Source organism: Pseudomonas abieticivorans (genome assembly GCF_023509015.1).
Lineage (GTDB): Bacteria > Pseudomonadota > Gammaproteobacteria > Pseudomonadales > Pseudomonadaceae > Aquipseudomonas > Aquipseudomonas abieticivorans.
This window is the reverse complement of record NZ_CP094975.1, coordinates 6,606,303-6,663,087: the sequence shown is the minus strand read 5'-3', so window position 1 is coordinate 6,663,087 and position 56,785 is coordinate 6,606,303. Positions and strand designations below refer to the sequence as shown.

The following is a 56,785-nucleotide window of genomic DNA, read 5'->3' as shown; positions in this document are numbered from 1 at the left end:
TGGATCTTGTCCTTCTCCAGTGTGCTGGTGCTGCTCAACGCCATCAGCGTCAAGACCTTCGGCACGGCCGAGTATTGGTTTTCCACCATCAAACTCACGGCCATCGTGGGCTTCATTCTGCTGGCGGCGTACGTGGTGTTCGGCTCGGGCAACCCGGCCTATGGGGTGCACAACTACAGCGACCATGGCGGCTTTTTCCCGCACGGTTTCAGCGGGATGTGGATTGCGGTCATCATCTCGATCTTCAGCTTCCTGAGCGTGGAAATGATCGCCGTGGCCGCCGGCGAAGCCCAAGACCCCCAGCGCGCGGTGAAGCAGGCCTTCCGGGCCACCATCGCCCGCTTGGTGATTTTCTACCTGCTGACCCTGGCCCTGATGTTGGCCATCGTGCCCTGGAGCGACGCCGGCAAGACCCAGAGCCCGTTCGTGACGGTGATGCAAAGCATCGGCATACCCGGCGCTACCGGGGTAATGAACTTCGTGATCTTGATCGCCGCGCTGTCGGCCATGAACAGCCAACTCTACATCACCACCCGCATGATGTTCAGCCTGTCCAGGGCAGGGCATGCGCCCAAGGCGCTGGGACGTTTGAGCCCATCGGGGGTGCCGCTCAATGCCTTGCTGCTGTCATGCGCCGGTATCGCCATGGCCACCTTGATGAGCGTGTTCTACCCCGAGGACTCGTTCAGCCTGATGATGGCCATCTCTATGTTCGGCGCCATTTTCACCTGGTTCATGATCTTCCTCACCCACTACTGTTTCCGTCGTTACCACGACCGCAAGGGCGGGGAACCCCTGGCGTTCCGCATGCGCCTGTTCCCATACAGCACAGGGGCGGGGCTGGTGCTGATGGCGTTGGTCATGGTGACCACCTTCTTCACCGACGCGTTCAGGATGACGCTGGTGTTTGGCGTGCCTTTCCTGTTGTTATTGACCCTGGGGTATGGGCTATTCGTGAGAAAACGCAGCGTCGCCGCGGTGGGTGTTTTGGAGCAGGAGTGAGGTATATTCTGTTGCATCGCCGATCCCTGTAGGAGCGGATTCATCCGCGAAAAATGCACCATGGTGTGTCTGGTACACCGCGTGCAGTTCTTCGCGGATAAATCCGCTCCTACAGCCCCCGCGCTCCCCCTCTCACCCCCACAGGACGCGCCCACTTGAAGCACGCACGCCCGACCACGTTGCCCGAATTGGCCAGGCACCTTAAAGAACGTGCCACCCAAGGCCGCATCCTGATTGCCTTGGCCGGGCCGCCTGGGGCGGGCAAGTCGACCTGTGCCGAGCAACTGGCGGCGTTGCTGAACGGCGCTGGCGCCGCAGTGGCCGCCGTGTTGCCCATGGACGGTTATCACTTGGACGACATGATCCTGAATGCGCAAGGCTTGCGCGCGCGTAAAGGCGCGCCGTCGACCTTCGACGTGGCGGGGTTGGGCCATATGCTCCAGCGGTTGCGCCTGAATGAAGAAAACGAGATCGCGGTGCCGGTGTTTGACCGCACGCTTGAGATCGCCCGTGCGGGGGCTCGCCTGATCTCGCGTGATGTGAAGGTGCTCATCGTGGAGGGTAACTATCTGCTGCTCAACACCCCGCCCTGGTCTGCGCTGGCGCAGTATTTCGACCTGACCGTATCGGTCTGCGCCCCGGAGGCGCAGTTGCAGCAGCGGTTGATCGATCGCTGGCAGGCTGCCGGCATCGCCAGCAGCCAGGTCCAAGCCAAGGTCGAACTCAACGACCTGCCCAATGGGCGCACGGTGCTCGCCCATTCAGCCCTTGCAGATTTTGTACTTGAAACGGGGCCCGCAAGCCGCGCCTAAGCGGCCTGCTCACACCCGCCCAGGGCGGCCGCAGCCCGGCGCGAACGCCAGCTCAAACCCAACACCATCACCAGCCCCAACACGCCCATCAAGGCCCCGGCCAGGGATATGGCCGGGTAGCCCAACCCCGCGTTGATCACCGCGCCGCCCACTGCTGCGCCGATGGCATTGCCGAAGTTGAACGCGCCGATGTTCACCGCAGACGCCAGGTTGGGCGCGTCCTTGGCGGCTTCCATCACGCGCATTTGCAGCGGCGGCACCAGGGCGAAGCTGGCCGCGCCCCACACCAAAATCGCCAGGGCGGCCGGCAGCGGCCAACGCATGAGCACCGAGAAGGCCACCAGCACGGCGATCAGCAGCGCCAACGACCCGATCAAGGTGCGGTCTACCGAGCGGTCGGCCGCCTTGCCACCCCAGACGTTGCCCAGGGTCAAGCCGATGCCGAACAGCACCAGCATACCGGTGATGAAATTGGTGGAGGCGTGGGTCACGTCGCGCAGGATGGGCGCAATGTAAGTGAACACCGTGAACATGGCACTGGAGCCCACCACGGTCAGGGCCAGCGCCGCCAATACCGGCCCGCGCCCCAGCACGCGGATCTCGGCCAGCATGCCGTCGCCCTTGGGGGCCGGCACATTGGGCAGCGCCCACCACAACGACGCCATCACCACCACACCCAGCCCAGCGATGCCCCAGAACGCGGTGCGCCAGCCAAAGTGCTCGCCAAACCAGGTGGCCAGCGGCACGCCGCCGATGGTGGCCACGGTCAGCCCCAGGAACATCGTCGCCACCGCCCCCGCGCGCTTATCGGGCGGCACCAGGCTGGCCGCCACGATCGAGCCAATGCCAAAAAAAGCGCCGTGGTTGAGCGATGTCACCAAACGGGCGATCAGCAGGGTCTGGTAGTCCGTGGCCAATGCCGACAGCAGGTTGCCCAAGGTAAAAATCGCCATCAGGCCGATCAGCACGTTGCGCCGGGGGATTTTTGCCGTGGCCAGGGTCATGATCGGCGCACCGATCAACACGCCCATGGCGTAGGCGCTGACCAACAGCCCGGCCGAAGGGATGGACACGCCCAGGTCCGAGGCAATACCGGGCAACATGCCCATGGGTGCAAACTCCGTGACCCCAATACCGAAGGCCCCGATCGAAAGTGCTGCTAAGGGTGGATTGATACGCATGGTGGCTCCTCATCTGTGGGCCAGATGCTACAATCGGCCATTTTAAGGCGGTAGCCCTTGCGTGGGGCCAACACCTTTGCGTGAGGTGCACAAATGGACATCAGCGGGCGATCGGGTGAGATGGCGGTATTCGCCAAGGTGGCGCAAGAAGGCAGCCTCTCGGCGGCCGGCCGCGCGTTGGGCCTGACGCCGTCGTCGATCAGCCGCATCATCGCCCGCACCGAACGCCGCATAGGCACCCGGCTGCTGCTGCGAACCACCCGGGCGATCACCCTGACTGCCGAAGGCGAAGCTTATTTGCGTGGCGCGCGGCGCATCCTGGCCGACATGGCCGAAGTGGAAGACGCCATCACTGACCAAGGCGTGCCCCGGGGCCGGCTGCGGGTGAGCGCAGCGCTCGCCCACGGGCGGCTGACCATCGTGCCGCTGATCGCCGCTTTCAGCGCCCTCTACCCGGCCATCCTGGTCGACCTGGTGCTGGGCGACGAGGTGGTCGATATCCTGGGTGGGCAGGCCGACGTGGCGATTCGCTTCGGCCAGTTGGCCGACAGCCCGCTAACCGCTCGGCGCATAAGCGACACCGGGCAGGTCATCGTTGCCGCGCCTGGCTACCTGGCGCGCCACGGCACCCCGCAAACGCCTGAAGACTTGCTGCGCCACAATTGCCTGCGCTTCAACTTCCGCCGGGCAGCCCCCGACTGGCCCTTCAGCAGGGACGGGCAGGTGTTCTCAATCAAGGTGACCGGCACCATCGAGGGCAACAGCGGCGAGGCCTTGTCGCAGTTGGCCAAGCTGGGCACCGGCATCGCCCGTATCGGCGCCTTCAGCGTGGCCGAGGACTTGAAAAACGGCCATTTGGTACCGCTGTTGGAAAGCTACAACCCCGGGGACCGAGAGCCGATCAATGCGGTGTTCGTGGGTGGCGCGGCGATGCCGGCAAGGGTTCGGGCGTTCGTGGACTTTTTGCTGGAACATCACCCGGCGTCTGAGTAGCGGCCATACACACCGCTGCAACCCGCTTGAGGCGGCTCAACGCGTAACGCGTTTTTTGCACCACAATGACACTAGAATGCCTGTGGCAATCGACACCAATGGAAGGCTTGAAGCAATGCCCAGTGTTGGAAACACCAACAGTATTTGCGAGTCGTTGCCGCCGAGCATCATCGAAGCCCCAATCCCCATCAAAATACCCGCCAACAAATGAACGCCAGCCTTTGATGGGGTAAAGGCCTCGAAGCGGAACGTTTTCCTGTACAGGGTAAAACTCAGCATGCCTGCCAGCAACATCACGAACACCGCGATACGCCGGGCGCTGATCGCCATGTCGGCTTGCCAGAACATCTGCGAAACATTGTAAAAGAACACGCTGGGTGTCCATAACGGCTCGAACGTATAGAGCGCACTCGTCAATGCGCCCAGCAGCATACTAGAGAACACCAGGTGTTTATTGCCATGTATGCCGACCAAAAATATCAGCACCAGCGCCACTACACCGATCAACAGCCAGTAATGGCGGCTGGTAATCTCCGGCATCAGAATGGTCTTCTGCTCGGGCATCATGTGCAGGTAATACCAGAACACGATCCCCAGGACCCAGCCGATCATCGTGAACAGTTTGTTGAAATTGCCACAGGCAAATCGGGTCAGCGTGCCTACGCTGCAACCGTTGTTCAGCACCGATGCCACCCCGAACAACAAGCCTCCCGAAACCAGCAAAGGGTAGGAAATACCCGGCGAGTACAGCGGTAGGCTGGCCTCGGAAAAACGATAAAGCGGGGCCATCAGCAACCCGAACAGTCCACACGATGTGAGTGCCACGAACAACGTCGGGCGTCCCGTCAGCAATTGTTCGCACGCTTTGACAAGGCACATCCCCATGCGCTGCGAAACCCAGCCAATCAGGAACGCTAATGCCAGCGCCATCAGTAAAGAAAAAACCATGTGCGTGCGCCACTGCTGATAGGGATGGACCGGGCCTCACCGATCATTAGCGTAGCTCTTAATTGATTGCTTTTGGCTGCTCCCCGCCGGTTGTCACTGCACAGAGTGCTGGCCAAGCCAAATGCAAACGATTGGTCAAGGCCATGCAATCACGCACAAGCGTGTCTGCAAAAAATGCAGTGCGCCGCGGTGCCTGTTCGGGGCGTTGCAGCACAGTGCAGCTGCTGCCTGGGATTTGAAACCTGCGCGTGTGGGAGCAAGGCTTGCCTGCGACAGCGCCCTTGAGGCCGCCATCGCAGCCAAGCCTTAGCCGCTACCGACCGCTCTCATACCCCGCCAACAACGCATCCACCAGGCCCTTCGCCCCGTCGATGTGGTGCAGGGCAGACCACACCAACCCACGGTCCGGGTTGGGCGTGTCGCACAACTCGAAGGCGGAGGCGTGGGCGCACTTGAGCAAGTGCGACAGGTGGGCCAGGGCGTCTTCCAGGCTGATGCCGGCGTTCACGCTGAAAAACGGCTGCTGCTCGGAATCGCAGAGGCCGAAGGGCAGGGTGGTGGTTACGGTGATGTCGTTCATGGTCAAAATCCTTATTGATAAAGCAGGCCGCACCGCACTCGGTAGGAGCGGCGGCCGCGGAAAACGTGCCGCATTCTGGTGGTGGAGGGTTGCCTGCCTTGGGTGTGCTGCAGGTGCATTTTTTAGGGCTTTATGTGGGAGCAAGCTTGCTTGCGATGGGCTTGGTTGGCGACTCAATAACGGCCACCACCGGCCGCCCGCGCGGCCTATTCGCAAGCAAGGCTTGCTCCCACATTTGTTGCATCGTGCCGCATTCTGGTGGAGGGGGGTTGCTTGCCTTGGGTGTACTGCAGGTACATTTTCAGGGCTTTATGTGGGAGCAAACCAAACCGCCGCGCATTGAAAAATGCGCCGCCAAAACACCCATCAATGCCGCAGCCTGGGCTGTGACGTTCGGCATCGGGTTTGGCGTGGTACACCGCATAGCGTTGGGCCGGCTCTTTGTTGTCCGGATCGAATTCAAGCCTGGGGCTGGCGTTCAGGGGGTGATCAACGGGTAGGTTGAAGAGGAGGATTTTGGGTGGGTCGGGTGTTGGTTTGACCATCATGCAACTCCAAGGTAAGGAGCTGCCACGTTCGCGACTAAACGAAGGGTGGCAGCTGTGGCTACAGGTTAGTCGACCGGCCCTCGGAAACACCGGCGCACCCGAAGGTGCCCTGCGCCACAACTGCCATAACACGATTTTACGAACGATGAGGTACGTAAAACGCTATGCAGCTTGCGCTTCCGAAGTGTCAATCAGGCGACTAAACCCGACCGCTGATGGGCAGCGGCGAGCGCAGACTAGCCCCGGAAATACACCCTGTGCAAGCGCAAAATTGTAAGCTGTAGGGCGATTATCGCAGAGGTTGTAGTACTTTTCCTACCGTTTTCTCAACATCGTTGTTATAGCGGGGGTGTCGGAAATGATATGTATGGATTTTATGGGGCGGCCCTGTCCATCGGTAGATCTAGAGTCGTAGCGCCTGCCTTGCAGTGGCGGGGTGGCACCCCCGTCAGCACCGGCAGAGATCGGCCAGAAGCTGGTGGTTGAGTCCGCCCGAAATCGCACCGATTGCGCTGCGAAATTTCGCAGGGTGCATCCCTTCAGATGCCAGTCACGTCGCGCTAGCTCGCTGAAATGGTGGCGATGTAATATTAGGTTCAGCATTAAAGACTAAGGGAGATACAGATGCCGTTACCACCGAGCCTGCAGGGAAACACATGGACGATTGAGACTGCTCGTAGGCTGGTCCCAATTCTAGTCTGGTGTGCACAGAACCACCGTACCATCACCTACAAGGAGTTGGATCAAGAGATAGTTCGACGTGGTTGGATGGACTACAACGTTCACGCCGCTGCATATGGCAACGCAGCTGGCACCCTTGGAAACGCACTGGCTGAAACGGAAGTAGAACTCGGCCTCGAGTTTCCGCCGCTGAACATTCTGGTGGTCAACAAGGCCTACCGACGTCCAGGCAGTGGCTGCGACCCTTACTTTCGGCGCTATACAAAAGGTCGTAGGTTTGAAAGTCTGAGCTGGACGAAGCAAGGGAACGTTATCGAAGAGGCGACCCAAGACATCTTCAAATGTCGCAACTGGACCCGTCTGTTGCAGCACTATGAGCTGGAGGGTTTGCTTCAGCCGGTACTGACGCTGGAAGCGGACGAAGAAGTCATTCCGCCCCCAACCAAAGGATTCTCGGGCGAAGGCGAGTCAGAAGATCATCGTCTGCTGAAGGATTATGTCTTGAGCCATCCGGCCATCGTGATTGATGAAAGCATCCGCGGTTGGCTCGGAACAGTTGAACAACCGCTACCCTCTGGCGACTGTGTCGACGTCTGTTTCCGCAAGAAAGACTCCATCATTGCGGTCGAAGTGAAGTCCCATATTTCAAACGATGCCGATCTCTCTCGCGGTATCTATCAATGCGTCAAATACCGCGCGGTTTGCATCGCTTGGCAGAGAGCGCTCCTACAGGTTCCTGATGCGCATGCTGTACTTGTGATCCAGAGATATCTCCCTGCTCAACTCGCTGAGTTGGCAGAACGCCTCTCGGTTGACGTGAGGGTTGTGCCTGAGGCTCAAACGCGGAGCCACGCCAAGAAACTAGGCATAGCCCACGCTTGAAGGATCTAGCCTATCAAAAAGGTGGGGCACTTGAATTGGCGTCGCTCACCTTATGGCCTGCTGAACTTCTCAGTGCATTTCAATCTGTTCAATGTATGCGGTGGCGTGCCCCAGCAGGTACTGTGCGGTTTCTAAAGGGCAGGGCACATTTTCTTTCCGACGACCGCTTTGGGTCGTTTTCTGCCCCTCGCGACCGGCAGTAATCGGCCAAGAGCAGACATTCAAGAAATCTACTCAATTAGGTTGATTAGTAGGAGTAGAGGGTGTCTGCACACCACGGACTCAGGATACTTGTTTGCGTTCTGGCCAATAACACCATGCTCGCATGACGTACCTTGAACCGGTGCCTCAGGCGTGGCCGTCCCATCTGACTGAGCAGGGTTCACTGCGCAATTGGTCACCGATCCGGAACTACCGAGCTTGCGCTATGTGGCGTTGCACCGGGTCGATCGCCAGTTCGGATTGAGCCAGGGGTGACGTAGATGACCCAGTCCCATTGCGACTCTTCGAGGTTGATGCTCTAGCCCTCGGTGCTAACGTACACCGAGCGTCCGCCCTCCTGCGCTTGTCACCGGCTAGTGTTGCTCGGGAAACAGCCGTGCCCGGAGGAAGTCGATGAACACCCGCAACTTCGGCGCCGGGTGTTTGCCCGTAGGCCACATGATACGGTAGACCTCACCTCGCGAGCAGTCAGGAAGTATCTGCACCAGTGCATTGGCGTCGAGCGCATGGCGGATGGCGAAGTCAGGCAAGTAGGCAATACCGATGCCCTGGATGGCAAAGCAGATGCGCGCTTCGAGGTTGTTGCAGACCATTGATGTTGGCAGCGGCAGGTCGAAGTCGGCGTGCTCGCCACCAAAGGGCCAAACCTGCAGTTTGCCGGTGTTGGGAAAGCGGAACTGAATGCATGCGTGCTGCAACAGTTCCCGGGGGTGCTGCGGCACGCCGTATTGATGAAAGTAGTCCGGCGCGCCCACCACGATCATCTGGTAACGACCGAGCAAGCGTGATGTCAGGCTGGAGTCCGGCACGTCACCGGCGCGAATCACCGCATCGTAGCCTTCCTCAATCACGTCGACGCGACGGTCATCAAAGGTCAGGTCCAGGTCCACTGTGGGATAGGCCTTCTTGAACTGCGCCAGCACCGGCAAGAAAGGCTCACTGACCAGCGGCAAGCTGATCTTCAAGCGGCCCTGGGGCGTACTGCTGGTCAGGGAAAACTCCACTTCCGCGGCTTCGATTTCGCCGAGGATGCGCAGGCTGCGCTCCAGAAAACGTTCGCCTTCATCGGTCAGCGTGATGCTACGGGTACTGCGGTTGAACAGCCGTACGCCAAAGCGTTGCTCTAGGCGCGCAATGCTTTTGCCAATGGCTGAAGCCGACACGCCCATCAATCGCCCGGTGGCCACGAAGCTGCGGGTCTCGGCGACCGACACGAAAATCGTCAACGCATTCAAGCTGTCCAAGGTCACTCTCGCAGGCGGGCAGGGGATTACCCGCTACCTTACGCCATTACGGACAACAACGTCCGCAGACCGAGGAGTGGTCACCCACTTATTCCCGGCGTATCCGGCTCCTATCATCGGCGCTACCGTCCAACCACCGAGATCGCCGCCATGTCCGATTCAATGCACCGCTGGGAAATTTCCGCGTTTGGCCTGGAAAACCTCCAGCTCGCCACACGGCCACTGCCAACCCCTGAATACGGTGAGGTACTGGTCAAAGTTGATGCCGTGTCACTCAACTACCGCGACACCCAAGTCGTGGAGAACGGTATGACCGCCACCCTGGCATTCCCCTTCACCCCTGCCTCCGACATGGCGGGTACCGTGGTTGCGATTGGCCCGGGCGTCACGCGTTTTGCCGTCGGTGACAAGGTGATCTCCACCTACATTACCAACTGGATCGACGGCAATCCGCAAACCTGGGCGAAAATGCCAACCCAGGGCGGGCCGATCCAGGGCATGCTCGCCCAGTACGTAACCACACCTGCCGACTGGTGCGTGCGCGCGCCGAACAACCTCACGCCGGTGCAGGCCAGCACCTTGCCGATTGCGGCGTTGACGGCCTGGATGGCATTGATCGAGCTGGGGCATTTGCACGCCGGGCAAACCGTGGTGGTGCAAGGCACGGGCGGGGTGTCGTTGTTTGCCGTGCAGTTGGCCGCAGCCAGCGGGGCGAAGGTGATCGTCACCAGCAGCAGCGACGAGAAAATCGCCCAGGCAATCGCGCTCGGCGCCACCCATGGCATCAACCGCACCACGAACCCGGATTGGCACACCGACGTGTTGGCGCTGACCGACGGCCGTGGCGCCGATCACGTCTTGGAAATGGCCGGTGGCGATAACCTCGGGCGTTCCCTTCAAGCGGTAGTCCCCGGTGGGCGCGTGTCGATTATCGGCCTGCTGGAGTCCGATGAGCTGCGCACGCCGATCATGCCGCTGCTGGGCAGCCGTGCGTCCATCGTCGCGGTGGCCGTGGGCCCGCGCCGTGCGTTGGAAGACCTGGTGCGCATGATTGAACATCACGGCATAACGCCGGTGATCGATGCCACCTACGGGTTTGATCAAGTGCCCGCGGCCTTCGCCCACTTGAACCGTGGCGCCTTCGGCAAAGTGGTGGTGGACCTCGCCCTATGAGCACGCCGATCAAACCCATGAGCGTGATGCCCTTCATCATTCTGGGCCTGTTCGGGCTCTATACCCTGGAGTTGGGCGTGGTCGGTATCTTGCCGATGATCGTCGAGCGTTTCGGGGTGAGTGTGGCGCAGGCCGGCTTGCTCATGAGCCTGTTTGCCTTGATTGTCGCGCTGTGCGGGCCGTTTCTGGTGCTGGTGTTTTCGCGCTTTGATCGCAAGCACGTGCTGGTGGGCGCCTTGCTGTGTTTCTCACTGTGCAGCGTGCTGTCGGCGTATGCGCCGAATTACTCGACGTTAATGGCCTTGCGCGTGGTGCCGGCGATGCTGCATCCGGTGTTTTTCTCGGCCGCGTTCGCGGCGGCGGTGTCGTTGTACCCCAAGGAGCGCGCGACCCATGCCACCACCGTGGCGTTCATCGGCACCACCCTGGGCCTGGTCTTTGGTGTGCCCATCACGGCGTGGGTGGCGGGGCGATTTTCCTATGAGGCCTCGATTCTGTTTTGCGCGGCGGCAACCTTGTTGGCGGGTATCGGCCTGTTGTTGAAATTGCCGCGCCAGGTCACGGTGCCGCAGAGTTTTGCCAGCCAGCTGTCGATCCTGAAAAGCCCGGCCGTGTGGTTGGCGATAGTCGCCACGGTGCTGATCTTCACCAGCAAGTTTGCGGTGTACAGCTACGCGGCCGAATACCTGCGCAGCGAAACCGGCATGGACGCTGAGACCATCAGCCTGTTGCTGGTGATCTTTGGCGTCGGTGGTGTGTTGGGCAACTTGTTGGCCGGGCGAGCGTTGAGCAATCACTTGGTCAGAACCGTGGTGCTGTTTCCGATTCTGTTGAGCGCGGCCTACGGGGTGTTGCACAGCCTGGGCAGCGCCTCGGTGGGTTCGATGGCAGTCATCGTGGTGCTGTGGGGCGCGATTCATACCAGCGGCATGGTCATTTCGCAGATGTGGCTGGCCGAGACTGCACCCCAGGCGCAGTCCTTTGCCACCAGCTTGTATGTGTCGGCCGCGAATGCCGGGATCGCCCTGGGGTCATGGATCGGCGGGGTCTTCATCGACACCTACGGCTTGCCCGGCACCCTCGTCTGCGGGTTGCTGTTTGCCGGGTTATCGTTGCTGGTGATCGTGATCAAGGCGGTGCTGTACGGTCCGCGTCGATCAGCCGGCATGACCCTGGCGTAGTGCTGCGATAAACACCTGCAGCGCCGACGACATTTGCCGCTTGCTGGGGTAGTACAGGTAAAAGCTGGGGAAGGGTGTCGACCACGCTTCCAGCAGCGGCACCAGGGCGCCGCTGTCCAGCTCGGCCTTGAGCCATTCGCGAATCCACACGGTAATGCCCAGGCCGTCCACTGCCGATTGCAGCGCCACCGCGCAATCGCTCACCACCAGCGAGCCTTTGACGCTCAGCTCAAACGGCGTGCCGTCGTTGAAAAACCGCCATTTGTACAAGCCGCTCTCACCGGAGCGCCGCCAGTTCACGCAGCTGTGTTGCAGCAGGTCGGCCGGGGCTTGCGGGATACCGCGCTGATGCAGGTAGGCGGGCGAGGCGATCGCGATCTGGGTCAGCGGCTCGCTGAGCTTGAGGGCGATCATGTCCTGCTCGATAAACTCACCCAGGCGAATCGCCGCGTCGTAGCCCTGGGCGACGATGTCAGTCGTGCTGTCGTCGTTGGTCAGCTCCAGCTGGATGTCCGGGTACGCGGCCTGGAACGCCGGCAGGATCGGCTGGATAAAGTGCAGCATCGCCACCTGCGGCGCGCAGATGCGCAGAGTGCCGGTGGGCGTGTCGCGGTAGTGGTTGAGCGCTTCGAGGGCGGCATCCAGGTCATCGAAAATCACCCGCAGGCGTTCGGCCAACTGAGTGCCCGCCTCGGTGGTGGAGACGCTGCGCGTGGTGCGGTTGAGCAACCTGACGCCCAAACGCTCTTCCAGGCCCTTGATGGTCTGGCTCAACGCCGACGGCGAAACCCCCAGAGATTGCGCCGCCCGCGAGAAATTGCGCGTCTGGGCAACGGTGAAAAACGACTTGAGGTGGGGGAAATCCTGACTGCGCATTGTGTATGCGCTCCTTCACAATGTTTGAAGATGTTTCGATATTCTAAATAAACCCCACGGGTCGGACAATTCAGGCATGCGGCAATGTTGCCCAGGCCCGAGGAGTTCACCCCATGTCGTTTCCCGCCCGTTTTGACCTGTTGACCACGGCCCTGGCGCCGTTGCCCGATGACCAACGCCTGCTGCTGATCCGTGGCGGCACCGTGCTGACGATGGACGATGCCCTCGGTAACTTTGCCGAAGGCGATGTGCTGGTGCGCGGTACTCAAATCATAGCTGTCGGCCAGCACCTCGACGCCGAGGGCGCCCAGATCATCGACGCCAAAGGCATGATCGTCATGCCTGGCATGGTCGACACCCACCGGCATGCCTGGGAAGGCCAGCTGCGCCGTATCAACCCGGACTCGCCGAGCCTGGAAGACTACTGCAACGCCACGCACTTCTCGTTTGCCAAGTACTACCGGCCGCAAGACATGTACGTCGGCAACATGCTCACCGCGTTGGGCTGCATCAACGCCGGTATCACCACCATCATCGACAACTCCCACAACGCGCGCAGCGGTGCGCACTCCGATGCGGCCATTGAGGCCTTGCAGGATGCGGGTATCCGCGCCGTGCATGCGCCGGGCGCGCCGTTGTCCGGCACCTGGGCTTGCGACCAGTGGCCTCAGGACCTCGGCCGTTTGAAGGGCAAATACGCCACCGACCCCGACGCACTGGTGAGCCTGGCGATGATGGCGCAAATCGACCGCAGCCAGTGGGCCGTCGCCCGTGACCTGGGCTTGAGCATCGTCACCGAGTTTTTCGGCGCGGGCATGGCCAGTGAATTGGACGCCTTGCACCAGGAAGGCCTGTTGGGCCCGGACAATATCTTCAACCACTGCACCTGCCTGCCGGACCGTGGCTGGTCGTTGCTGCGTGACGCGGGTGTGAAGGTCAACGTGTGCCCACGCTCCGACGCCCACTACGGTCTGGAGGATGGTGTGTTCGCCTGGCAAAAAGCAGTGGACCACGGCATGAACCCTGGGCTAAGCGTCGACAACGAAAGCTCCTACGGCGGCGATATGTTTGGCGAAATGCGCGTGGCGTTCTACCTGCAACGCGCCGCTGCCCATAGCGCCCGCTTCCATGGCCAACCTGCGGCCCCGGCATTGGTCAACGCCCGCCAACTGCTCAAAGCCGCGACCCTTGACGGCGCCGCCTGTGCCGGGCTCGACGCAAAAATCGGCAGCCTCATTCCGGGCAAGCAAGCCGACATTCTGCTGATTCGCACTGACAACCTCGGTATCTATCCGTCGAACAACGCCCTGGGCACCGTGGTGCATGCGGCTGAACGCGGCGACATCGACACCGTGATCATCGCCGGCCGCCTGCGCAAACACGGTGGTGTGGTGCTAGGTGTGGACCGCGAACAGCTGGAACGCGCCACCGAAGAGTCCCGCGAGCACTTATTCAGCGCGGCTGGCTATCGCCCAGACCCGTTTGCCGAACACTTTTCCCCTCTGCCTGCCCTGTAAGAGGTATTTGTCATGGTCCTGATTTCCTTTGCGCTGGCTTTCCTGGCCGGCATCGCGATTGCGGTACAAGCGGCGGTCAACAGCCAATTGGCGGGAGCCATGACGGGAAACACGCTGGCGGCGGCGTTTTATTCATTCTTCACCGGCATGTTGGTGTTGGGGGTGATGGCATTGCTGCGTGGAGGCCTGACTGACGCCCTCAGCGTGATCCCCAGCCAACCGGGTTGGCGCCTGGTGGGCGGCGTGCTGGGTGCAGCGGCGATTTTCTGCACCGTGTGGCTGGCGCCGCGCATTGGCCTGGCCAACCTGTTGGTGCTGGTGATCGCCGGGCAATTGCTGTCGTCGCTGGCCATCGACCACTTTGGTTGGCTTGGCGCCGTGGTGCGGCCTGCCGCATCGATCAAAATGATCGGCGCGTCGGTGGTGGTGCTGGGGGTGGGCCTGACCTTGTTTGGCGAGCGCCTGCTCAGCCTGTTGCAACGCGGAGTATAAGGCGATGCGCAGGCTGCGGTTTGGCGTGTTGCTGCTCACGGGGTTGAGTGGCGTGGCTCACGCAGATTTTTTCAGCGATTCCCACGCCACGGTCGAGACGCGCAATGTGTACTTCAACCGGGATTTTCGGGATGGGCCGCAGCAATCCAAGCGCGATGAATGGGCGCAAGGGTTGATGCTCAAGTTCGAGTCGGGGTACACGCCGGGCATTGTCGGATTTGGCGTGGACCTGTTGGGCATGGTCGGCGTGCGCCTGGACTCCAGCCCCGACCGTGCCGGCAGCGGCCTGCTGCCGGTACGCTCTGACGGGCGGGCGGCCGCGAGCTATGGCAAGTTGGGCGTGACCGCCAAAGTCAACGTCGCGAGCACCGAACTGAAAGTGGGGTCGCTGATCCCGGCGTTACCGACCTTGCGGCCCAACGACGGGATGATTCTGCCGCAGTCATTCCAGGGCGCGCTGGTGACTTCACGGGCGTTCGCCGACACGCTGGTGACGGCGGTACAGTTGCAACAAGCCAAGGCGCGTAACGACACGAGTTATGAAGACATCACCCTCAACAACAAAAACAACCGGTTTGCCCGCAATGCGCCGGGCGATCACCTGAGCCTGGCCGGCTTTGATCGCACCCTGAATGAGCGGGTGAAGTTCAGCTATCACTATGCGCAGTTGAGCGACGTCTACAGCCAGCACTTTGTCGGGCTGGTGGCGGCGCAGCCTTTTGTGGCGGGCACGTTGAATACCGACGTGCGTTTTTTTTCCAGCACAGACCAGGGCGCGGCGCGCGGCGGGCCGATCGATAACCGGGCACTCAGCGCAATGCTCGGTTACGCCGTGGGCGCGCAGGCGTTCAGCGTGGGCTATCAGCGCATGGCCGGGCGCAGTGCGTTTCCCTATGTGGAAGGCAGTGATGCGTACCTGGTCAACTTCTCGCAGGTCGGCGATTTTGCCGAGGCCAACGAGCGTTCCTGGCAGGCGCGTTATGACCTGAATTTCGAGCGTCTGGGCGTGCCGGGGTTGAGCGTCATGAGCCGCTATATTTCGGGCAGTGAGGCCCCGGTCGGTGCGATGTCGGGCCAGGAATGGGAGCGCGACATCGAAGTGAAGTACGTCATCCAGAGCGGCACCTTTAAAAACCTGGCCTTGCGGGTACGTGACGCCACCTACCGTTCCTCGTTCAGTCGTGATGCGGATGAAGTACGCGTGCTGATCACGTACACGCGGGCCTTGTGGTGAAGGGCGGCTGGGCAGGATCATCAGCTCCTCAATCGTTGCGCGACCAGTGTCACTTATGAAGCGCCATTTGAAAGAATTGCTGCCGGGCGGTTGAAGCACATCTGGTTTCGTAGGCATCTGAAACGGCTACGAGGGAGTGGAATCAGCCTTCATGACTGACAGCTCCTGGCCGATAGCAGCCAACCAAATAAGCTCACGTACCCGCAGCCTCTGGCCGCAATGCGGACCAAAGCAGCGCCAACAATGTCAAAATATCGCTAGCAGCAGTGCCGTTACGTACCCCATCACAGCCTTCGGCAGCGGCTACGACGGTTCTGTGCGGCCGGCTGCTACAGAAGTGACGCTGATATGTCCGATATACACCTGTTGGTGCAAGCCTTCCCCCCGGTGGCGCTTTCAAGTCCGCCATCGCAGGCAAGCCTTGCTCCCACAGGTCCAACCTTGCTCCCACAGGCCCAGCAGCGCTCACCAAACCACCCTCAGCCCCCCAACCCACACGCCCGAGAACGGCAAATGGACTCAATCTGGATCCCGCTGGCTGTGTTCGGATGCCTGCTCTCAGCCTCTCTTCTGATGATGCACTGGAACCCCAAGCTCTCCGCCCGCCACCGCGACGAAGACACCCACACCGTGGTCCGGTTGGTGGCCAACATCTTCGTTGTCGTGACCTCGTTGGTCTTCGGCCTGATGATCAACTCCGCCAAGAACACTTTCGAGTCCATCGATGCGAATTTCCATGCCTACGCCACCAGCCTGATCATTTTCGACCGCACCTTGCGCACCTACGGTGACGCCACCCAGGAAACCCACAAACGCCTGGTGACGTATCTTGAGCAGGCGGTCGCCAACCCGTTTCGGGGTGATCAAGCCTTGCAGCATCAAAAAAGCCAGGCCGCGCAATACCTGGACGATGTCGGCAAGTCTTTGGCGGGTATCCGGCCGCCCGATCACTATCACGAGATCATGCTGCAAGACATTCGCCAGCATTACCGTGGGCTGATCGAGCAGCGCTGGCGGATTGTCGAGCAGTCGGAAGGGGCCATTCCGGGGCCGCTGATCGGGATGTTGGTGGCGTGGCTGATGTTGATTTTTGCAAGCTTTGGTTATCGCGCGCCGCGCAACCCCATGGTGATCGGGATGTTTACGGTGTCGTCGTTTCTGATCGCCGCGTCGATTTACCTGGTGCTGGACATGGACATTCCGTTCCACGGCCCCATCCAGATATCCGATGAGCCGCTGCGCCGGGCGCTGGCGGAAATGCAGCTTTAGCGAGCCTGCTGTCTTAAGGCCTCAGGCCGCAGGGGGTACCCCAAGCGCGGGGGCAGGCGTGCTTTATTGTGGCAGCACGCCCTGCAGTGGAGGCGCTGGATCATCCACGCATCACGGCACCTTCCAGTTCTGCGCCGCGCATCAAGGCATAACCAGGTCGCGCGGTTCAAGCGTCTCCGGCGCCTGGGCGAGCATCCCATTCAACTGCGCAAGAAACGCGGCCGTGTAGGGCGTGGCCAGATGCCGCTGGTGCGCCGGCGCGTCCGCCCAACGCTCGTACACCACAAACGCATTGGCGTCATCGCGTTGCTGGTACACATCAAACACCAGGCAGCCCTCGGCTTGTCGGGAAGGTTCGAGCACGCCCCGGATCGCCTCGACAAAACGCTGGCGCTGCGCCGGCTTGATGCTCAGGCGCACAAGCGTGTTGGTGGTATCGCCAGGGGTGGTGATGGTTTGGCTGGCCGGCGCGGGAAGGTCGGCGGCGGCTTGCAGGTGATACGGCGGGGTCGGTGCCTGCCCGCGGGCGACGAACACCCCCAACGCCAGGGCGCCCAGTATCAGGGCCACCCACCAGGCGGCCTTGCGTTTCTTCACGGCTTGATCCATTCGCAGCCCCCGTGGTGCCCTGTCAGCCTTGCGCGTCGGTGCGCCCGAACCATTCGGCCGCCGTGCGCCAGATACATACGCCCAAAAAGTACGCCGACATCAACAGCCACAGGGTCATCACCAAGGGGTTGATGGCGGGGTGGTCGTGCACCAGCGACAGGCTGCACAGCAACCAGATGGCGGTGACGGCGATGTTGATGGGCATGAAGCGGCGTACACGGAAGGGGTGCAAAAACTTCATGCGGGTCACGGTCAGCAGGGCCAGCACCACGATGGTCAGCAGCGTCCACCACGGGCCGGGCGCCAGGGTGTAGAGGCACAACGCGACCACGTTCCAGGCGGCGGGGAAGCCTTGGAAGTAGTTGTCGTTGCTTTTCATGTTGACGTTGCAAAAGCAGAACAGCGACGACACCAGCATGATCGAGGTGGCGACCAGGGCGGTGTACTCGGGCAGCGGGATGTAGCGGTAAATGAACAGCGCGGGGATGAACACGTAGGTCAGGTAGTCGATCACCAGGTCCAGCACCGAGCCATCGAAGTGCGGCAATACGGTTTGCACGTTCACCCGGCGCGCCAGGGAGCCATCGACCCCGTCGACGATCAGCGCCACGCCCAGCCACATCAGGCAGGCCTTGGGCTGGTTTTCGAACAGGGCCAGTGTCGCCAGGAAGGCGGTTACCACCCCAGTCGCGGTAAAACCATGGGCGCCCCAGGCTTTTAGCCGGGCCAGGTGCAAGGTCGAGATCACATTGCGTCTCCAGAAGGGGAAGGGCAGCGGTGTGCTGGCTGCATCTGTCGACCGGGCGAGGGCGGCAAGGTTCAGCGTCAGTGTTCTGAGGATAGGCAATGGGTGGCGGTTGATGGGCTGAATGTTTGAATTTGGTGGCGCGAATCAGCAGCCCGTAGACAGAGCGGCGTGCAGAACTTATAGTTTTTAGCCTATTCATTAGGGCGCTATCTAAATGTCTGCTGTCGCTCCGCTGCGCCCTCGGGCGCCCCTTTGGTTGTTGGTGCTGATTACCCTGAGCGGCACGCTGGCGATGCACCTGTTTGTGCCTGCGCTACCGGCTGCCGCCTTGGCGCTGGGGGTAGACAGCGCCGCGATGCAGCGCACCATCAGTATCTACATCCTGGGCCTTGCGTTCGGGCAATTGGCCTATGGGCCGCTGTCCGATGGCCTGGGGCGCCGGCCGTTACTGCTGGTGGGCTTGAGCCTGTACACCGTGGCAGGTTTTTGCGCAGCTTTCGCCGGTGATCTGCATACCTTGGTGCTGGCGCGTTTGGTGCAGGCCCTCGGTGGCTGTGCTGGGTTGGCGTTGGGGCGGGCGATTGCACGCGACGGCGCAAAACTTGAGGACGCGGTGCGCGACCTGGCCATGTTGAACCTTATGATGATGATCGGCCCCGGTTTTGCCCCGTTGATCGGGTCGTTGATCAGCGAACATTTGGGGTGGCGGGCGATTTTTCTGGTGTTGGCCAGCCTGGGCGCGCTCACCCTGGCGTTTACCGCCTGGCTGCTGCCGGAAACCTCTACTCCCAATGGGCAGGTCAGCGCCCGGGCCCTGTGCCGTGACTATGCGCAGTTGCTGCGTTCGCCGGTGTTTCTTGGCTACGCCACGGGAGGCGCCTGCATGACCACGGCCATCTATGCCTTTATCGCGGCCGCGCCCTTTATCATCGGCACTCAATTGCACCGGCCATTGAGTGAGGTTGGTATTTACCTGGGCTTGCTGATTGTTGGCATGTCGCTGGGTAACGCGTTGACCCGCCAATTGATCCGCACGGTATCGGTGGATCGGCTGTTGATGACAGGGGCTTGCCTGTGCCTGTGCAGCGCTGTGTTCCTGTTCGGGGTGATTGTGTCCGGCTATGCCTCTGTCGCCTGGATCATCGGCCCGGTCTGCCTGTTTGCCATGGGTGCAGGCCTGGCTAGCCCGGCGGCGCTGAGCCGCACGTTAAGCGTGGACGCCCACCTGATGGGCTCGGCGGCCGGGCTCTATGGCTTTCTGCAGATGGCGGTAGGGGCGTTGTGCACCTTCGCCGTGGGTTTTGGGCGCGACCCGGCGCTCGCGGCCGCCTCGGTACTGGCCACCTCGGCGCTGGTTGGGCTGTTGGGCTTAACCGTGGGGCGGTGGGCGATGCGCAGTCGCGAGGTGCCTGCCCAGGCCATGGCTTGATCGAGCCCCATAAGCAGAACCGCTCGCTGCATCACGATTTCGCAGTCCCAGCCTTGCGCGCATCCCGTTAGCCTTACGCTTTACTGATAAAAACAAAGGGTTATCGCCATGCGCCTGGGTTGGTATTCGGCACTCACGCCGCCAGAAAAACGCACGTATTGGGCCTGTTTCGGCGGTTTCACGCTCGACTCAATGGACTCCACTATTTACGCCCTGATGATGCCGGTACTGATGACGGTGCTTGCCTTGAGCAAGTCCGACGCCGGTTTGCTGGGGTCCGTATCCTTGATCGGCAGCGCCTTGGGCGGCTGGGGGGCGGGCCTGTTGGCCGACCGTTATGGCCGGGTCAAGGTGATGCAGGGCACGGTGTTGTGGGTGGCGGCGTTCACCTGCCTGGCGGGGCTGTGCAGCAGTTTCTGGGAATTTTTGCCGGTACGCTTTCTGCAGGGCATTGGCTACGGCGGCGAGGCGGTGGTGGGTGCGGTGCTGATCAGCGAGGCCATTGCGCCGGCCTTGCGTGGCCGTGTGGCCGCCTCGGTGCAAAGTGGCTATGCGGTGGGCTATGCGATTTCCCTGACCCTGATGCCGGTGGTGTTTGCCTGGCTGCCGGAAGACATTGCCTGGCGTGCGTTCTTTGCCATTGGCTTGCTGCCGGCGTTTCTGATCTGGTTTATCCGCCGCCTGGTGCCGGAGTCCCAAGCGTTCACCCAAGCCAAACGCCCCCCGAAAAAGATCGACCTGCGGGAAATTTTTGGCCGTGATCATCGGCGCGTGACCTTGATCAGCACGATCCTGGCCAGCGGTATTTTTGGTGGCGCCTACATCATGATCACCTGGTTGCCGACCTACATGCGCATGGTGCTGAACCTGCCGGTGGCGTCGACTTCGGGTTACCTGGCGGTGAACATCGTCGGTTCGCTGCTGGGGCCGTTCATCTATGGGCGCATCAGTGACCGCATCAGCCGCGGCAAGGCGTTCATGCTGTTTTTGCTGTGCCAGGCCTGCGTGGTGGCGGTGTACACCTTTGCCCCCATCAACATGGCCGTGACCCTGGGCCTGGGCCTACTGCTGGGGGCCTTCCAGGGCGGCCTGGCCTCTGGGTTGCCGGTGGCCTTCGCCGAACTCTACCCCACGCGCATGCGGGCCAATGGCGCGGGGTTTTGCACCAGCTTTGGCCGCGGCTTTGGTTCGATCATGCCCGCCGCCGTGGGCTTTGCGTCCACCAGCATGGGACTGCCGACGGCCATGGGCGTGTTCGCCATCAGCTCGTATGCCATCGCCTTTGCCGCAGCGCTGTGCCTGCCGGATGCCACGGGCGCCGACATGATGGTCGAACCGTCGCAGGTGGGCGAGCAGGGCAGTGGGGCAGCGGTAGGCCAGCGGGCCGTGCACCTGTGAGGCTCTAATCCCCCATCAAGCCTGCAACCGTCTGCCGGCAGACCTGGCGTGACTGCTCCAGTACCTGGCGCTGCCACTGTGGCGTCTGCACGTAGAACGCCTCCAGCATCTGTTGCTTGATCTGGCGCCGTTGCTCGGGGCTGGCTTGTGGGGTGCGTTGCAGCCATTGCTCGGCGCGCAGCGCCTTAAGCACCAGTGGGCCGGGCAGCGTGCCGTACTCCAGGGTCAGGCCGTTGTACTGCGCGTTCGGGCACTCCTGGATCACGGCCATGTCCAGTGTGCCGCTCAGGTGCGCCGAGGTCGAGCTGCCGTCAAAGCTGTTGGTTACCCCCGGCCCCCACCATTGTTCGGCGCGGGCCAGGCCTTCGGCGGTTTCGGCGCCCTTGTAGATGCGCTCGCCAACCCCCTGCGGGCCAAGCCCGGTGTGCACATCGATCCAGCCGATGCGTTGGCACTGTTGCCCATGCTCGCGAAGGATGGCGCGTACTTGATGGTTGCTCCAGGTGGGCTCGGTGCCGCTGAAAAACAGCCCGTCGGGGTGGCTGTGCTGGCCTTTGGAGATGGCCGACTGCAAGCTCCTGTGCCCTTGGCGGACGACAAACAGCAGCAACTGCAGGGTGTTGGCCATGCTCGCCGGCCAACGCGGCGGCACCAACACGTCGGCCAGCGCCTGGTAGCCCGGGTTGTCGGGCAGTGGTTGGGTGAAGTCGAGGAAGTTGCGGTTCAGGTCGACGTTCTCGTGGGTTACCCGGCGCAGCCAACTGAAGCCATAGGGGTTCAGGGCATGGATATACAACACCGCCAGGTCCGGTTGGTCGGTCAGTGCCATCCAGCTGTCGTCGTTGAGCAGGTCCAGTTGCACCGCCGATCCGCAGTAGCCTTCCACGCCATGGCAACCGCTGCTCACCACCATCAACTGGCGAGCATCGGCTGGCCCCGTGCGGCACACATCGATGGCCAGGGCTTCCTGGTCGCGGCCCTTGAGCGGGTGGGGGGAGGACTGCACGGCCAGGCCGCGGCGGGCACAGGCTTCGAGGAATTGTTGGCGCGCCTGTACGTAGCGCTCGGAAAACACTGAGAGGTCCATGGGGTATTCCTGAGGGTGAAAGGGGGCCGTCACCCTGCGTTACACCGCAGGGCTTGGAGGTGGGTTAGAGAGGGGGGCTGGTTGTCAGTGCGCGCCGAGGGGCGTGCGGGCAAGCAAGCGCTGGCGGGTGGCCGCCGGGTTGATGAGGTACAGCCCCAGGGCGGCGCACACCACGGTAGCCAGGCCGATGCCGTGCACGGTGGTTTCGAAGCCGCGGGCGATATCACCGTTCAGCAGCGTGACCAACTTGCCCACCAGCCAAGGGGCGAGCATGCCGGAAAGGGTCATGCTGCCCACGTGAATCGCCAGCATCGCGCCGCGCTGGCGGCTCGGTGAAATGTGCGAGGTGATGGTCATGCCGAAGGCGAACACGCCATTGAGCAGCACGCAACCGAGCACATACAGGCCCAGTTTGCCCGCCAGGCCCGTGAGCAGCGTGCCCATGGCGCAGAACGCCAAGCCACCGACGATGCAGCAGGCCATGGGCGGCAGCACCAGGCTGCGCTGCAGGCTCACGCCGCGCTTGAGCAGGCGTTGCGACAGCGCCGACACCAGCAGGTTGAGCACGATGATGCCAAAGGTCGCGACAAACATCAGGTAGCCGGTTTGCATCGGGCTCAGGCCCAGGCCTTTTTGCAGGTACACCGCCGACCAACTGAACGACAGCGCGTTGGGCAGGTAGGCCAGAAAGCACATCAACGAAATCCAGACGAAGGTGCGATTGAGCAGCAGGTGGCGGTACTTCAACGGCGCCTCTTGGGGGCTCGCCGTAGCCGTGCTGGCGTGGTTGCCCTCGGCACCAAACAGCAACCACGCCAACACCCAGGCCAGGCTCAACCCGGCCAGGGCCAGGTAGGCCAGGCGCCAGCCGAAGTGGCTGATGAGGTAGGGCAGGGCAATGGCGCCGAGCAGGCCGCCCAGCATGATCGAGACCTGGATCAACGACGCCGGCAGCACCTGCTCGCGCGGCCCGTACCACTTGAAGCTGGCGTGCTGGGTAACGGCCGTGCCGGGCCCGCAGCCGGCGCCCAGCAGCAAGCGGCTGAAGGTAAGCGCGCCCAGGCTGTTGGCGGTGGTCACCAGCAATTGCGCACTGGTCCATACCAGCGCCATCACGGTCAGTATCCAGCGGGCCGGGAAGCGGTTGGCGACAAAGCCCACGGCAATGCCCGACAGCGAGTACAGGAAGAAAAACGCGCTGCCGACAAAACCGAACTGCTCGGGGCTCAGCTTCAGTTCATCGATGATCTGCACGCCAGCAAAAGCGAAGATGGTCTTGTCCAGCACGCTGATGACCATGACCGCCATCAGCAGGGCAATCACCAGGCGGCGGTTTTGGGGGGCGGGTGAAGGCATGTGGGTTCCTTGTCCGATGCGCTAACGTAGGCCCGTAGCATGCCCCAGCCCCGCAGCGCTGAATAATCACCTCTGCGCATGCTTATCAAGGCTGGTTATCAAGCCTTACGTCGCTACGGTCGATGCCGGGGCCTTGAGGGTGTGCGGGCCGGTGTACACGTAGATCAACTCGTCGGCCAGGGCCTTGGCTTCGCGGGTCATCAACTCCTGGTCGCGGCACACCAGGGAGATGTTCATGGGCGGCACGGGTTCGGCGATGTCGAGGATGTCCAGGGTCTGCATCATCATTTGCGTGCGCTCCAGGATACGCAGCGACCAGTAGCTGATGGCGTCGCTGGTAGCGGCCAGCTCCGCGAACAGCACCACCGAGGCACACTCGATGACGTTCTCTGGCCACGCCACGCCATTGTCCTTGAACATCGTGCCTACTTTGGATTGCTCCAAGGAGTCTTGCAGCAGCCAGTCCTGTTCGCGCAATTGTGCCAACGAGGTGGCATTGCGCAGCGGGTGGCCCTTGCGCACGGCCAGTACGGTAGGCTGCGCATACAGTTCTTGCCAGTGGAAACCGTCGGTGCGGGTGGCAGGCAGGGAGGTCAGGGCCATGTCGAGCAAGCCCTCGCGCAGGCCTTCCATCAGTTTGGAAGGCCGCAGTTCGTGGATCTGGATGTGCACCTTGGGGTAACGCTTGCGGTAACGGTTGAGGCTGTCGACAAACTGCACGCCTGGGGTGACCGGTGACACCCCGATCGACAACTTGCCGTCCATCACGCCCTTGAGCGTGTCGATTTCTTCCCGCGCGCGGCGCACTTCTTCAAGGATCATACGGGCGCGGCGTACCAGCCGTTCACCGTACTCGGTGGCAGTGATGCCACGGTTGGAACGCACCAGCAACGGCACGCCCAGCTCGGCTTCCAGCTCCTTGATGCCTTTGGACAGGGCCGGCTGGGAGATGTGCAACAGGCGCGAAGCTTCCTGAATGCTGCCGCTTTCGCAGATGGAAACCAGGGCGCGCAGCTGATGAAGCTTCATGGGGTAATGACCAACGTAAGAATGTGAGTGCTTGAATTCAAAGCAAAATTTGGGCCCTCTAGGGCATTCAGGAACAACTCTGCCTGTAGGAGCGGATTTATCCGCGAAAAGTACGCCACGTAAAACCTGATACACCGCAGCGTTCTTTTCGCGGATAAATCCGCTCCTACACCGTGGGGCTTGAGATCAGCGAATCCCGGTCACGCGCAGCGCCGAGGGTGTGAACTCTTTGCGGCTGACCGGCACGTTGAACGTGTAGCTGTTCTTCTCTTCGTTGCGCAGCGAGTTCACCGCGTAGCGCCCCGACAGGATGTCGTAATGGGTTTCGGCGGCGAAGGAGGGCACCTTCACGTCGTAGAAGAAACTGGCGTGGCCTTCGGATACCCGCCACAGCGCGCCGCGGCCATCGTAGGCGTCGGCTTCGGCGCCCTGCCAGCTGTCCTCGTCGATGTAGATGTCACGCCGCGAATAAATGTGCCGCTCGCCTGGCTTGAGCGTGGCCTGCAGGTGCCACACCCGGTGCAGTTCGTAGCGGGTGTCGTCCTGGTTGATGTGGCCGGCCTGGATGATGTCGGTGTACTTGAGCTTCGGCGATTCCAGGCGGTAGCTGTTGTAGGGGATGTACAACTCCTGCTTGCCCACCAGTTTCCAATCGAAACGGTCGGGTGCGCCATTGAACAGGTCAAAATCGTCCAGGGTACGCATGCCCTCGGCCGCCGGGCTGTCGTAGGCGATTTGCGGGGCGCGGCGCACGCGGCGCTGGCCGGCGTTGTACTGCCAGGCCATGCGCGGTTCCTTGACCTGGTTGACGGTGTCGTGCACCAGCAACACGCCGCCGGCCATGCGTGCCGGTGATAGGAACTCCTCGCGGTAGAAGCTCAGGATGTTGGCCATTTCTTCCGGCTGGTAGTCGCTCAGACCGGTGGGGTACGCCAGTTCCTGCTTGACCACGTTAGGCGTGAAGCTGCCATTGGTTTGCGGCGAGGCCTGCATCACGATGCGCTTGAGGGTGTCACCGCGGTAGCGGCCGATCAGGTTCCAGATCACTTCCAGGCCATCCTTGGGGATCGGAAAAGGCACCGCACCCGGGTGGTAGTGTTCCAGGCCGTTGCCGCCTTCGACCAGGGTGGTGTCGGTGGCATTGAGTTTGGTCGCGGCCAGGCTTTTGTCCGGCAAGCTGACACTGCGGTGCGTGGTGTACACCGGTATGCGGTAAGTGTCCGGGTAGCGGGTAAACATCGCCAGTTGGCCCGGGGTGAGTTTGCTTTTGTACTGCTCGGCGTTTTTCGCGGTAATCACCAGCAGCGGCTTTTCTCCGGCAAAAGGGTCGGGCAAAAAGCCGTCGGCATCCATCTTGCCCGCCGTGGTCGGCAGCCCGCCGGTCCAGGCCGGAATGCTGCCATCGGCATTGCCGGCTTTTTGCGCGCCCACCGGCGTCAGGTCGGCGCCAAGGCGCGCCGCCTGGTCGGCGGGCACGGCGGCCAGCACGTGGCCGGCGAGCAGGCTCAGGGTCAGGCAGCCTATTTTCATCAGATGCGGGTGTGTCATGTAAACCTCGTGGGGCAGGGCTTAGAAACTCACGCCAAAACTCATGGCGACAAAGTCACGGTCGGTGGTGGTGTTGTAGTCGCCGCCAAAGTAGTTGGTGTAACTCAGGCTGGCGGTGTATTTGGACAGGTAGTCGGCGTCCACGCCCAGGCTCACCGCCTTGCTGCCTTCGGTGAAGGTCGGGCCGTTGCCGCGCACGTCATGGGAGAACGACAGGTTGGGCTTGAGGTTCACCCCCAGGAAGGCGTCGTTGTATTCCAGCGTGGCGCGCAACCGGTAGCCCCAGGAGATCGGCGTGTAAAAGCCTTTGTCGTTGCATTCGCTGGGGTTGGCCGAGTTCAGCACCGCGCAGATCTGGTTGCCCGACACCCCGCCCAGCAGGGCAGCGGTACCGGCGCTGGCCAGTTCGCCGCTGCCATACACGCTGCTGCGGCCAAAGCGCAGGTCCGAGCCATCGGTGCTGCCCAGGCCGCCGATGTGGGCGACCCCGGCTTCACCGATCAAGCTCAGGCGGTCGGCGCGCAGCACTTGGTCAAAGGTGCGTATCGCCGTCATTTGCGCCTGGGTGTAAGGCATGCGTTTGTAGCCCTGGATGGTCGAGCCATAGGCCGAACTGGCCCAGCCGGTACTGAACACCGGCAGCCCGGCATTGACCAACGCGCTGGTGGCGGCCGAGCCCAGGGTGGCGGCGGTGGACACGTCGCTGCTGTTGAGCGACATCGGCATGTTGGGCCGGTAGCTGATCTCGCCCGACACCGCCGTGGCGCCGATGTTGGTGGCAAAGCTGATGCCGTACAGGTGGATGTCTTCCGGGTACACGATGTAGTAGCGCGCAGTGCTCACGCCGCCCTGGCCGGACAAGCCGCCGACCGGATCTTTCAGCGCGCCGCTGCCCACCACCCAGCTGCTTTCCGGGGTGCGGCTGTGGTAATTGAGTGCATAGAATCCGAACTCGGTTTCGTTGAGTTCCGGCACGGTCCAGCGCAGCGCCACGCCGTACTGGCCGCTATCGCGGGCGTCCTGGTCGGCCAAGCGTGGCACGTAGCCGTAGGTGCTGGCGTTGCGATCCAGATCGCTGCCGTTGACCGCCATGCCGGTGTCGCAGCCTTGCGCCGCAACGTCGCTGCCGAAAAACGTGCCGCAATTGTCCAGCACGGTTTTTTGCCAGGTGAGTTGGTAAAAGGCCTCGGCCGAAAGGTTGTCACTCAGGCCTTGGCTGACGTAGAGCATGTTGACCGGGATTAGCCCTTCCTTGATCTCGGAGCCGGGGCGGCGCAAGGCGGCGACGTCGGCGGGGTTGATGCTGTTGATCGAGTTGCCGATGAAGGTGCTCTCGCCCCAACTGACCACCTGCTTGCCGGCGCGCACACTGCCAGGCAGGTCGCCGATGCTGTAGTTGTGGTACACGAAGGCGTCGAGAAACTGCGCGCCGCTGGCCTTGGCGGACTGGTCGCGGCCGCTGTCATCGATGTCGTAAAGGTGCTGGCTGCCGTCCTTGAGCTCGAAGTCGTACCAGTACTTGGCCCTTACGAACACGCCGCTGTCGCCGTATTTGAGCTCCAGGTCGTGCACGCCCTTGAAGATTTTCGAAAATGCCTCGCCCTTGTGGAAGTTCAGGCGCCCGTCGTCTGAGGTGCGGCTGGACGCGGTACCGCCGTTGGCCACGCCGATAAAAGCCTTGTCCGGGTTGCTGGTGCCCCAGCTGGCGCCAATGGACAATGATGAATCGAATCGCCCCTCGATCTCCCCAATATTGAAGTCTGCGGCATAGGCCGGCAGCGCGGTTGCCAGTGCGACTGCCATTGCCAGGCGTTGGGGATACATAGTCCCCGTACCTTTTGTACTTTCCATGGTGCTCTCCGCCAATAACCTGCATGTCATAGACGCGCGGGCCGTTAGCCCGCCGGCCGGTTTCAGTTGCCACCTGTGGTCCAGGTTCTGGCGCATGGTAGGGAGCTGTGGGGGTTCTGCCTTCTAGGAAATTCTTATGCCTATAGCCAAACGTGAAGTGAGGATTTTTGCCTGCCTCATCCTGGGTCAAGCATGGCCGGTGCGCCCTATGCCGGAGCGCGCCCGGGGGCTGCCATTACCAGGGCGCATAGCCATGAATTATTGCTAGAGGCGCAAATAAGGCGGCTCCCTAGAATGGCCTTTCGCGTCGCACTCAGGCAGGGCGGCAGGGTTAGATATGCCAGGACATTCATTGATGTTATCCAACGCTTTACCTCTGCTCGGCGTGTTGGCCGTGCTGGGCATGCCACCGGCCGTGCAGGCCGACCAGGCGGTGCCGACGGTGGCCCGGGCCACCGCCAGCCTGATGATCGATGCGGTGAACACCGGTGCGCGCCTGGTGGTGGTCGGCGATCACGGGCGCATCCTGTATTCCGACGACCAGGGCCATGCGTGGCGCCAGGCGCAGGTGCCCAGCCAGCAATTGCTGACGGCGGTGTACTTTGCCGATGCGTTGCATGGCTGGGCCGTAGGCCACGACGCGCAGGTGCTGGCCACGGTGGATGGGGGCCTGACCTGGACCTTGCAGTACCAAGACCCCCAACGCCAATCGCCCTTGTTGGGCGTGTGGTTCAAGGATGCACGGCAGGGCCTGGCGGTGGGGGCCTATGGCCTGCTGCTGGCCACGGCTGACGGCGGCCAGCACTGGCAGGATGTGAGTGCACGGGTCGACAACCCGGACCAGTTGCATTTCAACGCCATCACCGCCCTCGGCGATGCCCAAGTGTTTATCGTCGGCGAGCAGGGCAGCCTGTTTCGCTCCGTTGACCAGGGCGAGCACTGGCAACGCCTGTCTGTGCCTTACAACGGCAGCCTGTTTGGCGTGGTCGCCACCGGCCAGCCGCACACCCTGTTGGCCTATGGTTTGCGTGGGCACCTGCTGCGCTCCAGCGACAGTGGCGACAGCTGGCAAACCCTGACGCTTGCCGGTGAGCGCGGGCCGCTGGAGTTTGGCCTGGCCAAGGCCACCTTGCTCGACAACGGCGCGCTGGTAATCGTGGGCAACGGCGGCACGGTGCTGCGCAGCGATGACCATGGGCTGACCTTCAACCGCGTCAGCCGCGCAGACCGCCAAGCCTTGGCAGGCGTGGCGTCGGTGGGTAGCGATCGGTTGATCCTGGCGGGGCAGGGCGGTGTGCGCCTGGCTTGCGGCAATGGCAGCGAGGTGACCCAGCCATGAGCCGCCACGAAAAAATATCGCTCAGCCAACCGGCCAAGGCCACCTTCCTTGAACGCCTGATCTTCAGCAATCGCCCCTGGGTGATCCTGATCTGCCTGTTGGTCAGCTGTTTCCTGTTCTACCAGGCCACGCTGATCCGCCCCTCCACCAGCTTCGAGAAAATGATCCCGCTCAAGCACCCCTTCATCGAGAAGATGATGGAGCACCGCAACGACCTGGCCAACCTGGGCAACACCGTGCGTATTTCGGTGGAAGCGGTGAACGGCGACATCTTCAACAAGGACTACATGGAGACCTTGCGCCAGATCCACGACGAGGCGTTCTACATCCCCGGCGTTGACCGCTCGGGCATGAAGTCGCTGTGGAGCCCCAGCGTGCGCTGGACCGAGGTGACCGAGGACGGTTTCGCCGGTGGCGAGGTCATCCCGCAAAGCTACGACGGTTCGCCCGACAGCCTGGAGCTGTTGCGCAACAACATCCTCAAGTCCGGCCAGGTGGGGCGGCTGGTGTCCAACGACTTCAAGTCGAGCATCATCGAGTTCCCGCTGCTGGAGACCTACCCCAACCCCGATGACCAGGGCAAACTGGAACACCTGGACTACCAGAAGTTTTCCCACAGCCTGGAAGAAAAGATCCGCAGCAAGTTCGAGGCGCAAAACCCCAACATCAAGGTGCACATCGTCGGTTTCGCCAAGAAGGTCGGTGACCTGATCGACGGTTTGATCATGGTGGTGATGTTCTTCGGCGTCGCCTTCGTGATCACCCTGGTGCTGCTGTACTGGTTCACTCACTGCATCCGCAGCACCGTCGCGGTGTTGAGCACCACCCTGGTGGCGGTGGTCTGGCAGCTGGGGCTGATGCACTTTTTCGGCTTTGGGCTGGACCCGTATTCGATGCTGGTGCCGTTTTTGATCTTCGCCATCGGCATCTCCCACGGCGTGCAGAAAATCAACGGCATCGCCTTGCAGTCCAGCGATGCCGACAACGCCCTGACCGCCGCGCGGCGTACTTTCCGGCAGCTGTTTTTGCCGGGCATGATCGCCATCCTGGCCGATGCCGTGGGCTTTATCACCCTGCTGATCATCGACATCGGCGTGATCCGCGAGCTGGCGATCGGCGCCTCCATCGGCGTGGCGGTGATCGTGTTCACCAACCTGATCTTGCTGCCGGTGGCGATCTCCTACGTGGGCATCAGCAAGCGCGCCATCGAGCGCAGCAAAAAGGACGCGGTGCGCGAGCATCCGTTCTGGCGTGCGCTGTCCAACTTCGCCAGCCCCAAGGTGGCGCCGGTGTCGGTGGTGTTGGCGCTGCTGGCCCTGGGCGGTGGCCTGTGGTACGGCCACAACCTGAAGATCGGCGACCTGGACCAAGGCGCGCCGGAGCTGCGCCCCGACTCGCGCTACAACCTGGACAACCAGTTCATCATCAATAACTACGCCACCAGCTCCGACGTGTTGGTGGTCATGGTGAAAACCAAGGCCGAGGGCTGCTCGGCCTACGACACCATGGCGCCGATCGACGAACTGATGTGGAAGATGAACAACACCCAGGGCGTGCAGTCGGCGATCTCCCTGGTGACCTTCTCCAAACAGATGATCAAGGGCATGAACGAGGGCAACCTGAAATGGGAAACCCTGTCGCGCAACCCCGACGTGCTCAACAGCTCCATCGCCCGCGCCGACGGCCTGTACAACGGTGACTGCTCGCTGGCACCGGTGCTGATCTTCCTCAACGACCACAAGGCCGAAACCCTGGACCGCGCCGTGACGGCGGTCAAGGACTTCGCCAAGACCCACGACCACGAAGGCCTGGAGTTCCAACTGGCGGCGGGCAACGCCGGCATCGAGGCGGCTACCAACGAGGTGATCAAGACCAGCGAACTGACCATCCTGGTCCTGGTGTACATCTGCGTGGCGGTGATGTGCATGATCACCTTCCGCTCGTTCGCCGCCACCTTGTGCATCGTGCTGCCGCTGGTGCTGACCTCGGTGCTGGGCAACGCGCTGATGGCCTTCATGGGCATCGGCGTCAAGGTCGCGACCTTGCCGGTGGTGGCCCTGGGCGTGGGTATCGGCGTGGACTACGGCATCTACATCTACAGCCGCCTGGAAAGCTTTTTGCGGGCCGGGCTACCGCTGCAAGAGGCTTACTACCAGACCCTGAAATCCACCGGCAAGGCGGTGCTGTTCACCGGCCTGTGCCTGGCGATCGGGGTGTGCACCTGGATCTTCTCGGCCATCAAGTTCCAGGCCGACATGGGCCTGATGCTGACCTTCATGCTGCTGTGGAACATGTTCGGTGCGCTGTGGCTGCTACCGGCGCTGGCGCGGTTCCTGATCAAGCCGGAGAAAATGGCCGGCAAACAGAGCAAGTCGCTGTTCGCCCATTGATCGGTTTCGCGGATTCATCCGCGAAGCCCGCGCCACGGAATGCCTGATTCACCGTGTTGGCCTATCGCAAGCAAGCTTGCTCCCACATTGCCTGCAACTGTGGGAGCAAGCTTGCTTGCGAATGGACGCCAGAAAACCCCAGCCACACTATTTGTCTGTAGGAGCGGATTCATCCGCGAAGCCCGCGCCGCAGAATGCCTGATTCACCGTGGTGGCCTTTCGCAAGCAAGCTTGCTCCCACATTGGCTGCAACTGTGGGAGCAACTGTGGGAGCAAGCTTGCTTGCGAATTGGCCAGGAACTAAAAATCGTGCGCGACAACATGCCCTTCGGCAGGCCAGCGGGCAATCATGACCGTTTGCTCGACTACAGCACGGCTGTCACCGGCGGGCTGTTTTTCGTGCCGTCGGCCGATCTGTTGGAGGCCCTGGCCGATCATCAGCCCTAGTCATCAGGAGCAGCGGGCAGGGCGCACGGGCGCTTTGCAACGATATACTGCGCGCCTTCAGTTGTGTCCGGGAAACGCCATGCGCCAGGTTTTATTGATCGTCGATGTCCAAGCCACCTTCAACCCGCCCGAGTGGCTGGTGGATGGGGTGCGGGCGTTTTCGGCGAGGATTCCGACCATCGCTTCGGTCGAACTCCACGATGAACGGGTTACCCCGTTTGAGCGGCAACTCGGTTGGCACCCCGCGGCCGAGGACGAAAGCCTGGTGGAGGCCGACCAGGTATTCATCAAGCACGGCTACGGGCAAACCGCCGAAGCCCTCGCGTACATCAAGCAGTTGGGTGTCGAGCGTGTGCTGGTGTGCGGCATGCAGACCGAAACCTGCGTGCTGGCCGCAGGTTTCGCGCTGTTCGATGCCGGGCTTGCGCCGACGCTGGTCACCGACCTTACGGTGGGCTCGTCCCTGGACCGCTCGGGGCAGTTGGGGATCGACCTGTGGAAGCACCATTTTCGTCAGGTCACGACCCGTGCCCAAGTGCTGGCCGAATTGGCGGCCTGAAGGCCAGGCACGCCGGGTGACTGTCGAGGGTGCAAGGCCCCGTGTGACACCGCAGGCGTCAACGGCTCATGGCCGCGCGGGCCGCTTCGATCTTGGCCTTGACCGCATCCAGGTTGAAGCTCGCGCCTTTTTGCATCGGCGGGTACTCGACGGCGGTTTCCGCTAGCTTGACCACTTGCTGTTGAACAAACACAAAGCGCCAGAACTGAAACTTGAACCACTCAAAGTAAGACAGCGAACCACTGGCCGCCATGTTCTCCGGCCAGCCGGCACGTTCGTAAGGATCGAGCCGCAGGTTGGTCAGCACCGGCATGTCCAACGTGACTTTGGCACCCAGCCAGCCATCGGGCTGGTCGATGAACCGATACTTGAAGTCGTCGATACGAATGGCCCCCAAGGCGCTTTCACCGAAGTAGAAGATCTCGTGGCGGTTGGAGGGGCCCTTGCCGGTGATCATCGGCGTTTGGTCGTAGCCGTCCAGGTGCACCTTGTAGGTGGTGTCACCCAGTTGCTTGCCCTTGAGCAGTTGAGCCGTAATGTCTGGGTTGCCGGCGGCGGTCAGGAAGGTGGGGAACCAATCCATGCCCGACATGATGCCGTTGGCAATGGTATTGGCGGGTACAGTGCCCGGCCAGCGGATAATAGCCGGTACACGGAAGCCGCCTTCCATCACGGTGCCTTTGCCCATGGCAAACGGGGTGGCGCCACCGTCGGGCCAGGTGAAGTTTTCCGCGCCGTTGTCGGTAGTGAATACCACGATGGTATTGTCATCCATGCCCTCTTTTTTCAACTTGGCCATGACCTCGCCGACAATATCGTCAAGTTGCGCCATGCCGGCTTCCTGTTCCGACCAGCCATTTTCCGAATTGCGCAGTGCTTCATATTTATCGGACAGGTGGGTCACGATATGCATGCGGGTCGGGTTTAACCAGACAAAGAACGGTTTGTTGTCGTGTTTCGCTTTGTCGATAAAACCAAAGGCCTTATCGCGAATTTCATCGTCCACGGTTTTCATGCGCTCGGGGTACAGCGTGCCGGCGTCTTCTATTTTCTGTTTGCCTACTTTGCCCCAACGCGGCATATCGGTGGCGTCATCGGTGGTGGTCGCCCAACTGTGTACCATGTTGCGTGGGCCGACCGTATTCAATAATTCCTGCGGATAATTAGGGTGCGACGGGTCTTCCATGGCGTCCAGGTGGTAGAGATAACCAAAGAACTCATCGAAGCCGTGCACCGTGGGCAAGAACTGGTTGAGGTCGCCCAAGTGGTTCTTGCCGAACTGGCCGGTGGCGTAGCCCATGGACTTGAGCGCGGTGGCAATGGTGACCGCTTCATTGGGGATGCCGATGGGCGAGCCGGCCTGGCCGACCGTGGTCATGCCGGTGCGGATTGGCAGTTCGCCGGTGATGAAGTTGGCGCGCCCGGCGGTGCAACTGGCTTCGGCGTAGTAGTCGGTAAAGCGCATGCCCTCGGCGGCCAGGGTATCCAGGTTGGGCGTGCGCCCGGCCATCATGCCCTGATTATAAACGCCGATATTGGACCAGCCGACGTCATCGCCCATGATCACGACAATATTAGGTGCGGGTTTATCAGCGCCCTGTGCAAGGCCGCACAGGGCCACGACGGATAACAAGGACAACGCCAGCGATTGCAATAAATAGGTAGGGTTCATGTGGAGCTCCAGTGGACTAGTATTAGTGCCCTGAGATGGCCCCCCGACCATGAGTTGTTGTGCGTCCCCGGCAAGAGCGTAGGTCGGTTTTATAAAATAGCCAATCATAATATATGCTTTTGAAAGTGCTGTTTCAGTTGCTTTACAACTGCTTGTTAAATACGTCGACTGTGCCAGGGCGTAATGAATTAATGTAAGGCTGAATAAGCAGGCATTTTTAACCGCCGCGCGGAGACCGAACATGACTAATGTATTGATTGCACTGCTTTCGTTTACCTGCCTGGTGGGCAGTGCCGCGGCCGGGTGGTGGTTGCGCCAGCGCTTGCCCGAGCATCATTTGAGCGATGACTCCATTGGCGTGATCAAGCTGGCCACCGGGCTGATTGCAACGATGGCGGCACTGGTGCTGGGGCTATTGATTTCGTCGGCCAAAGGCACCTTCGACAGGGCCAACGCGCAGTTGGTCAGCACCGCCGCGCAGGTGGAGCAATTCGACCGGGTGCTGGCGCGCTATGGCCCGCCGACCCAAGACCTGCGTGGCACCGTGCAACGTCATTACCGGGGCGTGATTGACCTGTTGGCGACCGGTAATACCCACGATATCGCCCGGCTCAATGACAGCCAGGCCATCCAGCGTTCAGAAGCCCTGCGCGAGGCCGTGGTGCAATTGCCCGTGGCCAACGAAGAACAGGCGGTGCTTAAAAAACGCGCGCTGACGATCATGGACGATGTGTTCAGCTTGCGCGGGTTATTGATGCTGCAAGCCATCGGCCCCGTGCCGCCGGCACTGCTGGTGGCACTGATCGCCTGGCTGTCGATCATCTTTGCATCCTTTGGCCTGCTGTCAGCGCGTAATGCGACGGTGTTCGCCGTGGTGCTGATGTGCGCGTTGTCTACCAGCACGTCCATCTTGCTGATCGAGGAACTGAACCGGCCATTGGATGGCTTGATCGGTATTTCCCTTGAGCCGATGCGCGACATCCTCGACCGCCTTGGCCAGTGACGGTCTATTGAACGTGCCTGCTCACTTGGCCTTTTTCAGCGCTTTCAAGCGCAAGGTGGCGCGCTGCACCGCGGCCATTTTTTCCGGGCGCTTCATCCGCTTCCATTTGCGAATGTCGTCCTTGCTCCGCCCACAACTCACGCACAGGTCACCGCTCAACTGGCAGGTTGAAACGCACGGGTTCTCGATATCCTTGGCCACTGGGCTACCCCTTTGCCGCATGCAGCCTGGCCAGGCGTGCGGGCCAATCCCCTGCCTGTTGCGCCTGGCATTGCTGTTGTGAATCAACGCGCACGCAGCGCGCCAGTTGCCGGGCGTCCAGCGTAACCTCGGCAGCGCCCAAGGCCTGGGCGGTCAGTTCACGCATGCGCGCATCCAGGCCCGTTGCCAAGGCCTGCGCCTGGTTGGCCTGGGTGTCGAACACCCAGACCACGCGAAGGCTGTGGGGGAACGCCTGGTAGTCGACCAGGTGGGTCAACCAGTCGAAACCGGGCAGTTCAGCCTTGGCGGTTTCGCAGGCCTGGGTCAGGGCCACCACCAGGCGGCGCTCCAAGCGCGCCTGGTCGCGTTTGCTGGCAAGCTCAGGCACGGCGCAACTCCACGGTGAGGTGGCTGATGGCATGGACGGGTTTGAGCCGTTCGCGAACGCTGTCCGCATCCAGTGGCGGGTGGGCCAGCACGCTGACGATGGCGGCATGCGCTTGCGGCCCCACGCGCCAGACGTGCAGGTCGGTGACGGTCGCATCGCCCGGTTGTTCAACCCGGGTGCGAATATCCGCGGCCATTTGCGCGTCGGTCTGGTCCAGCAACACGCTGGCACTGGACTTCATCAGGGTCCACGACCACCGGGCAATCACCACGGCGCCGGCGATGCCCACGGCCGGGTCCAGCCACACCCAACCCAGGTAACGCCCGGCGAGCAGGGCGGCGATGGCCAGCACCGAGGTCAAGGCATCGGCGATGACGTGAACGTACGCCGACCTCAGGTTGTTGTCGTGGCCAGCGTGATGGTGTTCGTGATCGTGATCGTGTGCATGATCGTGGTCGTGCGAATGGCCATGGCCGAGCAGCAACGCGCTGACGATGTTCACCAGCAGGCCGACGACGGCAATCAGCGTGGCCGTGCCGAATTGCACCTCGGCTGGCTGCAGCAGGCGCATCACCGACTCCACGGCAATGCCCAGCGACACCAGGCCCAGGATGAGCGCCGAGGCAAAGCCGCCCAGGTCACCCACCTTGCCGGTGCCAAAACTGTAGCGCGCGTTGTTAGCGTTGCGTCGGGCATAGGCATAGGCCGCCGCAGCGATGCCCAATGCACCGGCGTGGGTGGCCATGTGAAAACCGTCGGCGAGCAGCGCCATGGAGCCGGTCAAGTAGCCAGCGGCGATTTCCCCGACCATCATCACCACGGTCAACATCACCACCCACAGGGTGCGCTTGGCGTTCTCATCGTGCTGTGAGCCGAGGAATACGTGGTCGTGGGTGTGGCCGGTGGTCATGGGTATAGCCTGCCTGGTCATTTGGAGTAACGCCGGATCGCTTCCAGAAGCTCTTCAACGCCTTGGCTGCGCGCTTGATCGCTGAGCGCGGGGTTGGCCACGTGTTCCCTGGCGTGGTCGGCGATGATCTCTTCCATCAAGCCGTTGATGGCGCCGCGCGTGGCAGCGACCAGGTGCAAGGTCTTGGCGCAGTCGTCGTCTGCTTCCAAGGCCCTTTCCACGGCCTGGATCTGCCCGGCGATGCGCTTGACGCGCTTGATCAGGCTGTCTTTGTTGGTTGCGATGTGGCCCATAGGATACCCCCCTTACCTATGTGCAAGCATGGCATACCCCGCCCCCCTATGCAACGCCGCCTACGGGGCGGTTCAGACCACCGAAGCGGGCGCCCCGACGACCCCCACCCCACGCAACAGCAGGTCGGTCAAAAACCGCGAATATTGCTCGGCCAGCGCCTCGTCGTTGCTGTCGGCAAACAGCACGCCAAACAGCGGTTGGGCGGTGGCAAAAAACGTGCAGGCGCCCACCAAAACCACGTGCAGCATGCGCGGGTCGATTTGCGGCAGGCCCGGCCTTGGCGGCCTGGCGTGCAGGATCGCCTCGCTGAGGTCCACGCCGCGTTGGGCAATGGTGTCCAAAACCTCGCCGGTTTGCGGGTCTTTGCCTTGGTAGATTTCGCGCAAGACCAGTTGCACGAAGTGCGGGTTTTGCCGGCCGATATCGATGATCAAACGGATGCGCCGGTACAGCATGCGCTCGATGTCCTGCCCATCGCTGGGCGATTGGCTGCCCAACTGGGTCACGTCCAGCAAATGCAGGGTGGCCGCGCGCAACAAGCCGTCCTTGCCGCCGAAGTAATAGCGGATCAATGCCGGGTCGACGTTCACTTGCCGGGCGATGTCCAGCAGCGTCAGGTCGGTGGGCGTGCAGGTGCGCAGCAGCGCCAAGGTGGCCTCGATCAGGCCTTCCCTGCCGATGGCGGCCTTGTGGGCGGGGCGGCCGCGCTTTTTCTTTTCCGATGAAATGTCCATGGGCTGGGATCATAACCTGCGGGAACACCGTTTTGGGTAGCTCGGTGACATTTTGCTGCGCCGTGGTGCACGTGGTCACGCGGCCCGCCTTGTTTCGTTAGTGGTACAGGTTAACCATATGAATAATAACGACTTTAATTTAATTCCTTTTAAAAGGAATAAATGGCATTCAATCTGCATTCTTGCCTGGCGCCCCCTGCCGGGGGCATCACGTGCCTATCGAAGGAGTGCTGCATGCTCAGTGAAGAAAAGAACCGTACCTTGACCCAAGTGGGGCCCGGTACGCCCATGGGCGATTACCTGCGCCGTTATTGGCAGCCGATTGCCGGTGAAAGCGAGTTCGACGACAAGCCGATCAAGACCCTGACCCTGATGGGCGAGGACCTGGTGCTGTACAAGGATTTGAACGGCGACTTCGGCCTGGTTGACCGCCGCTGCCCGCATCGCAATGCCGACATGTCATACGGTTACGTGGAACAGACCGGGCTGCGCTGCAGCTACCACGGCTGGCAATTCGACCAGGGCGGCGGCTGCCTGCATCAGCCTTATGAAGACACCTGCGACCCCACCGGGCGCATGCGCAACAAGACCAAAATCAAGGCCTACCCGGTGGTCGCCAAGGCCGGCTTGCTCTGGGCTTACCTGGGCCCGGCCCCGGCACCGCAACTGCCAGACTGGGAGCTGTTCAACTATAAGAATGGCTTTGCCCAGGTGGTGTGCGCAGAGATCCCGTGCAATTGGTTCCAGTGCCAGGAGAATTCCATCGACCCGGTGCATTTCGAATGGACCCATAACAACTGGACCTTGCGCCAGCAAAGCGATGAGGTGGACTACGTGCCCACGCACCTGCAACTGGCCTTCGAGGAGTTCGAGCATGGTTTCGTCTACCGGCGTTTGCGCGAGGGTGAAGCCTGCGACGACGTGATGTGGAATGTCGGGCGCGTGACGTTGTGGCCCAACGGCTTTTACCTCGGCCACCATTTCGAATGGCGGGTGCCCATCGATGACCATCGCACCTTGAGCATTTTGTGGGTGTTCAGCCGCGTGCCCAGCGAGCAGGAGCCCTACGTGCAAGCGAAAATCCCCACCTGGTACGGCCCCATCAAAGACCCTGTGACCGGCCGCTGGATCACCAGCCACGTGGCCAACCAGGACTTCGTGGTGTGGGTGGGGCAAGGCACCGTCACCGACCGCACCCGCGAGCACCTGGGCCAAAGCGACCGCGGCATCGTGATGATGCGGCGGCGGTTTTTCGAAGAGCTCGACGCCCTGCGCGAGGACCCCGGGCACATCCCCAAGGGCCTGATCCTGGACCCTGCGCACAACCAGAACGTGTTCTTGCCGTCGGCCTGTCGCGACGAACTGATCCAGGGCCTGCCCCGTGAGCAGCTGGCCGCGCACCCGCTGCTGGGCCCTTACCTCAAGGACTTTTTCGGCCAGGCCGGCCAGCCTCCCGAGGTGCGCGTTGCGTACGAGCAAGCGGTGGGGCAGAAGATGAATGGCGCGCAGTTTTTCACGGTGCACGGCAGTGGTCGAGAAGGCCGTTGAGCACACCTACCTTTTCCGAACACAAGGTATCTGTCATGAAGCGTTTGATCCGATGGTGTTTCTCAGTGTTGCTTATTTCCCCCGTGCTACTCCCGGTGGCCCGCGCCGACCTTCAGGAGGTGACCTTCCTGATGCCGGCGCCACCGAACCTGCCGGGCTTTGCACCGTGGATCATCGCCCAGCAAAAAGGCTATTACGCCCAATTGGGCCTGCGGGTCAATTGGGTGACGGCCAAGGGCGGCGTCGATGTGGCCAAGCAGGTGGGCGCCGGCAATGCGTTGTTCGGCGCGGCCAGCGGCGACGTGCCGATCATCGTGCGGGCCAACGGCGTGCCGGTGCGCAATGTCGCGGTGTTGGGCACCCACGGCTACACCTTGTTGGCCACTGATGCGGCGCAGCACATTGGCAGCATCGAGCAGCTGCGCGGCAAGACCATTACCGTGATGTCCTATTCGGACTCGCTGTACTACGCCTTGCTGGCGTCGCTGCGCAAGGCTTCGGTGGACAAAAGCGAGGTCAATATCCAAGCCGCTGGGCCGGCCGGGGTGTGGCAGTTGCTGGCCGACGGCAAAGCCGATGCCATGGCCGGTTCGCCCGATTGGGTGGTCAATGCGCAGGAGGCCGGGCGAGCGCTGCAACTGATCCCCCAGGCGCAGATGTTCGATGGCATGGCGCAGTCGATCCTGGCCTCCGACGAGGCCATCGCCCAGCACCCCGAGCTGGTGCAGAAAATGGTCGAAGGTACCTTGATGGGGTTGCGCGACATTCTACAAGACCCCGCTCAAGCCGCGAAAACCTTCGTGGCGGCAGTGCCGGCGTACCAGGGCAAGGAGGGCAAGGTGGAACAGATCCTGGCGCTGTACACCCAGTACGTCTACGGCCAGCAAGAGCGCCTGGGTGAAATCCAGCCCGAGCGGGTTGCCCAGTCCGTGCGTTTCTTCAGCGAGGAGGGCATCGTCAAGTCGACCTTGCCTGTCGATGAGTATTTCACCAACCGCTTTATCGGGACGCTCCCCGCCCGATAACCGGGGCGTTAGCGAGCCAGCAATACCAACCTAACAAAATCAATCATTGGGCCTGTGGTGTCCGCCTTTTCGGCGAATCGCAGGCTTGGCAGGAGTGTGGGCGATGACAATATTGAAATGGAGCGCGATGCTGGTCGGCTTGGGCCTGGTCAACACACCGGCGGTGATGGCAGCCGCTTTTGTCAGTGATCAGGCCACGGCCAAGGGGTTTGTCGAAGACGCTTCGCTGAACCTGTTGCTGCGCAATTATTACTGGAACCGCGACAACCAGAACGGCGCACCGGATGCCCGCGACTGGACCCAAGGTTTGCAGGGGGTGTTTAACTCGGGCTTTACCCAGGGCACGGTCGGCGTGGGCGTGGATGCCTTTGGTTACCTGGGCTTCAAACTGTGGGCGCCGGATGAATATGCGGTGCCTGGCTACACCTCGGGCAACCTCACCGAGGGCGCCGACGGCCACCCCGACAGCCACTACGGCAAGGCCGGTGCTGCGCTGAAACTGCGCGTCTCGCGCACGCTGCTGAAAATCGGCGACCAGCAGCCCTCGACCAGCCCGGTGTTTGCCGTGGGCGGTAGCCGCCTGACGCCGGTGACCGTCAGTGGCCTGCAGTTGATGAGCAGTGAAGTCGATAACCTGGACCTTGAGGCCGGGCATTTCTATTCCGGCACCAGTCAGGACCAGACCAACCGCGACGGCAGCCTCTGGGCGGCCTACGCCAATCGCCCCGCCAGTGCCATGGACTTCGCCGGTGGGCGCTATGCCTTCGTCGACACGCCATGGAGCCTTGGCCTTTACGGCGGCCGCCTGCAAGGCATCTGGGACCAGTACTACGGCAACCTGAACTACACCACGGCGCTGTCCGATAGCCAGTCGCTGGCGGTGGATTTCAACTACTACCGCACCACTGACCAAGGCGCGGCCAAGGCGGGTGCGATTGACAACAACACCTTCTCCATTGCCGCAGGCTACAGCTTTTTGTCGGCGCACACGCTGACCCTGGGGTTTCAGAAGGTCAACGGCAACACCCCGTTCGACTACGTGGGCACCGGCGACGACAACAAACCTGGAGACTCGTGCTTTATTGCCAACTCCGTGCAGTACTCGGACTTCAACGGGCCGGGGGAAAAGTCCTGGAAGGCGCAGTACGACCTGAACATGGCGCCTTATGGCGTGCCGGGGCTGACCTTCATGACCCGCTACGTGTACGGCGATGGCATTGACGGCACGCACCTGTCGCCCAGCAGCGCCTACTACGGCATGTACGGTGCCGATGAGCGCCATCACGAAACCAACCTTGAAGCCAAATACGTGGTTCAGTCAGGCCCGGCGCGGGACATGTCGATCAAGGTGCGGCAGGCCTGGCACAGCGCCACGGCTGGGGATCCGGATGGCGATGCCAACGAATTCCGGTTGATTGTCGATTACCCGATCGCGGTGTTCTGAGGCCTCGGGGCCTGCGGCCCCTGTGTAGCTTTGCCGGCCCAAGCGGCGTCGGGCCTAGCGCTGCACAGGGGGCAACGGCCCCACAAACATCACTTTCAGCCGATTACCACCCATCACCCGGGCCAACTCGGCGATCACGCAATACATGAATATCAATGTCACGAGCAAAATCTGCACCGCCCAAAAGCGCGGCCAGTTCATCGAGGTCCAAAGCAGTGAGTTCGCATCCATGAAGCTGGGTGCCTCTTTCCAGTAGTCGTACAAACGCTCCAGATAATGGACAACCAGCGCGACCAGCGCATACATGAGCGTCTTCCAGGTGACATTCCAGATCAGCGGCTTTTCCGGAAAGCGGTTGATGAAGGGCAGCATGTCCGCGATCAATACCGACTTGCCGAGGATCAGTGATGCGATCAGCACCGACGTCGACGTCGTCAGGTCAACCCCCGTCCCCTTGATCATGAGCCCGCGAATAAGGGCCACGATGTGCAGGATGATGAAAAAAAACACGGTCGGCGGCAGTACCTTCATGAGTTCGTGTTTGATCTTGGCTATTGCCGTGCTCATGGTGGCGTCCTTGAATGGGTAGTTCGCGTAGATCCACCCAGCCGCATCGAGCCTGGCTGGCCCCGGGTTAGCGCGATGGGTGAGGATAAAAGCAGGCAAGCCAGCGGCAACTGCCACGGCTTGACCTCATGCAGTAAAGCATCAGTAGGCGCTTTAAGGCGTCATCGCGATGCTTGCGATAACACGCCAACGGCATCCACAACCCGTGACAGTGACCGTGAAGCCGCCATCGCAGGCAAGCCTTGCTTCCACAGATGCGGGTGCTTGTGACGGGTGATGGCATATTGAGGGCTCGGTGCCGCAATGGTCTGTTTCTACACTACCGGGAGCCAACAATGGGCTGGGACGGTTGCCATCCGCCACCCAGGGCTTTGAATGCTGCGACAGCCGAGCGAGCCGACTCCGTCTGCGCTTGGGCGCGCGCATCGGCTATCAGCAGCAACTTTTCATCGGTCCGCAGCACTTCAATCAAGCTGATCGCGCCTTTTTGGTATCCCATGAATGAAGATTGTCTAGCGGCGGCGAGAGCGGTTTCGCCTCTGCTCAGCGTTGCAGCTTGAGCTTCTCGGTTGGCCAAAGAGGAGAAAGCGTTTTCAACATCGGCAGTGGCTTGTAAGACTGACTGGCGGTAAGCCGCCAAGGCTTCAGCTTCTGCACCCTTGGCCTGCTCGATCTGAGCGTTTACGCGACCAAAATCGAACAGTCTCCAGCGCAGCCCCAGAACGCCTGCCGATTGGTTCGCTGCGCTGCTGAACAGATTGCCGCTTGATAGTGCTGTCGCACTACCCATCAATGCACTGAGGGAGAACTTTGGGTAGTACTCGCTCACAGCCACTGCGATGCGGGCGCTGGAGGCGGCGAGGCGACGCTCTGCCACGATGAGGTCGGGCCTGCGGCGCAGAAGGTCTGCTGGTGTGCCGGTCGACGTAAGCTGCGGAGGGTGCGGGATACCTGTGGCTGTCGCAAGCGTCTGACGATGGGTGCCTGGGGGTACGCCTGTCATTATATCCAATGCATTCATGGCCGCATCAAGTCCGGTGCACAGAACCGGCACGCTCGCCTTCGCCTGTGCAAGCTCGCCTTCGGTCTGATGCAATTCGTACTCCGAGGCCAGCCCCTTGGTGTAGAGAAGACGAACCTTTTCTAGCAGTTCTTCCTGCGTTTTGACCTGCTGATGGGCAATAGCCAGTCGCGATTGCAGGCCACGCAGGGTGATGTAGGTATCAGCCGTTTGAGCCGCTACTGCAAGCCTGGCTGCGATGACGCCTGCCTCAGAGGCCTCATACTCAGCCAATGCTGCCTGCCTGCTGCGGCGCAGACCGCCGAACACATCCAGCTCCCAACTGGCACCGAGGTCAGCTTCGTAGGCGTTGCCATAGCGATCATAGCCGGGGGTCGAGTCGAGGACCTGGCCGAGTGGCGTTTCTACCGATTGATAGGAGCGTGCCGCCTGGGCGCTAAGGTTGCCAGAGGGCAGAAGCGCCGCCGTTGCAAAACCCAGTTGTGCCCGCGCTTGGGTGAGCTGGGCGTCTGATTGGGCCAAGTCGAGATTCTTCGAAAGAGCCCGTAAGACTAAGTCGCTAAGCAAGGGGTCATCGAAACCTTGCCACCAAACGACATTGCTTGTTGAACCCACGGTAATATTGGTTTCGATATTAGGTTGCGCCAGGTAACGGTCTTTGATCGGCGCTTCGGGGCGTTGATAATCCGGCCCCACGGCGCAGCTCGCCAGTAGGCTGGTACTGATGACCAGTGCGTACGTAGAAAGCGAGCGCATTGAAATTTTCCTTGATCTGACCTCGGCTGTGACGATATTACAATATGGTCACTCGTTGTCAATCATGGCTTGTGGAGCTAAGCTGGAAACATGACTAACCAAACGAAGACGACTCCGCCGCGTGGGCCATCGGACCACAGCGTTCGTGACCAAGTCGTGGAAGCGGCCACGCAGCACTTCGGTCACTACGGGTACGAGAAGACCACGGTCTCCGATCTGGCCAAGGCCATTGGCTTCTCCAAAGCCTACATCTACAAATTCTTTGACTCCAAACAGGCTATCGGTGAAGTGATTTGCGCCAACCGGCTGGCGATGATCATGGCCATCGTGGAGTCGGCTATTGCGGATGCACCCACCGCCTCCGAGAAGCTGCGGCGCCTGTTTCGCGCGCTGGTAGAGGCCGGCAGCGACCTGTTTTTTCACGACCGCAAGCTCTATGACATCGCCGCTGTAGCAGGACGAGACCAGTGGCCCTCTGCGATGGCACACGACGAGCGCCTGCAAGTACTGGTCAGGGAAATTGTTCTCGAAGGGCGGCAGTCGGGCGAATTCGAGCGAAAGACCCCACTGGATGATGCCGTTCAGGCGATTCATCTGGTCCTGCGGCCGTATATCAGCCCGGTGCAGTTGCAGTACAACCTGGACATTGTCACCACGGCCCCCGTGCACCTCTCAGCGCTGATACTGCGAAGCCTGGCGCCTTGAGTTTGTGACTATTGACTAAAATGGTCACTATCTGGAGAATCGGTTCCCTGTCCACTTGATACGAGTCAGGGATCCCATGCTCCGGTCCAGATCTGCAACCCTTGCCGTTTGTTTGCTTCCTTTCGTTTTGACTGCGTGTGGAGAGTCGTCGACCGAGCGCGATCCGCGAACTCAACCACTGTTGGTAAGAACCGCTACTGTCGCGAGTGCTAATGGCGTATCGCGTTCGTTTACCGGTGTTGTGGTGGCTCGCGTTCAGAGCGATTTGGGCTTTCGCGTCTCGGGGAAGGTGCTGGAACGCTTGGTGGATACTGGGCAGATCGTCAAACGGGGGCAGCCCCTGATGCGTCTGGATCCCATCGACCTTGGTCTCCAGGCGCAAGCCCAAGTGCAGGCCGTTGCGGCCGCCGGTGCACGCGCTAAACAAACGGCGGATGACGAAGCACGTAATCGCGATCTGGTAGGCGCAGGCGCAATCTCCGCCTCGGCGTACGACCGGATCAAATCCATGGCCGACACGGCCAAGGCAGAACTGAACGCTGCGCAAGCCCAAGCCAATGTTGCTCGCAATGCCACTGGCTACGCCATTTTGCTCGCCGATGCCGACGGGGTAGTGATTGAAACTCTGGCAGAGCCCGGGCAAGTCGTAAGCGCCGGTCAACCCGTAGTAAGACTTGCAAAGGCGGGGCCACGCGAGGCCATCATCCATTTACCCGAAACCGTGCGCCCCGCCATTGGCGACCAGGCCCAGGCTAAATTGTACGGCAGTGATACGAAGGTAATCCTTGCGAAGCTGAGGCTGCTGTCTGACGCGGCTGATCCGCTCACGCGTACGTACGAGGCACGGTATGTGCTCGATGGCGCCAACGCTAACCCGCCGCTGGGTTCTACCGTCACGCTGCTTATCAAAGACGGCCAGGCCGCCCAGCCTGAGCTCACGGTTCCAATGGCTGCCCTCTACGACCCGGGCAAGGGGCCCGGCGTTTGGGTAGTTGCGGGTACGCCGGCAATAGTTTCATGGCGTGCGGTTCAGCTACTGGGTTTGAGCGATGACTCGGCGACGGTGAGTGGCGGCGTCAAGCCCGGTGAACAGGTCGTTGCCTTGGGAGCGCATTTACTTCACGAGGGTGAGCAAGTGTTGGTCCAGCAGTTGGGTAGCGGGATCAGCGGGGGCCGACCATGAGCGGGTCCCGTTTCAATCTTTCTGCACTGGCCGTTCGCGAACGGTCCATCACACTGTTCCTCATTTTGTTGATCGTCGTCGCGGGTACTCTTTCATTTTTCAAACTGGGCCGTGCAGAAGACCCGCCATTCACCGTCAAACAGATGACCGTTATCTCTGTGTGGCCGGGTGCGACCGCGCAAGAAATGCAGGACCAAGTGGCCGAGCCGCTTGAAAAACGCATGCAGGAATTGAAGTGGTATGACCGCAGCGAGACTTACACCCGCCCAGGCATGGCCTACACCATGGTTTCGCTGTTGGATAAAACTCCGCCATCCGAGGTGCAGGAAGAGTTCTATCAAGCGCGTAAAAAGCTGAGCGATGCGGCCAAAACTTTGCCGGCTGGCGTTATCGGCCCGATGGTCAACGATGAGTTCTCGGACGTGACATTCGCACTGTTTGCGCTCAAGGCCAAAGGTGAGCCCCAGCGTTTATTGGTGCGCGATGCTGAATCGCTGCGCCAGCGCCTGCTGCATGTGCCGGGCGTGAAAAAGATCAATATTATTGGCGAGCAGACCGAGCGCATCTTCGTGTCGTTTTCCCATGAGCGGCTGGCGACACTGGGTATTGCTCCCCAGGATATTTTTGCTGCCCTGAACAGCCAGAACGCCTTGACGCCTGCCGGTTCGATTGAAACCAGCGGGCCGCAAGTACTGCTGCGCCTGGATGGCGCGTTCGACAAGCTCGACAGTATCCGCAATACCCCGATTTTCGTGCAGGGTAGAACCCTGAAGCTGTCAGACGTGGCGACGGTTGAACGTGGGTATGAAGACCCCGCGACCTTTCTGGTCCGTAACCAGGGTGAGCCTGCCTTGTTGTTGGGCATCGTCATGCGCGATGGCTGGAATGGGCTGGACCTTGGTAAAGCGCTGGATGCCGAGACGGTAAAAATCAACCAAGGCATGCCGCTGGGTATGACGCTTTCAAAGGTCACCGATCAATCAGTGAACATCAGTTCGGCCGTTGACGAGTTCATGATCAAATTCTTCGTTGCGCTGCTGGTGGTGATGTTGGTCTGCTTCCTCAGCATGGGCTGGCGCGTAGGTGTGGTGGTCGCGGCGGCTGTGCCGCTCACATTGGCTATCGTGTTCGTGGTCATGGAGGCGTCGGGTAAGAACTTTGACCGTATTACCCTGGGTTCACTGATCCTCGCACTGGGTCTTTTGGTGGATGACGCCATTATCGCTATCGAGATGATGGTGGTGAAAATGGAGGAGGGCTATGACCGCGTCAAGGCATCCGCTTATGCCTGGAGCCATACCGCAGCGCCCATGCTTGCCGGCACCTTAGTCACGGCGGTTGGCTTTATGCCCAACGGGTTCGCGCAGTCTACGGCTGGTGAGTACACCAGCAACATGTTCTGGATCGTAGGCATCGCGCTGATCGCCTCCTGGCTGGTCGCAGTGATCTTCACGCCCTATCTGGGTGTGAAGATGTTGCCCGACATCAAGCCGGTCGAAGGTGGGCATGCCGCGATCTATGACACGCCGCATTACAACCGTTTTCGTCGGGTTCTGACCCGAGTGATCGGCCTGAAATGGCTAGTGGCAGGCGCGGTCATCCTGATATTTGGCGTGGCCATCGTGGGAATGGGGCTGGTTAAAAAGCAGTTTTTCCCGACCTCGGACCGTCCAGAAGTATTGATCGAGGTGCAGATGCCATATGGCACCTCGATTGAACAAACCAGTGCGACGACGGCGAAGATCGAAGCCTGGCTCCAACAGCAGAATGCCGCGAAAATCGTGACCTCCTATATTGGCCAGGGGTCCCCACGCTTTTACCTGGCCATGGCGCCAGAGTTACCCGATCCATCGTTTGCGAAAATCGTGGTGCTGACGGACAGCCAGGAGGCGCGCGAAGCGCTCAAGTTGCGTATTCGGGAAGCGGTCGCTGAAGGACTCGCACCTGAGGCGCGCGTGCGAGCGACTCAGCTTGTCTTCGGCCCTTATTCACCCTTTCCTGTTGCATACCGGGTGACGGGACCGGATCCCGTTAAATTGCGTGAGATCGCGGGGCGGGTGGAAAGCGTCATGCAGGCAAGCCCGATGATGCGCACGGTCAATACCGACTGGGGGCCGCGGGTGCCGACACTGCATTTCTCCCTGGACCAGGACCGGTTGCAGGCAGTTGGGCTCACGTCCAGCGCAGTCGCCCAGCAACTGCAATTCTTGCTCTCAGGTATTCCGATAACGGCTGTTCGCGAAGATATTCGTTCGGTGGAAGTGATGGGGCGGGCAGCAGGGGGTATACGGCTGGACCCTGCAAAGATTGAGGGCTTTACCCTGGTAGGTTCGGCCGGCCAGCGTATTCCGCTTGCTCAGATAGGCGAGGTCGGTGTGCGCATGGAAGATCCCATTCTGCGGCGCCGTGACCGCATGCCGACGATCACCGTGCGTGGCGATATTGCCGAAGACCTGCAACCACCGGATGTGTCCTCGAACATCATGAACGCGTTGCAGCCTATCATCGCCAGCCTTCCAGACGGCTATCGCATCGATCAAGCGGGGTCGATCGAAGAGTCCGCAAAGGCCACTGTCGCGTTGCTGCCGCTGTTTCCGATAATGATTGCCGTGACGTTGATGATCATCATCATCCAGGTACGGTCGATGTCTGCGATGGTGATGGTTTTCCTTACCGCACCGCTTGGGCTGGTCGGAGTAGTGCCAACCTTGCTCTTGTTCAACCAACCGTTCGGTATTAACGCTCTGGTAGGGCTGATCGCTTTATCCGGCATCCTGATGCGCAATACCTTGATCCTGATCGGCCAGATCGACCACAACGAAAAGCAAGGGCTCGATCCTTTTCACGCTGTGGTTGAAGCGACTGTGCAACGAGCGCGGCCGGTGTTGCTCACGGCCATGGCGGCAATCCTCGCATTTATCCCGCTGACCCATTCGGTGTTCTGGGGCACCTTGGCTTATACCTTGATTGGAGGCACCTTGGGAGGCACTGTCATGACCTTGGTGTTCTTGCCAGCCATGTACTCCATCTGGTTCAAAATTCGCCCTGGGCTTGCGCACATAGGCGATGATGTGCGCGTTGTGACAGGCCAGAGTTAGAGTTTGGAGGCATCACCAACGGGTTCCAATCCGCCCACCGGCTAGCGTCCAATACCTCTCGTATCCCCGAGGATCCTTCCCGCGTCCTGTGCAGGAGGGAGCCCGAACACCCGCGCATAATCTCGGCTGAATTGCGTGGCGCTTTCGTAGCCAACCTCGAAGGCCGCAGCCATCACGCTCTTGGCACTTGCCACCATCAATGTTCGTGCCTGGAGCAGGCGCACGCGTTTCTGATACTGCAAAGGGCTTAAATTCGTGACTGCCTTGAAGTGGCGATGAAATGCCGACACGCTCATCGACGCTCGTTCCGCCAAACGTTCGACGCCGATGGGCTCGGCAAAGTCGCGGCGAATCCATTGGATTGCCATGTTCACCCGGGCCATGGCGGTATCAGGCGCTGCAATCTCTCTGAGCATCCAGCCATGCGGTCCCTGGAGGACACGAAAGATGATCTCGCGCTCATACACCGGCGCTAGCGCTGCGATGGCGTCGGGATCGCCTATTAGACGCAGCATCCGCACCCAGGCATCCATCAGGTCGGTGGTGACCGAGGCAACCGAAAAGCCCGGACTATTTTCCACGCGGCCGGCATGTTTGGGCAGGTCGGCGAATAATGTCGACAAGACTTGCGAATCAAGCGTCAAGCTGACTGCCAGATATGGCTCACCCGACGCAGCGGGATGTACCAAACCCACCGCAGGTAAATCGATGGACATCACAAAATAGGTCGCCGGGTCATACCGCAGGGTCTTATCCCCGACCGTCATGCTTTTGCTACCTTGCAGGATTACGTTGATCATTGGGTCATAGACCGCTGCGAGCAGGTGCTCGGGGATCTTGCCCTGCACCATGGCCACGCGCGGAATGCCTGTTTCGGTTCGGCGGTTTTCAGCGCCGGCCGCCATTGATCTGAGTGCTTTGAGTTGATTGTCCATGCCTCGCATGCTGAAGGTAGAACAGCCCCGCGCGCAAGCGAAAAGCAGAAACAGGCAGGTTTCGAGTAGGAACGGATAAGACCCGCCCGGCGTTGGTTATTACTGTGGACGCTCATTCCAACCACAGAGGAAACGAACATGGGCGTCATCGTGATCACAGGCGGCAGTCGCGGTATTGGTGCCAGTACTGCCGTGCATATTGCCAAAAAAGGGTTGGGCGTCATCTTGACCTATAACACCAACCCCCAGGCCGCAGCTTCGGTCGTGGACCGTATCGAGCAAGCGGGCGGCAAGGCCGTAGCCCTCAAGCTCGATGTATCGGACGTTGGCGGTTTCGAGGCATTTAGGGCGTCAGTGGCGGGGGCACTACTGGAAAACTGGGATGCCACCCAGCTGAATGGCTTGGTCAACAACGCCGGCCATGGCCTGTTCAACCCCTTGACCGCCGTCAGCGAGGCGCAGTTCGATGGCTTGTTCAACGTGCATCTCAAAGGCCCGTTTTTTCTCACCCAAACGTTGCTGCCGCTGCTGGCCGAAGGCGCCAGTATCGTCAACCTGACCAGTGCCACTACCCGCGTGGCCACCGCAGGCGTTGCGCCGTACGCAGCCTTCAAGGGCGGGCTCGAAGTGCTCACTCGCTACATGGCCAAGGAGCTTGGCGAGCGGCGCATACGGGCCAATGCCGTGTCACCGGGTGCCATCCGTACCGAGCTGGGTGGCGGCCTGAACGATGAGTTCGAAGCGATGCTGGCGGCGCAAACTGCGCTCGGCAGGGTGGGCGAGCCCGAAGACGTCGCGCGGGTTATCGCTATGCTGCTGTCCGAGGAGGGGGCCTGGATCAATGCCCAGACTATCGAAGTTGCCGGTGGCTACAACATCTGAACACGCGAGGGCTACACCGTGCTCGATCATCTATTTTTATCGGTAAGCGACATCGCACGCTCTATCCGTTTCTATGAAGCTGCACTCGCGCCGCTGGGTATTACCGCGCGCCTAGACTACGACGGCAAGGACGGCCCACCCGGGCATCCAGACCTCTTTGATCGAAACCGTCAATGGCTATTCCTATACGCCGTTGGCAGCGGTGGAAGCTGCGCGTCAAGTATTGAACGGTGCTCGGCAGCCGGGTTTTGCGACACCGGCCAAGGTCTTCGGGGTTGGATTTGCCCAAAGCATTGCTGGGACTGTAATCACCGACTTCCAGCCTTGGCTCAGGCCGCTCAATAGCCAGCCCCGTGGCTTCCAATGTTACGGGGCCAGCCCATGGTTACTCAGAGGGATGAGCGTACCCGCTGCCACTCCTTCCAGCACTCTTCCGGGACGATGTCTCTATAACCCCGATCTTTCTCCAACGCAAAGGCGGCACTCAAAGGCACTGCTGTCGCGGTTGCGTTGTCTCGGATCTCAAGCACCTCATCCTCGCTGAGCAGTGTGCCTTTGCGATCCTCCTACGGACCGCCGCGCCGAGCTTCTCGACGAATTTCTCATATATGCCTTTCTGCGCATAAATGCGGCAGGCTGCGGTGCAGTCCTGGCCGGCGTTGTAGAAACCAAAGGTGCGAATACCTTCCACGGCGTCATTGAAGATGATCACCGGGGCCTTGCCGCCCAGTTCCATGTGCATGCGTTTTACGCTATCAGCGGTGCTGGAAGTGATGTTCGCGCCGGTGGCAATGGAACCGGTCAATGACACCATGCGCACTTTCGGATGCGTGACCAGCGGGCTACCCACGGTAGGACCACGGCCGAAGACGAGGTTGAGTACGCCGGCCGGGAAGATTTCCGACGCCAGTTCCGCCAAACGCAACGCGGTCAGCGGGGTTTGTTCCGACGGCTTTAGCACCACGGTGTTACCGGCGGCGAGAGCAGGCGCGATTTTCCAGGCGACCATCATCAGTGGGTAGTTCCACGGCGCAATGGAGGCGATCACGCCCACCGGGTCGCGGCGGATCATCGAGGTGCGGCCCGGCAGATATTCGCCGCCGGCCGAACCGCTTATGCAACGGCTGGCGCCGGCGAAGAAACGGAATACGTCGGCAATCGCCGGGATCTCGTCGTTCAGTGCGGCGCTATAGGGTTTGCCGCAATTGTCCGACTCAAGTTTGGCCAGCTCTTCGCCATGGGCTTCGATGGCGTCAGCGAGTTTGAGCAGCAGCAGCGAGCGTTCTTCGGCGGGGTTTGCGACCAGCTGTCGAAGGCGGCATCGGCGGCGCGCACGGCAGTATCGACCTGAGCTTCGCTGGCTTCGTTGATCTCCACCAGCACACGGCCCAGCGCCGGGTTGAACACCTGTTGGGCGGGGCCTTCGCCGTCGACCAGTTGGCCGTTAATCAGTAATTTGGTTTGCATTTTCATGTCCTCGTTGGAACTCCTGCGGCAGCTTCTACAGGGATAGTTGTTGTCAGTCATGGATCTATTTCCCGCCGCTGCTCGCGACGCTTCCATCGCCCCAGGTCAGGTTTTAAGTGCTTAGTCCAGGCCGGGTTGGGGACGATGTCTTCGAGGCTGAGCAGATAAGCGCGAATCGTAAAGGCGATGGCGTTACTGCTTGGCAGGCGATATAGCGGCTGCAACTCGATACGCAGGTAGACCAACTTGCCGGTGTTTACCGCGTAGTCTTAGGTAGACCACGCGGTAAGCAGAGGCTTTAAAAGGTGAGCGTGGTGATCAGTCCGGCGAACGTTTGCACATCATCCGTTCCATACATGGCCTCTGCGCCTTGGTGAGGCTTCCAGAACCCCAATACCGGCATTACCACCAGGTTGGCGGTGGGGAAAGTTTGCAGATACAGATCCAGTTCATCGGCGATGTGTTCTGAATCACGCTCTGAGTCGAAACGGTAGGCCATGGCACTGAATGCCACTTTTTCACTCAATACAACCCGGCCGGTCAAACGCTGGGCGCGAACGTTGCTGTTGAACGGGCCGGCGAAGGTCCCGGCGATTTCGCCTTGAACCCAGGCCATGTCGGTTGTCGAAGGGCCATAGAACAGCGGATCGAATGTCTCGGATTTGCGGCTGTCGGGGTCGTCTCCGGAAAAGCGCGAGTAGCGGTAACTCACACTGGGCGTTAGTGGCACAGCATTCCATTGATAACCAGCGCCGAAATACCAGGCGTTGGCGTCGACGTCGTTGGACTGTTCACTGGCATAACCCCCTTCGACTGACAACGCTTCAATACCCAGGTTGGTTTTGCCTCGCAAGTTGTAGACGTTCAGGTCCTTGCGTAGGGCAAAGAAGCCTCCGGCTCGCTTTAAATCGACGTTATCCACCTTGATGTAAGCCGCACCGACGGAGTTACCCGGGCTAACGGTGTATTCAGCGTTGACCCCATTGAGGATGGGCGCACCTTGACCGTCATTGTTTGATTCCAGGTGAAAGGCTTCAATCAACACATGATCGTCGGGGCGGACGCGAGCAATGGCGGTCTGGCTGAATGAAGTCGGTTGCGCCAGGTAATACATCCCGCCCCGGCTCATCCCGCCACCAATCTTGTCGCCATAGGCAAGTCGATCACCGGCAATCAGGAATGAATCGCCCATGGTGTAGCTTTGGCGCCCTGCAGAGAGGTCCAGCCAGTCGTTTTTCCAGCCTGCAAACGCGTTGTCGGTAACGGTGTTCGACTCATGTCCGTTGCTAGTGCCTGCGGCATCGCCGTCGCCGAATACCTTCGACGTAATGACACTCACCGTAGCGTAAGCGGTGCCACCCAATACTGGCGTTGTACCGCTCAAACCACCGCGAATATAACCTTCCATCCATTTAACGTTTTGGTCGGTATGCGCACCATAATCGAAGGAGCTATACAGCGGTGCAACAGTGAGTTCCAGATTAAGATTCAGGCTGCCATTTTCGCCGTTGTAAAGCTCGTGCGCGTTGGCTGAACAGTTAACCAGCGTGCAACATGCCAGCCATTTTAAGTAGTTGTTCATGGTTTAGCTTTTCTCGGAATGCACGAAGCCGCTCCCCTGAAACTGGAGAGGCGTGGGTAACAAAAGGGAATCGGTTATTGTCTACAGCAATAAACGCTTAATTGAGCGGGAGCTATAAATGAATCGTTGATGTGCTAGTAGGCCGGTCCTGCCCTGATGATTTCCATGGAGGTAAATGAATCCAGAAACAAATAAGACGTCATGGCTCGCACCTTTGTTGTTTTTATAATTAGTTTGCTTTTTAACTATGTTGCGGCTATCCATAAGGCACACCTGCGCCAGGCGCAGGCGTACATATGCCCTAAACAAGGATCTGTTTGGTGGCGTTGTTATGACACTAAACAATGTGTCGGGCTGTTGATATTTAATCTGGTTATGCGTGGGCTGTGTCGCTAATCACCGCAACAACCCACCAACTGCTGTCCAGTCGAACTAACGAAAAGATGTCAATGGCAGAGGCTGCCTCGGCATTAGCGAAGTTCATAGTGAAATATTGTTCGACCGTCGCGACCTCACCGAATATTCGAATGGTACGTTCGCCGACTGTCTCGGAGTAACCGTTTTCCTTGATGCCATTTGCAACCTGGGCCTGCATGTATTGAAGCAGATCCAGTATCGAAATTTCCGGGTCGCCGGGAAACACCCTGAGGCCCAGAATGGCAGACTCATGGAAAACCTCGCGAAACAAATCCCACCGGGGTGCACTGCCTGCCTCGAATGCCAGCGCCTCGTAGGCGGTGTCGATGACAATGCCAATTTCGGTCTGCGCGTCAGTCATGATTGCCTACCGTGCTCACGATGACATCGTGGCGGGCCATGAGATCTTCAATGTTCCCGCTCAGTAAACCGAGCGCCTGCTGATCTCCACGAAGGTGCGCATCCAAGTGTGCCAGTGTCAGACCGCGCCAGGACACGTGCGCATCGGCTCCACGACATACATCTTTTGCAGGTACCACGGTTTTCGCAACGACATCCCATTGCGCCGGGCCGTTAGGAAACAGACGGGATAAGCGCTGCGCATATTCACGAAGCCATTCCTGCCCAACGTCGATGTTGTCTACGAAGTGGTTGTGATCGGCGTTAGCGAGAATGACCATGCGCTTCCAGGCACCGACTGGAATCGAACGGAATGCGTTGAGTTGGCCGTATAGCGGTAGCAGGGCGTCTCTATCTGCAACGAGTTGCAGCGTCGGCGTTGGCCGATTCCAGGCCCAGTCGATGTCCAGTGCCGAGGAACTTGGATCGACGGTCGGCGCCATGCTGTTGGCGGGACACATCGGGACGATGGCCGCGATACGTGTATCCCACGCGGGCGCACAAAGTGCAGTCCAGCCTCCGAAACTGGCACCCACGATGCCAACGTCTTCAGTCAAGGCGTTGAGCTTTTCTGCCGCCGTCGAAATCAGAAACGGAACAATGTTCTTCCGGCTTAATGCAACTTCTTCCAGGTGGGCGTTAAGGTTGGCGGCGTTACCGAGTGGTTCCTGAGAGTTCAGGAATGCATCAACGTCCTGGAATGTACTGCTTGGAACATCTGGCGAAACCACGACATAACCATGGCTGGCAAGATGGGTGCCGATGAAGGTCGCTTCGCGTCTGAAACCCGCCCACCCATGAACCAGTAGAACCAAGGGATATCGCTCAGTTCGTGCGGTAGCGTTGCGCACTGCCGCCTGACGGCTCAATTCGACTTCATCGGTACTGTCACCGGCCGCCCAGCCAGGAACAAATTCATCCTGTGTGTTCGGGTCCAGATCCGCACCGGCGAATGCTTCGGTTGCTGGGTACCAGATCTCAACCGAAACGGTGCGATCAAGTGAAGTGTCCAGCCACTCGTCCGACTTAACCCCGACGGGGAAAACGCCTCGGGAAAACGGGTCATAGGTCATGTTACTGCTCCACATTTGTGTCTTTGATTTAGACGGGTTGGTTCTGAGTGTTCGTTTGTTTGAGCCCCTTGAATCGCACCATGCCCAGCAGCATTGCGATGACAATCGAGCCCGGAATGATCCAGTTCACCCAGCCGGTTCGGCCGGTGAAGATGTCCATTTGCAGTAGGATGGTGATTAACACGAAGCCAATGAGCAGGCTTGCGACAATGGGGGCGATGAGTCGCTGGAATACATGAGCCTCCATTCCTGAACGTCGGAAAAACGCCAGTATTGCCAGGCTTGCCAGCACCTCCAACGCAGGGATGCCGATAACGGCAGGCGCAGAGCCGAGTACATACAAATCGAGATAAGGGTCACCATTAGCGGCGATGAAGATGCATGTCACCGCCAGGGCGAGGCACGTCATGGTGATGCTGGCGACCCAGGGTGAGCCGAATCGCGGGTGCAAAAACGCCAGTTTGCGCGGGACGAGGCCATCGCTGGCCATGGCCGCGAGATAGCGGGCGGTTGCATTGTGAAAGGCAAGGACCGAGGCAAACCAACTGGCGACGACCAGAACTTCCAGTACCTTGACTGCCCAACTGCCGAGGTAAGTGTTGGCGGCGGTAAAGAAGAGGGTGGTTGATTCTGTATTGGCGACATTCATCGCGTTACTGACACCGTAGGCGCTGATAATTGCCCAGGTGACCAGCGCATATAGCCCGCCCATGAGGGCAAGGGAGCCAAAGGTCGCATTGCGGATGGTCCGCTTGCGGTCCTTCGCTTCCCGGGAATAGAGGACTGTGGCTTCGAAACCGGCGAAGGCAGAAATGGCGATGGCGAATTGCACGCCGGCATGAGAGTCGATGCCACC

50 protein-coding genes and 3 pseudogenes (2 of these 53 only partly in view) are annotated in these 56,785 nt (G+C 60.7%); 25 read left to right on the top strand and 28 right to left on the bottom strand.

What is annotated here, in order from left to right; genetic code table 11:
• Positions 1–1,002, top strand: partial view of an amino acid permease gene (locus L9B60_RS30215; protein WP_249674848.1) — the 3' portion only. It extends 405 nt beyond the left edge of the window; the window shows 1,002 of its 1,407 coding nt (coding positions 406–1,407); the start codon falls outside the window, past its left edge; the stop codon is at positions 1,000–1,002.
• A gap of 155 nt (positions 1,003–1,157) precedes the next feature.
• Positions 1,158–1,814, top strand: coding sequence for a nucleoside/nucleotide kinase family protein (locus tag L9B60_RS30210; protein ID WP_249674846.1), 657 nt, complete (start codon positions 1,158–1,160; stop codon positions 1,812–1,814).
• Here the strand turns inward: L9B60_RS30210 and L9B60_RS30205 are convergent.
• On the bottom strand, positions 1,811–2,995 hold the full coding sequence (locus L9B60_RS30205; protein ID WP_249674844.1) for an MFS transporter: 1,185 nt from the start codon (positions 2,993–2,995) through the stop codon (positions 1,811–1,813). The genes L9B60_RS30210 and L9B60_RS30205 overlap by 4 nt on opposite strands.
• A gap of 93 nt (positions 2,996–3,088) precedes the next feature.
• Here L9B60_RS30205 and L9B60_RS30200 point away from each other — a divergent pair, with 93 nt between their 5' ends.
• Positions 3,089–3,988 (top strand): LysR family transcriptional regulator, encoded by a 900-nt coding sequence (locus L9B60_RS30200; protein WP_249674843.1) that lies wholly within the window; start codon positions 3,089–3,091, stop codon positions 3,986–3,988.
• Positions 3,989–4,024: 36 nt separating this feature from the next.
• On the opposite strand, the gene L9B60_RS30195 is transcribed toward L9B60_RS30200, so the two are convergent.
• The 3 genes from L9B60_RS30195 to L9B60_RS30185 form a co-directional block, all read right to left on the bottom strand.
• Complete coding sequence (locus L9B60_RS30195; RefSeq protein ID WP_249674842.1) at positions 4,025–4,936, bottom strand: YeeE/YedE thiosulfate transporter family protein; 912 nt, start codon at positions 4,934–4,936, stop codon at positions 4,025–4,027.
• A gap of 313 nt (positions 4,937–5,249) precedes the next feature.
• Positions 5,250–5,516, bottom strand: a complete 267-nt coding sequence (locus L9B60_RS30190; protein ID WP_249674841.1) for a DUF6124 family protein — start codon at positions 5,514–5,516, stop codon at positions 5,250–5,252.
• A 206-nt stretch (positions 5,517–5,722) separates the two neighbouring features.
• On the bottom strand, positions 5,723–6,064 hold the full coding sequence (locus tag L9B60_RS30185) for a hypothetical protein (protein ID WP_249674840.1): 342 nt from the start codon (positions 6,062–6,064) through the stop codon (positions 5,723–5,725).
• 768 nt (positions 6,065–6,832) lie between these two features.
• On the opposite strand from L9B60_RS30185, the gene L9B60_RS30180 reads away from it, so the two are divergent.
• Entirely contained in the window at positions 6,833–7,627 is a 795-nt protein-coding gene (locus L9B60_RS30180; protein WP_249674839.1) for a hypothetical protein, read from the top strand.
• Positions 7,628–8,202: 575 nt separating this feature from the next.
• On the opposite strand, the gene L9B60_RS30175 is transcribed toward L9B60_RS30180, so the two are convergent.
• A complete protein-coding gene (locus L9B60_RS30175) occupies positions 8,203–9,093 on the bottom strand; it encodes a LysR family transcriptional regulator (RefSeq protein ID WP_249674838.1) in 891 nt (296 codons plus the stop codon).
• Positions 9,094–9,243: 150 nt separating this feature from the next.
• Here L9B60_RS30175 and L9B60_RS30170 point away from each other — a divergent pair, with 150 nt between their 5' ends.
• Both L9B60_RS30170 and L9B60_RS30165 read left to right on the top strand, forming a co-directional pair.
• Positions 9,244–10,266 carry a zinc-dependent alcohol dehydrogenase family protein gene (locus L9B60_RS30170; protein ID WP_249674837.1) on the top strand — a complete coding sequence of 341 codons (1,023 nt, stop codon included), beginning with the start codon at positions 9,244–9,246 and terminating at the stop codon, positions 10,264–10,266.
• On the top strand, positions 10,263–11,447 hold the full coding sequence (locus L9B60_RS30165; RefSeq protein ID WP_249674836.1) for an MFS transporter: 1,185 nt from the start codon (positions 10,263–10,265) through the stop codon (positions 11,445–11,447). The genes L9B60_RS30170 and L9B60_RS30165 overlap by 4 nt, the downstream gene beginning before the upstream one ends.
• Here the strand turns inward: L9B60_RS30165 and L9B60_RS30160 are convergent.
• Positions 11,424–12,323, bottom strand: coding sequence for a LysR family transcriptional regulator (locus L9B60_RS30160; RefSeq protein ID WP_249674834.1), 900 nt, complete (start codon positions 12,321–12,323; stop codon positions 11,424–11,426). The genes L9B60_RS30165 and L9B60_RS30160 overlap by 24 nt on opposite strands.
• A gap of 113 nt (positions 12,324–12,436) precedes the next feature.
• Here L9B60_RS30160 and L9B60_RS30155 point away from each other — a divergent pair, with 113 nt between their 5' ends.
• The 4 genes from L9B60_RS30155 (at position 12,437) to L9B60_RS30140 (ending at position 16,835) form a co-directional block, all read left to right on the top strand.
• Positions 12,437–13,840 carry an amidohydrolase family protein gene (locus tag L9B60_RS30155; protein WP_249674832.1) on the top strand — a complete coding sequence of 468 codons (1,404 nt, stop codon included), beginning with the start codon at positions 12,437–12,439 and terminating at the stop codon, positions 13,838–13,840.
• Positions 13,841–13,852: 12 nt separating this feature from the next.
• Positions 13,853–14,332: a DMT family transporter gene (locus L9B60_RS30150; protein ID WP_249674831.1), complete on the top strand. Its 480-nt coding sequence runs from the start codon at positions 13,853–13,855 to the stop codon at positions 14,330–14,332.
• A 4-nt stretch (positions 14,333–14,336) separates the two neighbouring features.
• Entirely contained in the window at positions 14,337–15,566 is a 1,230-nt protein-coding gene (locus L9B60_RS30145) for an OprD family porin (RefSeq protein WP_249674828.1), read from the top strand.
• 513 nt (positions 15,567–16,079) lie between these two features.
• Positions 16,080–16,835: a bestrophin-like domain gene (locus L9B60_RS30140; RefSeq protein ID WP_498371217.1), complete on the top strand. Its 756-nt coding sequence runs from the start codon at positions 16,080–16,082 to the stop codon at positions 16,833–16,835.
• A gap of 141 nt (positions 16,836–16,976) precedes the next feature.
• On the opposite strand, the gene L9B60_RS30135 is transcribed toward L9B60_RS30140, so the two are convergent.
• Both L9B60_RS30135 and pcsA read right to left on the bottom strand, forming a co-directional pair.
• Entirely contained in the window at positions 16,977–17,432 is a 456-nt protein-coding gene (locus L9B60_RS30135) for a putative quinol monooxygenase (protein ID WP_249674825.1), read from the bottom strand.
• A gap of 34 nt (positions 17,433–17,466) precedes the next feature.
• Entirely contained in the window at positions 17,467–18,192 is a 726-nt protein-coding gene (pcsA, locus tag L9B60_RS30130) for a phosphatidylcholine synthase (RefSeq protein WP_249674824.1), read from the bottom strand.
• Between the two features lie 214 nt (positions 18,193–18,406).
• Between pcsA and L9B60_RS30125 the strand changes: the two genes are divergently transcribed.
• Entirely contained in the window at positions 18,407–19,621 is a 1,215-nt protein-coding gene (locus L9B60_RS30125) for a multidrug effflux MFS transporter (protein ID WP_249674823.1), read from the top strand.
• 108 nt (positions 19,622–19,729) lie between these two features.
• Positions 19,730–21,019: an MFS transporter gene (locus L9B60_RS30120; RefSeq protein ID WP_249674822.1), complete on the top strand. Its 1,290-nt coding sequence runs from the start codon at positions 19,730–19,732 to the stop codon at positions 21,017–21,019.
• Between the two features lie 4 nt (positions 21,020–21,023).
• Here the strand turns inward: L9B60_RS30120 and L9B60_RS30115 are convergent, their stop codons facing one another.
• The 5 genes from L9B60_RS30115 to L9B60_RS30095 form a co-directional block, all read right to left on the bottom strand.
• On the bottom strand, positions 21,024–22,106 hold the full coding sequence (locus L9B60_RS30115) for a M14 family metallopeptidase (RefSeq protein WP_249674821.1): 1,083 nt from the start codon (positions 22,104–22,106) through the stop codon (positions 21,024–21,026).
• Between the two features lie 84 nt (positions 22,107–22,190).
• Positions 22,191–23,462, bottom strand: a complete 1,272-nt coding sequence (locus tag L9B60_RS30110) for an MFS transporter (protein ID WP_249674820.1) — start codon at positions 23,460–23,462, stop codon at positions 22,191–22,193.
• 105 nt (positions 23,463–23,567) lie between these two features.
• Positions 23,568–24,491 (bottom strand): LysR family transcriptional regulator, encoded by a 924-nt coding sequence (locus L9B60_RS30105; protein WP_249674819.1) that lies wholly within the window; start codon positions 24,489–24,491, stop codon positions 23,568–23,570.
• 186 nt (positions 24,492–24,677) lie between these two features.
• Positions 24,678–26,039, bottom strand: coding sequence for a DUF1329 domain-containing protein (locus L9B60_RS30100; RefSeq protein ID WP_249674818.1), 1,362 nt, complete (start codon positions 26,037–26,039; stop codon positions 24,678–24,680).
• A 21-nt stretch (positions 26,040–26,060) separates the two neighbouring features.
• Positions 26,061–27,890, bottom strand: coding sequence for a DUF1302 domain-containing protein (locus tag L9B60_RS30095; RefSeq protein ID WP_438866041.1), 1,830 nt, complete (start codon positions 27,888–27,890; stop codon positions 26,061–26,063).
• Between the two features lie 355 nt (positions 27,891–28,245).
• Between L9B60_RS30095 and L9B60_RS30090 the strand changes: the two genes are divergently transcribed.
• The 4 genes and pseudogenes from L9B60_RS30090 to L9B60_RS30075 all read left to right on the top strand — a co-directional run bounded on the left by L9B60_RS30090 (position 28,246) and on the right by L9B60_RS30075 (position 32,625).
• A complete protein-coding gene (locus L9B60_RS30090; protein WP_438866040.1) occupies positions 28,246–29,229 on the top strand; it encodes a WD40/YVTN/BNR-like repeat-containing protein in 984 nt (327 codons plus the stop codon).
• Positions 29,226–31,619: an efflux RND transporter permease subunit gene (locus tag L9B60_RS30085; RefSeq protein ID WP_249674817.1), complete on the top strand. Its 2,394-nt coding sequence runs from the start codon at positions 29,226–29,228 to the stop codon at positions 31,617–31,619. The genes L9B60_RS30090 and L9B60_RS30085 overlap by 4 nt, the downstream gene beginning before the upstream one ends.
• Before the next feature lie 291 nt (positions 31,620–31,910).
• Positions 31,911–32,066: pseudogene (locus tag L9B60_RS30080) on the top strand (Dyp-type peroxidase); the annotation flags it as partial.
• Between the two features lie 79 nt (positions 32,067–32,145).
• On the top strand, positions 32,146–32,625 hold the full coding sequence (locus tag L9B60_RS30075) for an isochorismatase family protein (RefSeq protein WP_249674816.1): 480 nt from the start codon (positions 32,146–32,148) through the stop codon (positions 32,623–32,625).
• Between the two features lie 58 nt (positions 32,626–32,683).
• On the opposite strand, the gene L9B60_RS30070 is transcribed toward L9B60_RS30075, so the two are convergent.
• A complete protein-coding gene (locus L9B60_RS30070; RefSeq protein ID WP_249674814.1) occupies positions 32,684–34,297 on the bottom strand; it encodes an arylsulfatase in 1,614 nt (537 codons plus the stop codon).
• A gap of 241 nt (positions 34,298–34,538) precedes the next feature.
• Here L9B60_RS30070 and L9B60_RS30065 point away from each other — a divergent pair, with 241 nt between their 5' ends.
• The gene (locus L9B60_RS30065; protein ID WP_249674813.1) at positions 34,539–35,300 is read left to right on the top strand and encodes a bestrophin-like domain; all 762 of its coding nucleotides are present in this window, start codon (positions 34,539–34,541) and stop codon (positions 35,298–35,300) included.
• Positions 35,301–35,321: 21 nt separating this feature from the next.
• On the opposite strand, the gene L9B60_RS30060 is transcribed toward L9B60_RS30065, so the two are convergent.
• The 5 genes from L9B60_RS30060 to L9B60_RS30040 all read right to left on the bottom strand — a co-directional run bounded on the left by L9B60_RS30060 (position 35,322) and on the right by L9B60_RS30040 (position 37,827).
• Positions 35,322–35,501: a DUF1289 domain-containing protein gene (locus L9B60_RS30060; RefSeq protein ID WP_249674812.1), complete on the bottom strand. Its 180-nt coding sequence runs from the start codon at positions 35,499–35,501 to the stop codon at positions 35,322–35,324.
• A 4-nt stretch (positions 35,502–35,505) separates the two neighbouring features.
• Complete coding sequence (locus L9B60_RS30055; RefSeq protein ID WP_438866038.1) at positions 35,506–35,889, bottom strand: hypothetical protein; 384 nt, start codon at positions 35,887–35,889, stop codon at positions 35,506–35,508.
• Positions 35,882–36,799 carry a CDF family Co(II)/Ni(II) efflux transporter DmeF gene (gene dmeF, locus L9B60_RS30050; RefSeq protein ID WP_249674810.1) on the bottom strand — a complete coding sequence of 306 codons (918 nt, stop codon included), beginning with the start codon at positions 36,797–36,799 and terminating at the stop codon, positions 35,882–35,884. Before dmeF ends, L9B60_RS30055 begins: the two co-directional genes overlap by 8 nt.
• Before the next feature lie 17 nt (positions 36,800–36,816).
• Positions 36,817–37,092 carry a metal/formaldehyde-sensitive transcriptional repressor gene (locus L9B60_RS30045; protein ID WP_249674809.1) on the bottom strand — a complete coding sequence of 92 codons (276 nt, stop codon included), beginning with the start codon at positions 37,090–37,092 and terminating at the stop codon, positions 36,817–36,819.
• Positions 37,093–37,164: 72 nt separating this feature from the next.
• Positions 37,165–37,827: a TetR/AcrR family transcriptional regulator gene (locus L9B60_RS30040; protein WP_249674807.1), complete on the bottom strand. Its 663-nt coding sequence runs from the start codon at positions 37,825–37,827 to the stop codon at positions 37,165–37,167.
• Positions 37,828–38,061: 234 nt separating this feature from the next.
• Here L9B60_RS30040 and L9B60_RS30035 point away from each other — a divergent pair, with 234 nt between their 5' ends.
• The 3 genes from L9B60_RS30035 to L9B60_RS30025 all read left to right on the top strand — a co-directional run bounded on the left by L9B60_RS30035 (position 38,062) and on the right by L9B60_RS30025 (position 41,844).
• Positions 38,062–39,375 carry an aromatic ring-hydroxylating oxygenase subunit alpha gene (locus tag L9B60_RS30035; protein ID WP_249674805.1) on the top strand — a complete coding sequence of 438 codons (1,314 nt, stop codon included), beginning with the start codon at positions 38,062–38,064 and terminating at the stop codon, positions 39,373–39,375.
• Positions 39,376–39,410: 35 nt separating this feature from the next.
• The gene (locus L9B60_RS30030; protein ID WP_249674804.1) at positions 39,411–40,400 is read left to right on the top strand and encodes an ABC transporter substrate-binding protein; all 990 of its coding nucleotides are present in this window, start codon (positions 39,411–39,413) and stop codon (positions 40,398–40,400) included.
• 103 nt (positions 40,401–40,503) lie between these two features.
• Complete coding sequence (locus L9B60_RS30025; protein WP_249674803.1) at positions 40,504–41,844, top strand: OprD family porin; 1,341 nt, start codon at positions 40,504–40,506, stop codon at positions 41,842–41,844.
• 54 nt (positions 41,845–41,898) lie between these two features.
• Here L9B60_RS30025 and L9B60_RS30020 read toward each other — a convergent pair whose 3' ends face one another.
• Positions 41,899–42,528 carry a hypothetical protein gene (locus L9B60_RS30020; protein ID WP_249674802.1) on the bottom strand — a complete coding sequence of 210 codons (630 nt, stop codon included), beginning with the start codon at positions 42,526–42,528 and terminating at the stop codon, positions 41,899–41,901.
• A 202-nt stretch (positions 42,529–42,730) separates the two neighbouring features.
• Entirely contained in the window at positions 42,731–44,188 is a 1,458-nt protein-coding gene (locus L9B60_RS30015) for an efflux transporter outer membrane subunit (protein ID WP_249674801.1), read from the bottom strand.
• A 90-nt stretch (positions 44,189–44,278) separates the two neighbouring features.
• Between L9B60_RS30015 and L9B60_RS30010 the strand changes: the two genes are divergently transcribed.
• The 3 genes from L9B60_RS30010 (at position 44,279) to L9B60_RS30000 (ending at position 49,174) form a co-directional block, all read left to right on the top strand.
• Positions 44,279–44,893 (top strand): TetR/AcrR family transcriptional regulator, encoded by a 615-nt coding sequence (locus L9B60_RS30010; protein ID WP_249674800.1) that lies wholly within the window; start codon positions 44,279–44,281, stop codon positions 44,891–44,893.
• 76 nt (positions 44,894–44,969) lie between these two features.
• Positions 44,970–46,076 (top strand): efflux RND transporter periplasmic adaptor subunit, encoded by a 1,107-nt coding sequence (locus L9B60_RS30005; protein ID WP_249674799.1) that lies wholly within the window; start codon positions 44,970–44,972, stop codon positions 46,074–46,076.
• Positions 46,073–49,174: an efflux RND transporter permease subunit gene (locus L9B60_RS30000; protein ID WP_249674798.1), complete on the top strand. Its 3,102-nt coding sequence runs from the start codon at positions 46,073–46,075 to the stop codon at positions 49,172–49,174. Before L9B60_RS30005 ends, L9B60_RS30000 begins: the two co-directional genes overlap by 4 nt.
• A 41-nt stretch (positions 49,175–49,215) precedes the next feature.
• Here the strand turns inward: L9B60_RS30000 and L9B60_RS29995 are convergent, their stop codons facing one another.
• A complete protein-coding gene (locus L9B60_RS29995) occupies positions 49,216–50,109 on the bottom strand; it encodes an AraC family transcriptional regulator (RefSeq protein WP_249674797.1) in 894 nt (297 codons plus the stop codon).
• A gap of 138 nt (positions 50,110–50,247) precedes the next feature.
• On the opposite strand from L9B60_RS29995, the gene L9B60_RS29990 reads away from it, so the two are divergent.
• Together L9B60_RS29990 and L9B60_RS29985 are read left to right on the top strand one after the other, a co-directional pair.
• A complete protein-coding gene (locus L9B60_RS29990) occupies positions 50,248–50,991 on the top strand; it encodes an SDR family NAD(P)-dependent oxidoreductase (RefSeq protein ID WP_249674796.1) in 744 nt (247 codons plus the stop codon).
• 18 nt (positions 50,992–51,009) lie between these two features.
• Positions 51,010–51,151: pseudogene (locus L9B60_RS29985) on the top strand (VOC family protein); the annotation flags it as partial.
• A gap of 324 nt (positions 51,152–51,475) precedes the next feature.
• Here the strand turns inward: L9B60_RS29985 and L9B60_RS29980 are convergent.
• From L9B60_RS29980 to L9B60_RS29955, 6 genes and pseudogenes are all read right to left on the bottom strand, one after another.
• Positions 51,476–52,458 (bottom strand): annotated as a pseudogene (locus tag L9B60_RS29980) (aldehyde dehydrogenase family protein).
• A 56-nt stretch (positions 52,459–52,514) separates the two neighbouring features.
• Positions 52,515–52,703 (bottom strand): heme-dependent oxidative N-demethylase subunit alpha family protein, encoded by a 189-nt coding sequence (locus L9B60_RS29975; protein ID WP_438866037.1) that lies wholly within the window; start codon positions 52,701–52,703, stop codon positions 52,515–52,517.
• A gap of 53 nt (positions 52,704–52,756) precedes the next feature.
• Positions 52,757–54,040: a porin gene (locus L9B60_RS29970; protein ID WP_249674795.1), complete on the bottom strand. Its 1,284-nt coding sequence runs from the start codon at positions 54,038–54,040 to the stop codon at positions 52,757–52,759.
• Between the two features lie 373 nt (positions 54,041–54,413).
• Positions 54,414–54,818, bottom strand: a complete 405-nt coding sequence (locus L9B60_RS29965; protein WP_249674793.1) for a hypothetical protein — start codon at positions 54,816–54,818, stop codon at positions 54,414–54,416.
• Positions 54,811–55,929, bottom strand: a complete 1,119-nt coding sequence (locus L9B60_RS29960) for an alpha/beta hydrolase family protein (protein ID WP_249674792.1) — start codon at positions 55,927–55,929, stop codon at positions 54,811–54,813. Before L9B60_RS29960 ends, L9B60_RS29965 begins: the two co-directional genes overlap by 8 nt.
• Before the next feature lie 28 nt (positions 55,930–55,957).
• Positions 55,958–56,785 carry the 3' portion of an APC family permease gene (locus L9B60_RS29955; protein ID WP_249674791.1) on the bottom strand. It continues 603 nt past the right edge of the window, so only the last 828 of its 1,431 coding nucleotides appear in the window; the start codon falls outside the window, past its right edge — the gene reads right to left on this strand; it ends in the stop codon at positions 55,958–55,960.

Excerpts from the sequence above, each read along its gene's own strand:
- L9B60_RS30205 (WP_249674844.1), bottom strand. The coding sequence starts at position 2,995 with ATGCGTATCAATCCACCCTTAGCAGCACTTTCGATCGGGGCCTTCGGT.
- L9B60_RS30200 (WP_249674843.1), top strand. The coding sequence starts at position 3,089 with ATGGACATCAGCGGGCGATCGGGTGAGATGGCGGTATTCGCCAAGGTG.
- L9B60_RS30195 (WP_249674842.1), bottom strand. The coding sequence starts at position 4,936 with ATGGTTTTTTCTTTACTGATGGCGCTGGCATTAGCGTTCCTGATTGGC.
- L9B60_RS30190 (WP_249674841.1), bottom strand. The coding sequence starts at position 5,516 with ATGAACGACATCACCGTAACCACCACCCTGCCCTTCGGCCTCTGCGAT.
- L9B60_RS30185 (WP_249674840.1), bottom strand. The coding sequence starts at position 6,064 with ATGATGGTCAAACCAACACCCGACCCACCCAAAATCCTCCTCTTCAAC.
- L9B60_RS30180 (WP_249674839.1), top strand. The coding sequence starts at position 6,833 with ATGGACTACAACGTTCACGCCGCTGCATATGGCAACGCAGCTGGCACC.
- L9B60_RS30170 (WP_249674837.1), top strand. The coding sequence starts at position 9,244 with ATGTCCGATTCAATGCACCGCTGGGAAATTTCCGCGTTTGGCCTGGAA.
- L9B60_RS30165 (WP_249674836.1), top strand. The coding sequence starts at position 10,263 with ATGAGCACGCCGATCAAACCCATGAGCGTGATGCCCTTCATCATTCTG.
- L9B60_RS30160 (WP_249674834.1), bottom strand. The coding sequence starts at position 12,323 with ATGCGCAGTCAGGATTTCCCCCACCTCAAGTCGTTTTTCACCGTTGCC.
- L9B60_RS30155 (WP_249674832.1), top strand. The coding sequence starts at position 12,437 with ATGTCGTTTCCCGCCCGTTTTGACCTGTTGACCACGGCCCTGGCGCCG.
- L9B60_RS30150 (WP_249674831.1), top strand. The coding sequence starts at position 13,853 with ATGGTCCTGATTTCCTTTGCGCTGGCTTTCCTGGCCGGCATCGCGATT.
- L9B60_RS30145 (WP_249674828.1), top strand. The coding sequence starts at position 14,337 with ATGCGCAGGCTGCGGTTTGGCGTGTTGCTGCTCACGGGGTTGAGTGGC.
- L9B60_RS30140 (WP_498371217.1), top strand. The coding sequence starts at position 16,080 with ATGGACTCAATCTGGATCCCGCTGGCTGTGTTCGGATGCCTGCTCTCA.
- L9B60_RS30125 (WP_249674823.1), top strand. The coding sequence starts at position 18,407 with ATGTCTGCTGTCGCTCCGCTGCGCCCTCGGGCGCCCCTTTGGTTGTTG.
- L9B60_RS30120 (WP_249674822.1), top strand. The coding sequence starts at position 19,730 with ATGCGCCTGGGTTGGTATTCGGCACTCACGCCGCCAGAAAAACGCACG.
- L9B60_RS30115 (WP_249674821.1), bottom strand. The coding sequence starts at position 22,106 with ATGGACCTCTCAGTGTTTTCCGAGCGCTACGTACAGGCGCGCCAACAA.
- L9B60_RS30110 (WP_249674820.1), bottom strand. The coding sequence starts at position 23,462 with ATGCCTTCACCCGCCCCCCAAAACCGCCGCCTGGTGATTGCCCTGCTG.
- L9B60_RS30105 (WP_249674819.1), bottom strand. The coding sequence starts at position 24,491 with ATGAAGCTTCATCAGCTGCGCGCCCTGGTTTCCATCTGCGAAAGCGGC.
- L9B60_RS30100 (WP_249674818.1), bottom strand. The coding sequence starts at position 26,039 with ATGACACACCCGCATCTGATGAAAATAGGCTGCCTGACCCTGAGCCTG.
- L9B60_RS30095 (WP_438866041.1), bottom strand. The coding sequence starts at position 27,890 with ATGGAAAGTACAAAAGGTACGGGGACTATGTATCCCCAACGCCTGGCA.
- L9B60_RS30090 (WP_438866040.1), top strand. The coding sequence starts at position 28,246 with ATGTTATCCAACGCTTTACCTCTGCTCGGCGTGTTGGCCGTGCTGGGC.
- L9B60_RS30085 (WP_249674817.1), top strand. The coding sequence starts at position 29,226 with ATGAGCCGCCACGAAAAAATATCGCTCAGCCAACCGGCCAAGGCCACC.
- L9B60_RS30075 (WP_249674816.1), top strand. The coding sequence starts at position 32,146 with ATGCGCCAGGTTTTATTGATCGTCGATGTCCAAGCCACCTTCAACCCG.
- L9B60_RS30070 (WP_249674814.1), bottom strand. The coding sequence starts at position 34,297 with ATGAACCCTACCTATTTATTGCAATCGCTGGCGTTGTCCTTGTTATCC.
- L9B60_RS30065 (WP_249674813.1), top strand. The coding sequence starts at position 34,539 with ATGACTAATGTATTGATTGCACTGCTTTCGTTTACCTGCCTGGTGGGC.
- dmeF (WP_249674810.1), bottom strand. The coding sequence starts at position 36,799 with ATGACCACCGGCCACACCCACGACCACGTATTCCTCGGCTCACAGCAC.
- L9B60_RS30045 (WP_249674809.1), bottom strand. The coding sequence starts at position 37,092 with ATGGGCCACATCGCAACCAACAAAGACAGCCTGATCAAGCGCGTCAAG.
- L9B60_RS30040 (WP_249674807.1), bottom strand. The coding sequence starts at position 37,827 with ATGGACATTTCATCGGAAAAGAAAAAGCGCGGCCGCCCCGCCCACAAG.
- L9B60_RS30035 (WP_249674805.1), top strand. The coding sequence starts at position 38,062 with ATGCTCAGTGAAGAAAAGAACCGTACCTTGACCCAAGTGGGGCCCGGT.
- L9B60_RS30030 (WP_249674804.1), top strand. The coding sequence starts at position 39,411 with ATGAAGCGTTTGATCCGATGGTGTTTCTCAGTGTTGCTTATTTCCCCC.
- L9B60_RS30025 (WP_249674803.1), top strand. The coding sequence starts at position 40,504 with ATGACAATATTGAAATGGAGCGCGATGCTGGTCGGCTTGGGCCTGGTC.
- L9B60_RS30015 (WP_249674801.1), bottom strand. The coding sequence starts at position 44,188 with ATGCGCTCGCTTTCTACGTACGCACTGGTCATCAGTACCAGCCTACTG.
- L9B60_RS30010 (WP_249674800.1), top strand. The coding sequence starts at position 44,279 with ATGACTAACCAAACGAAGACGACTCCGCCGCGTGGGCCATCGGACCAC.
- L9B60_RS30005 (WP_249674799.1), top strand. The coding sequence starts at position 44,970 with ATGCTCCGGTCCAGATCTGCAACCCTTGCCGTTTGTTTGCTTCCTTTC.
- L9B60_RS30000 (WP_249674798.1), top strand. The coding sequence starts at position 46,073 with ATGAGCGGGTCCCGTTTCAATCTTTCTGCACTGGCCGTTCGCGAACGG.
- L9B60_RS29995 (WP_249674797.1), bottom strand. The coding sequence starts at position 50,109 with ATGGACAATCAACTCAAAGCACTCAGATCAATGGCGGCCGGCGCTGAA.
- L9B60_RS29990 (WP_249674796.1), top strand. The coding sequence starts at position 50,248 with ATGGGCGTCATCGTGATCACAGGCGGCAGTCGCGGTATTGGTGCCAGT.
- L9B60_RS29970 (WP_249674795.1), bottom strand. The coding sequence starts at position 54,040 with ATGAACAACTACTTAAAATGGCTGGCATGTTGCACGCTGGTTAACTGT.
- L9B60_RS29965 (WP_249674793.1), bottom strand. The coding sequence starts at position 54,818 with ATGACTGACGCGCAGACCGAAATTGGCATTGTCATCGACACCGCCTAC.
- L9B60_RS29960 (WP_249674792.1), bottom strand. The coding sequence starts at position 55,929 with ATGACCTATGACCCGTTTTCCCGAGGCGTTTTCCCCGTCGGGGTTAAG.